The following is a 56,233-nucleotide window of genomic DNA, read 5'->3' as shown; positions in this document are numbered from 1 at the left end:
CCCGGCGAACCGCCGGCCGGCGAGGACACCCCCCTGCCCTCCCTCGCCGAGGGGGCCGCGCCCGCCGCGCTGCTCGCCTCCCGGCTCACCTCCTCCGCCCGCGCCACCCTGCGCTTCGCCGTCGCCCTCGGCGGCGAGGTGCCGCACCAGGCCCATCTGCCCGCCCTCGTCGGCGACACCCACGCCGACGCCGCCCTCGGCGAGCTCCTCGGCTGCGCCCTGGTCTCCCCGGTCGGCGCCCGCTACCGGCTCGCCGCCGGAGTGCTGACCCAGCTGGAGGCCGCCGGCTACGCCGACGACAGCGATGTCCGCGCCCTCAGCGCCGCCCGGCACTACGCCTGGTGGGCCGGACATCCCTCGGTCACCCCCGAGCGGGTCTGCGCCGAGGCCGACGCCGTGCTCGCCGCGCTGGGTGTGCTGGTGCCCGTCACCACGGTCCCGCCCGAGGACGAGGAGAGCCCGGCCGTCGAGCTGGCCCGCACGGCCGCGCCCGCGTTCGCCGCCGGACTCAACTGGAGCGCCTGGGAGCGGGCGCTGCGCTCCGGCGCCGAGGCCGCCCGGCTCGCCGGAGCCGTCTCCGAACAGGCATGGTTCCACCACGAGCTGGGCGTCCTCGCGCTGTGCGGCGGACAGCTCGACCGTGCCCGCGCCGAGCTGGAGGCGTCCATCGCGCTGCGCGGTGTCCTCTCCGACAAGCGCGGCACCGTCACCGGCCGGCGCGCGCTGGCCCTGGTCGACGACCGCTCCGGCACGACCCCCGGCGCGGGAATCCCGGCGGTCGCCCCGGTGGCCGCGCCCGGCACGGTGCGGCCGGTGCTCGCCCTCGGCGCGAGCGCGGAGAAGGAGACGTCCGACGCCCGTCGCGGGGAGTCCGGGCCGCAGTCCGGCGCCGCCGCCCCGCTCGCCCCGTTCCCTCCGCTCCAGCTGTCCGACGACGTCTCCGCGCTGGTGACCGACCGGGCCCCCGAGGGACCCCGGCCGCAGCGGGTCTTCCCGCGCGGGCTGCGCGGGCTCGCCCGGCGCAACCTGGCCGCCGCGGGGGCCGGCGCGCTGCTGGTCGCCGTCCTCGGTACGGTCGTCACCCTGGGCGCCACGTCCGACAACGATCCCGAGAGCCCCTCGAACCGGGTGGGTGTCAACCCGTCCGCCCGTCAGGACGAGGGCGACGACGGCCTGGGCGCCGAGAAGGCGGAGGACGACTCCGCGGACGGCGACACCGGCACGGCCACCAGCCGGCCCACCGAACCGGGCCCCGACGGCAGCCTCGGCACGACCGACGACCCGGCCCCGACTGCCGCCACCGGCCCGGCCGAGCCGTCGGACACCCCTAGCGGTTCCCGGCAGCCGACGGCCGAACCGTCGGTGTCCACGACCAAGTCGCCGACCCGCAACCCGACGCCCCGTCCGTCGACGTCCACGTCCCCGAAGCCCAGCGACACGGACACGTCCTCGCCGACGCCCACGGAGTCGCCGACGACCAGCCCCACCCCGGACCCGTCGACCAGCCCGTCGACCTCCGACAGCGCCAGCGGCCCGGCCACGTCCAGTGCGTCGGCGGGCGCCTCGGAGTCCGGTGCGGAAGGCACCCCGAGCGGTTCGGCCGGCGTCATCTGACGCCCGGCGGCACGCGTCAGGGCCGGGTCCCCGCGGGGAGACCCGGCCCTGGCAGCCGTACGGAGCGGGACGTCCGGCTCAGAAGAGCCGCAGCTTGTCGTCCTCGATGCCGCGCAGGGCGTCGTAGTCGAGGACCTGGCAGCCGATGCCGCGGTCCGTGGCGAGGACACGGGCCTGCGGCTTGATCTCCTGCGCGGCGAAGACGCCCCGTACCGGCGCGAGATGCGGGTCGCGGTTCAACAGCTCCAGGTAGCGCGTGAGTTGCTCGACCCCGTCGATCTCGCCCCGCCGCTTGATCTCCACGGCGACGGTCCGCCCCTCGGCGTCCCGGCACAGGATGTCGACCGGGCCGATCGCGGTCATGTACTCGCGGCGGATGAGGGTGTAGCCCTCGCCCAGGGTCTCGATGCGGTCGGCGAGCAGCTCCTGGAGGTGCGCTTCCACGCCGTCCTTGATCAGGCCCGGGTCGACGCCGAGTTCGTGCGAGGAGTCGTGGAGGACTTCCTCCATCGTGATGATCAGTTTCTCGCCCGCCTTGTTGACGACGGTCCACACGCCTTCGTCGTCGCCCGTGCCCTCCTTCAGGGTGCAGGGCGGCGACATCCAGTTCAGGGGCTTGTAGGCCCGGTCGTCGGCGTGGATCGAGACGCTGCCGTCCGCCTTGACCAGGATCAGGCGGGGCGCCGAGGGCAGGTGGGCGGTGAGCCGGCCGGCGTAGTCGACGGAACACCGGGCAATGACGAGACGCATGGTCCGCAACGCTACTCGACGGGCAGGGGTGCACGCGATTCGCCCCAGATAGCTCCTGTTCATTCGTGGCCGATTGTGCGCACACCCGCGGTTCCCTATGTGCGCATTCTCCTGGTGCCGTCACCGTCTGTTGCCTACCGTATTAAACGGGAGGTTGCGAAGTGTGTACGCAGCGTGTCGAGATCCGCGAACTCCCTTACCTGTCCGGCAACCCCTGCTTCGTCGGGGGTGCGAGAGGAGAACCCATGTCGCTCGACGTCTCACCGGCCCTACTCGAACAGGCCGAGCGAGGCGAGGTCGACGAAGCTGCCTTCGTCGACTGCGTCCGGACCTCCCTGCCCTATGCATGGCAGATGATCAGCTCTCTGGTGGCCCAGCTGAAGGTGGACGGCGGACAGTTCGCCGACAACCAGACGCCGCCGCCGGACGAGCAGGCACGTGGTCAGCTGCTGCGTGCGCTCGCGAGTGATGCCATACGCGGTGCGCTGCAGCGGCACTTCGGTGTGCGCCTGGCCTTCCAGAACTGCCACCGGGTGGCGGTGTTCCCGCTGGATCCGTCGGTCGACGAGACCCTGGCCCGATTCACCTCGCCCCGCAACCAGTTGCTGAACCAGTCCCCGGAGCTGCGGGACTGCTGAGGCGGCTGTACGGCCCCGCTTGCCGCTCCGTACGCGGGAGGTGCGCTGTGCGCCGGAGCGGCAGGCAGCCGACGGGTCACGGCGGTTCAGCGCAGGTGCGGCAGCACCTCGGCGCCGAGCCGCCGCACGTTCTCCTCGGTGGACGCCAGATCGCCCGAGCCCTCGACCAGGAGGGCGAACCGGGAGACACCCGTGCGCTCCGCGGTCGCGGCCAGCCGGTCCGCGCACAGCCGCGGCGTGCCCACCGGGTGCAGTCCGCAGAGCAGTTCGGTGTACGCGAGAGGGTCGCGCATCCGGCGTGCGCGGCCGTCGACCGTCATGTGCGCGTCGAGCCCCTGCTTCAGCCAGCCCGGCATGGCCTTCAGCAGGGTCTCCGCCGCGTCCGTGCGCCGGTCCGCGATCTGGCAGACACCGGCCGACACATGGCCCGCGTCACGGATCTCCTCCGGGGAGCGGCCGGCCGCGCGCGCGAACTGCCGCCACAGAGAGACCATCTCGGCCTTTTCCTCGTCCCCGACGTGCATGCCCAGCAGCATCGGCAGCCCGCGCTCGGCGGCCAGCCGGACGCTCGCCGGGGAGGTGCAGGCGACCAGCACCTCGGGTCCGGCGCCGTCCGTCAGCGACTCCGACGGCCGCGGCACGACGGGGACCTCGCGGAAGGCGAAGCGCTCACCGGCCGCCGACACCGAGGGCTCCCGCAGCCAGCTCAGCAGCAGATCGAGTGATTCCGGGAACCCCTTCTCGTACGCCTCCAGGCCCGCGCCGAACACCTCCAGATCCACCCAGGGGCCCCCGCGTCCCACACCCAGCGAGAAGCGCCCGCCGCTCGTCAGATGCAGCAGCGCGGCCTGTTCGCCGAGGGCCACGGGGTGGGTGGTGGGCAGCACGCTCACCGCCGTGCCGACCCGGATCCTGCGGGTGCGGCCGAGCAGCAGCGCGGCCAGGGTCACCGCGGACGGGCATGTGCCGTACGGCACGAAGTGGTGCTCGGCCAGCCAGACCGCGTCGAGTCCGGCCTCCTCGGCCACTTCCGCCGAGCGCACCGCACGGTGCAGTGCCTCCCCCTGGCCCTGCCCCGGGAACTGGGCGGCCAGCACGAAACTTCCTACGCGCATCGCATTTCCTGCTTCCTCGGCCCCGACATGGAGCTCCCCCACCCGGCATAACCGTCTGACACGTGCCGAGGACACGGCCTGACGGAGTAATTTGCGGATTGTCTGCGGAATGGGTGCCCGGGGCGGGGACTTGCGGGCACGCCGCCCTCCGGGTGCCCCTTCGTCCGCCGCGTACGCTGGACACGGACCGTGCTTCCTGTATAGCCCCGTGAGGTGTTCTGTGTCCCCGCGTCGCAACCGACCCAAGGGTGGCGAATCCGCGTCCGGCCGCGGCGCCGAGGACGACCGGCCGGGCCGCTACGGCGGTTGGGAGTCGTCGGTGGACTGGCAGGGCGAGGACTGGACCGTGCGGCATGTGGCGGGTGCGAGCACCGAGGGCAAGACCTACCGCTGCCCCGGCTGCGACCAGATGATCCCCTCCGGTGTCCCGCACGTGGTGGCCTGGCCCGCGTACGCCGGCGTGGACGACCGGCGGCACTGGCACAAGGCGTGCTGGAACGCACGGGACCGCCGCACCACACGGGTGCAGCGGTCCCGGAACGCGCCGAAGTTCTAGGCCCTCAGGGGCTCACACGTCCCGGCGCTCCAGCAGGGCGTAGGCGCCGGCGAAGGCCACGCCGCACGCCACGAGCATGATCCACAGCGGGTCCCAGCCCGAGGGGCCGGACTCGGTGAGGGAGTTGGAGTAGAAGACGCTGAGCTGGTTCGGGATCGAGTACTCGAACAGGGCCTGGCGCAGGTCCTCCAGCGACTCCGAGAACATGAACAGGGCGATCACCAGCGGGGCCAGCACGGCCGCGATCATGATGGTGATGGCGCCCGCCGAGTGCCGGATGACCGAGCCGATGAGCAGCGACAGCAGGCCGAGCAGGGCGAGGTAGAGCGAGACGCCGACGGTGCCCTTGAACCACTCCGCGCCGGTGGGCTCACGGGCGTCGCTGACCATGCCGACCTGGGCGACGGCGACGAGGCAGCAGGAGACCAGCGTCACCACGAACGCCAGCGTGAAGAACACGATCGACTTGGCGGCGAGCACCCGGCCCCGGCTGGGGCAGGCGGTCATGGTGGTGCGGATCATCCCGGTGCCGTACTCGGAGGCCGTGGTGAGCACGCCGAGCGTGATCAGGCACATGTTGCCGAGCAGCAGCCCGAAGAAGCCGAGACCGAGGGGGTTCTCGTCACCGAGCCCGGCGTCCTCGGAGTTGGACACCAGCAGGCCGGTCAGCAGCCCGATGCCGACGACCAGCACCAGGAACACACCGAGCGTCCAGATCGTCGAGCGGACCGACTTGATCTTCGTCCACTCGGAGGCGATCGCATGCCCGAGGTGCGTGCGCACCACGGGGATGGGCGAGGTGTAGGCGTTGTACGGCGCAGCTGCCGGCGCCTGCGGCATCGGGGGCTGGGGCGTGCTCATCGGACGTCCTCGGGCTTGTTCGGGGCGGCGGAGGGAGCGGGCGCCTGCGGCGCGGCGGGCGGGGCCACGGGGGCGGACGCCTGCGGGGCCGGAGCGCCCTGCGGCGCGGGCGCCTGCGGGACACCGGCTCCCGGAGCGCCGGGAACCGGCGCCGGGTCCGCGTACGGTCCGCCGGCCGGCGGCTGGGCCTGGAGGTAGGGGTTCTCGCCCTGCGGCACGGTGAGGGGCATGCCGCCCTGCTGGGGCGGCGGCGGGGCGTACCAGCCGGGCTGGCCCTGGCCGGGCACCGGCATCGGCGGCTGGGCACCGGGCGGCAGCGGCTGCTGGAGGCCCGCCTTCTGGTCGATGCTCGACCGGTAGTCGACGGCCCCCTGCGTCATCCGCATGTACGCCTCCTCCAGGGACGCCTGGTGCGGCGAAAGCTCCCACAGCCGTACGCCGGTGTCGTGCGCGATGTCGCTGATGCGGGGGAGCGCCAGCCCGGTCACCCGCAGGGCGCCGTCCTGCTCGGGCAGCACGTGCGCGCCCGCCTCGGTGAGGGCGGAGCCCAGCTTCTCGCGCAGCTGCGGCTCGGTGTCCGGGGTGCGCACCCGCGCGAAGCCCGCGGAGTTCGCGGCGATGAAGTCCTGCACGCTCATGTCGGCGAGGAGCTGGCCGCGTCCGATCACGATCAGATGGTCGGCGGTCAGCGCCATCTCGCTCATCAGGTGCGAGGAGACGAAGACCGTACGGCCCTCGGCGGCGAGCGCCTTCATCAGGTTGCGCACCCACAGGATGCCCTCGGGGTCGAGGCCGTTGACCGGCTCGTCGAAGAGCAGCACCTGGGGGTCGCCGAGCAGCGCGGCGGCGATGCCGAGGCGCTGGCCCATGCCGAGGGAGAAGCCCTTGGACCGCTTCTTCGCCACGTCCTGCAGGCCGACCACGCCGAGCACCTCGTCGACCCGCCGGGCCGGGATGCCGGACAGCTGGGCGAGGCTGAGCAGGTGGTTGCGGGCCGCGCGGCCGCCGTGCACCGCCTTGGCGTCGAGCAGGGCACCGACCTGGCGGGGGGCGTTCGGCAGCTTGCGGTAGGGGTAGCCGCCGATCGTCACCTGCCCGGAGGTGGGGTTGTCCAGGCCGAGGATCATCCTCATCGTGGTCGACTTGCCCGAGCCGTTCGGCCCGAGGAAGCCGGTGACGGCCCCTGGCCGCACCTGGAAGGAAAGATTGTGTACAGCGGTCTTGTCGCCGTAGCGCTTCGTCAGGCCGACTGCCTCGATCATGCTCCGCACCCATCGAAAGGTTCAGGACAGCGGGGCACACGCCCCCGTAAGGGTTAGGAGGATATCGAGGCGCTGACGGTTCCCTTCAAGCGCGGGTAAAAAACCTCCGGAGGTCGGCGTTCCTAGGCGTCCCGGCGCTTGAGGAGGACGTAGCCGCCGAGCAGCGCCGCCGCGACCCACAGGGCCATGATCCCGAGGCCGCCCCAGGGGCCGTAGGGGGTGTCGTCGTCGACCGGCCGGACCACCTGCATGATCCTGCTGCCGGCCTGGTCGGGCAGATAGCGGCCGATCTTCTTCGTCGCGCCGACGTTGCCGAGGATGTTGGAGATCAGGAAGAAGAACGGCATCAGGATGCCGAGGGAGAGCATCGGCGAACGCAGCATCGCCGCGACGCCCATGGAGAACATCGCGATCAGGGCCATGTACAGCCCGCCCCCGAGGACCGCCCGCAGCACACCCGCCTCGTCGATCGACGCCTTCAGCGAGCCGAGCATCGACTGGCCCAGGAAGAACGTGGCGAAGCTGGTGACCATGCCCACGGCCAGGGCGAGCCCGGTGGCCACGGCGACCTTGCTGAACAGGAAGGTCGCCCGCTGCGGCACGGCGGACAGCGAGACGCGGATCATGCCGGTGCTGTACTCGTTGGACACCACCAGCACCCCGAACACGATCATCGCCAGCTGGCCGAGGCTCATCCCGGCGAAGCTGATGAAGGTCGGGTCGAAGGAGAGCCGGTCGCGTGCGCTGAGGTTGTCGAACTCGTTCTTCGACAGCGCCGCGATCAGCATCCCGAGCGCGACGGTGACCACCACCGACAACGAGAGCGTCCACACCGTGGACGCCACCGACCGGATCTTGGTCCACTCGGACCGGATGACCTGTGCGGCCGCCATGCTCAGCCCCTCTTCCAGCCGTCGCCCCACTGGCTCTCCCGCACGGGTGGAGGAGGCGTGGTGTCGGTGTGCGCGTGGTACTCGACGGACTCCGCCGTCAGCTGCATGAACGCCTCCTCCAGGGATGCCTGCTGCGGACTCAGCTCGTGCAGCACGAGCTGGTGCTGCGCGGCCAGCTCGCCGATCCGCTCGGGCTTTCCCCCGTCGACCTCCAGCGCCCCGCTGCCCGACTCCACCACCGTGATCCCGGCCCGGTGCAGCACATCGAGCATCCGCTCGCGCTGCGGCGTACGGATCCGGACGTAGGTGCGCGAGTTACGGGCGATGAAGTCGGCCATCGAGGTGTCGGCGAGCAGCCGGCCCTGGCCGATGACGACCAGATGGTCGGCGGTCAGTGCCATCTCGCTCATCAGATGGGAGGAGACGAACACCGTGCGCCCCTGCGCGGCCAGCGACTTCATCAGATTGCGGATCCAGTGGATGCCCTCGGGGTCGAGGCCGTTCACCGGCTCGTCGAACATCAGGATCCGCGGGTCGCCGAGCAGCGCGGCCGCGATGCCGAGCCGCTGTCCCATGCCCAGCGAGAACCCCTTGGCCTTCTTGCGGGCGACCGCGGTGAGACCGACCGTGTCCAGCACCTCGTGCACGCGGTCCGCGGGGATGCCGTTGCTCTGCGCCAGACACAGCAGATGGTTGAAGGCACTGCGCCCGCCGTGCACCGCCTTGGCGTCCAGCAGTGCTCCGATGTACTTCAGCGGGTCCTTGAGCTGCTCGTAGCGCTTGCCGTCGATACGCACGTCCCCGGCCGTCGGCCGGTCGAGACCCAGCAGCATCCGCATGGTGGTGGACTTGCCGGCTCCGTTGGGTCCGAGGAAGCCCGTGACGATGCCCGGTCTCACGGTGAAGGTCAGATGGTTGACCGCCACCTTCTCGCCGTACCGCTTGGTCAGCCCGTCGAGCTCGATCATGCGGCCACGCTAGAACGGGACAAAGCCCCCTGCCACCGGAGTGGCAGAGGGCTCGTCAGCTGTTCGGCGGATCGATGCCGGAACGTTACCGGGACTGCTGCGCCGGGACCCCGCGGGAGATCGGCTCGTCCTCGGCCGGGGTGCCGGCCGCGGCCACCGCGGCGCCGGTGAGCGTCGCGAGCATCTCGCGGACGTTCGTCAGCTGCGCGTTGATCGAGTCGCGGCGGTTGGTCAGAGCGGCCAGCTCACGCTCCGACTCCGAACGGATACGGTCGGCCTTGGCATTGGCGTCGGCCACGATGTCCTCGGCCTGGCGCTGGGCGGTCTCCACCGTCTGGCGGGCGCGGCGCTCGGCGTCGGTGCGCAGCTTCTCCGCCTCCAGGCGCAGCTGCTCCGCGCGGTGCTCGATCTCCGCGAGGCGCTTCTCGGCCTTGGCCTGACGGGAGGCCAGGTCGCGCTCGGACTGCTCGCGGCGCTTGGCCAGGTTGGTCTCGAAGTCGGCGGCGGCCTGCGCGGCCTTCGCACGGGTCTCCTCGAAGAGCGCGTCGGCCTCCTCGCGCTTGGACTGGGCGTCCTTCTGCGCCTCGGAGCGCAGCTGCGAGGCGTCGCTCTTGGCCTTCTCGACGATCCGGACGCCCTCGTCCTCGGCCTTGGCCTTGCGCTCGGCGGCGAAGGACTCGGCGTCGTTGCGCACCTGCTGGGCCGCCGACTCGGCGAGCTCACGGTGCTGCTCGGCCGCCCTGCGGGCCTCCTCGCGCAGGTCCTTGGCCTCTTCCTCGGCCAGGCGCAGGATCTTCTCGACGCGCGCACCGAGACCGGCGTAGGACGGCTCGGCGTCGCTCACCTGGGCCTGGGCGTTCTGCGTCTCGAGGTGGAGTTCCTCGATGCGCTTCTCCAGGGCGGTGATGCGCGTGAGAGCGCTGTCACGGTCGGAGACGAGCTTGGAGATACGTTCGTCCACCTGAGCGCGGTCGTATCCACGCCGCACAAGCTCGAAGCCGTAGGGGGAAGTGTCGCTCATGGGATTCCTGTCGAATGAGACCGGTGAGGTGATAGGTGGAATCCTAGGGGTCGGAACGGTGTGTCATCGAGCGGATGCGTGTTTGATCTGGAGAATGACACCTCTTTTGGGTGGCTGACCCGCGGATCGCTTGCCAAGTCTTGGGCAAAGGTCCCAGAACACACCGGAACCACCCCTTCTGGCTAGCCGTCCGAGGACTTGCCACCCGAACGAGGCGCTCCGACCGTGGCGCCGGCCTTGACGCCTCCGTCCTTGCCGGACGAGGGGGTCTCGAAGGACTCGAGCGCCTCCAGGACGTCCTGGACACGGGAGATCTCGGTGTTGATGTCCTCGCGCCGGCGCACCAGGACCTCCAGCTCCCGCTTCCCCTCCTCGACCGTGTTCCGGGCCTCGCGGATCGCCTCGGCCTTGAGCTCCTCGGCCTCCCTGATCAGCGTGGCCTTCTTCAGCTCGGCCTCCTTCAGCAGCCCCTCGGCCTTCTTCACCGCGGCGATGCGCACCTTGCCCGCCTCGGAGCCGGCGTCCGAGACCATCTCCTTGGCCTTCGCCTCGGCCTTGGCCAGCTGCTCCTCGGCGGCCTTGATCAGCGCGTCGCAGCGGTCGCCGGTCGACTTCATGGTCTCCGCGGCCTCGCGGCGGGCCCGCTCGTGCAGATCCTCGATCTCGCTCGTGATGCGGTCGCGCAGCTCCTCCGCGCGCTCCCTTATCGACGTCGCGTCCCGGCGCGCGCCGACCAGCAGCTCGTCGGCGTCCGCACGGGCCTTCTCCACACGGCTGTTGCCCTCGATGGTCGCCTCGGAGACGATCCGGTCGGCCTCCGTACGGGCCGCGCCCACCATGGTGTCGGCCTGCGACTCCGCGTCCGCGGTGGTCTTCAGCGCCTGCTGCTGGGACTCCGTGAGCAGCTTGTCGGCCTCGGCCGCGGTCTCCGTGATCAGCGTGTCGACCTGCTCGGCCGCCTCCGAACGCCGCTTGTTGGCGTCCTGGCGGGCCTCGTCCAGAGTGCGCTCGGCCTCCTCGCGCGCGGCCGCGGTGACCCGCTCGGCCTCCCGCGCGGCCTCCTCGCGCAGCCGCCCGGCCTCCGCGCGCAGCCGCTCGGCGTGCTGCTGCGCCGAACCGACCGTCTCCGCGGCCTCGGCACGCAGCCGCTCCGCGTCGCCGGTCGCGTCCGTGATCAGCTGGTCGGCGGCGGCCGTCGCCTCCGCACGGACCCGGTCGGCCTCCGCCACCGTCTCCGCGGTGAGCCGGTCGGCCTCCTCCCGGGCCTCGGCGCGCACCCGCCCGGTCTCCGCGGCCGTCTCGGTCGTCAGCCGCTCCGCCTCGCTGCGGGCCTCGGTGATGAGGGTGTCCGCCTGCGTCGCCGCGTCCGAGCGGATGCGGTTGGCGTCCTCGCGGGCGTCCGCCCGGGTACGGCTCGCGTCCTGATCGGCCTGCGCGATGGTGTCCGACGCCTCCGTGCGCACCCGCTGGGCGTGCTCGGAGGCGTCCGAACGCAGCCGCTCCGCCTCGGCGATCGCCTCGCCCATGGTGCGCTCGGCGAGCGCCCTGGCGGCCTCCGCCTCCTCGGCGGCCTCGCCGCGCACCCGGGACGCGTCCCCGGAGGCCCGCTCCCGCTCGGCGTAGGCGTCGGCGCGGACCCGGTCCGCCTCCTCCTCGGCCTCCCGCCGGGTACGGTCCGCCGCGTGCTCGGCGGCCGAACGCAGCCCGGTGATCTCCTCCTGCGCCTGCTCGTGCAGTCCCGACACCGACTCGCGCACCTGATGGGCGTGCTGCTCGGCGGCCGACACCATCTCCGTCGCGCGCCGGTCGGCCTCCTCGACCAGGCGGGTCGCCTCGGTCTGCGCCTCCTCCACGCGGTTGCGCGCGCTGGCCAGCAGCTCCTCGCTCTGCTCGCGGGCCCGCTCGCGCTCCTGGTCGGCCTCCTGCCGGGCCGAACCCAGCAGCTCCTCCGCCTCGCGGCGGCGCCGTACGGCCTCCTCCTGCGCGGCGGCCAGCGTCTCCGACGCCTCCGTGCCCAGCCGCTCGGCGGCGGCCTGCGCCTCGTCGCGCATCCGGTCGGCGCTCTCCTGCGCCTCCACCCGCAGCCGCTCCGCCTCGGTGGCGGCCTCGGTGCGCAGCCGTACCGCGACGGCCTCGCCCTCGGCGCGGGCGGCCGACACATCGGCGGCGGCCTCGTCGCGCAGCCGCTCGGCCTCGGTCTCCGCCTGCTGCCGGAGCGTACGGATGCGCTCGGCGGCCTCGTCGCGCAGCCGCTCGGTCTCCTCGGCGGCCTCGCGGCGGATCCGCTCGGCCTCCTCCCGGGCCTCGGTCAGCGCCTGCTCGGCGGAGGCGAGACGCTGCTCGGCCTCCGTGTGCAGCCGGGTCAGCTCCTCGGCGGCCTCCGTCTGCCGGGCCGCGACCGCACGCTCGGTCTCCTCGCGCAGCTCCAGCGCGGCCCGCTCGGCGTCCGCGCGGATGCCGTCGGCCCGCTCCACGGCCTCCTCGCGGTGCCGGTCGGCCTCCGCGCGGGTGCGCTCCAGGGTCTCCTCGGCCTGCCGGCGCAGCGCGGTCGCGCGCTCGATCGCCTCGGTGCGGACCTTCTCGCTGTCCGCGGTCGCGGTGCGGCGCAGCTCGTCGGCGTCGGCCTTGGCCTTGGCCAGCAGCTCCTCGGCGGACTTGGCGGCCTCCTCGATCTGCGCCACCGCCTCACGGCGGGCCTCCGCGCGGATCTTCTCGCCCTCGTCGACCGCGTCGGAGCGCAGCTGCTCGGCCTCGCCGCGCAGCCTGCGCGCCTCCTCCTGGAGCTCGACCGTCTTGGCCCGGTACTCCTCGGTGTCGTCCTTCGCCGCGCCCTTGAGGTGCTCGGCGGTGTCGTGCGCCTCGGCGCACAGCCGGTCCGCCTCGGCCTCGGCCTCCCGGCGGATGCGCTCGGCCTCCTCGGTGGCGGCCCGCGTGGTCTGCTTGGCCTCCTCGGACGCCTTGTTCAGCACGTCCTCGGCGGTCCTGGCCGCCTTCGACAGCTGGGTCGCGCTCTCCTCGGCGGTGAGCGTACGGGCCTTCTCCGCGGCCTCCGCGAGGACCTGCTCGGCCTGTGCACGGGCGTCGGCGAGCTGCTGCTCGGCCTCCGCCCGGGTGGTCTCGGCCTCCTTGGTGGCCTCGCTGACCAGCCGGGCGACCTGCTCCTTCGCCGTGCGGGTACGGGTCTCGTTGGCGGCCTCGGCGTTGGCGAGGGCCTTGGCGGCGGCCTCCTTGGCCTCCACGACGAGCTTCTCGGCCTCGTTCTGCGCCTTGCGCAGCGCCTCGTCGGCCTCGGCGATGCGCTGTTCGGCGGCACGGCTCAGCTCGGCGGACTGGCGGCGGGCCGCGTCGGACTCGGTCGCCGACGACGAGCGCAGCTGCTCGGCGTGGTCGGTGGCCTCCTGGGCCTGGGTGGACGCCGCGTTCAGCAGCCGCTCGGCGTCCGCGCGGGCCCGGCGCAGGATCTGCTCGGCCTCCGAGCGGGCCGTCTCGGCCTCGGACGTCAGCCGCTGCCGGGCCTCCCCGGTCAGCCGCTCGGCCTCCGTGCGCGCGGTCGCCATGGCCTGCTCGGCCTCGGTGCGGGACTCCTCCAGCAGCCGGCGGGCCTGGGTCTCGGTGCGGGCGCGCAGCTGCTCGGCCCACGCCACGTTCTCGTTGACGTGCGACTCGACGGTCTGACGGCGTTCGGCCAGTTCCTGGTCGAGCTGCTGGCGACGGGTGACCGCCTCCTGGTGCAGCTCGGCCTGGAGCCGGGCCGCCTGCTCGGCGTGCTCCTGGAGGATCCGCTGGGTCTGCGCCCGTGCCTGACCCAGCTCCCGCTCGGCGTCCGAGCGGATCTGGTCGGCCTGCATCTGCGCGTTGCGCAGCAGCTGCTCGGCCTGGTAGCCGATGTCGGCGTTGTCGTAGGCGGGCCTGGTCATCAGGGTGCGGCGCGCCTCGTGCAGCTTCGCGCGCAGCACCTCGACCTGGTAGCCGAGGTCCTCGGCGTGCTGGATCGCCTTTTCCCGCTCGGTCTTCAGCCGCTTCATCTCGGCCTCGAACCGAGAGAGGTGGTCGACGTCAGCCGCCGGCTCTCGCTCCTGGCTCTCGTAGCCCCGCACTGCGCGGTCCCATCCGTCCCCTGGTCGCAAGTCTCTCCAAACGAGCTCCGTCCACCCGCCGGACGGGGCCCCCGGGGAATGGTGTCAGATCAACGGCGGAGCTTGGGCTGCTGCCCGCTCCCGTCCCCCGAAACCCGGACCCCGGCGTGCGGCCGCCCGCGCATGCCCGGGCGACCGCACCCAACCCTACCGGCCCATATGTACGGGGGTCAGTGCTCAGGGGACTCAACGGCCGCCGAAGTGACCAGTTCTGTCAGTACACCGTGACAATCCTTGGGGTGCAGGAAGGTGATCCGTGACCCCATGGAGCCGCGTCGGGGCTCTTCGTACAGAACGCGTACGCCCTTGTCCTTGATGTCCGCGGCGTCCGTGTCGACGTCCGCCGTACCGAAAGCGATGTGGTGGACACCCTCGCCGTTCTTGGCGAGCCACTTGGCGACCGTGGAGTCCTCACGGGTCGGTTCCAGCAGCTGGAGGTACGAGGCACCGCCGTCGGACGTATCGTTGATCTTGAGCATGGCCTCACGCACGCCCTGCTCCTCGTTGACCTCGGAGTGGAACACTTCGAAGCCGTAGGTGGCCCGGTAGAACTCGACGGTCTTGTCGAGGTCGAAGCAGGCGATCCCGATGTGGTCGATTCGCGTCAGCATGGAACTCAGTGGAGCGCTCCTGAGATGGTTACGCAACGTGCGCGCGATCACACCGACGGCCCGGTGACGGGCGCGATACCGCTAAGTACATTCGAGTAAACCCTCGTTCACTCCTCGGCTGTGCAGCCGGTAAGGGGATCGCAGCTCATGTCTTCTGCAACGAACGGCACGACGTCCGTCATCGTCGCGGGTGCCCGCACCCCGATGGGGCGGCTGCTCGGCTCGCTGAAGTCCTTCTCCGGAGCCGACCTCGGCGGCTTCGCGATCAAGGCCGCCCTCGACCGTGCGGGGATCGGCGGCGACCAGGTGCAGTACGTGATCATGGGCCAGGTGCTCCAGGCCGGGGCGGGGCAGATCCCGGCGCGCCAGGCCGCGGTGAAGGCCGGCATCCCGATGAACGTCCCGGCGCTCACGATCAACAAGGTGTGCCTGTCCGGCCTCGACGCCGTCGCGCTGGCCGACCAGCTGATCCGCGCGGGCGAGTTCGACATCGTGGTCGCGGGCGGTCAGGAGTCCATGACCAACGCCCCCCACCTGCTCCCGAAGTCCCGTGAGGGCTTCAAGTACGGCGCCGTCGAGATGCTCGACGCCATGGCGCACGACGGTCTGACCGACGCCTTCGAGAACATCGCCATGGGCGAGTCCACCGAGAAGCACAACACCCGTCTCGGCATCAGGCGCCCGGAGCAGGACGAGATCGCCGCCCTGTCCCACCAGCGGGCCGCCGCCGCGCAGAAGAACGGCCTGTTCGAGGCCGAGATCACCCCGGTGGAGATCCCGCAGCGCAAGGGCGAGCCGGTCGTCTTCAGCAAGGACGAGGGCATCCGCGCCGAGACCACCGTCGAGTCCCTCGGCAAGCTCCGCCCGGCGTTCGCCAAGGACGGCACCATCACCGCCGGCACCTCCTCGCAGATCTCCGACGGCGCCGCCGCGGTGGTCGTGATGAGCAAGGCCAAGGCGCTGGAGCTGGGCCTGGACTGGATCGCCGAGATCGGCGCCCACGGCAACGTGGCCGGCCCGGACAACTCTTTGCAGTCGCAGCCGTCGAACGCGATCCTGCACGCCCTCAAGAAGGAGGGCCTGGAGGTCTCGGACCTCGACCTGATCGAGATCAACGAGGCGTTCGCGGCCGTCGCGGTGCAGTCGATGAAGGACCTCGGCGTGTCCACGGACAAGGTGAACGTCAACGGCGGCGCCATCGCCCTCGGTCACCCCATCGGCATGTCCGGCGCCCGGATCGTGCTGCACCTGGCCCTGGAGCTGAAGCGGCGCGGCGGCGGTGTCGGCGCGGCCGCGCTGTGCGGCGGCGGCGGTCAGGGCGACGCGCTCATCGTGCGGGTGCCCAAGGTCTGACGCCGCTCTTTCACCGACCCCTATCGACAACGGGAGCTGTGATGCAGGACGTCCCCACGCTGGTGGCCCAGGCCAGAGAGGGCCGGCCACGGGCCGTGGCGAGGCTGATCTCCCTGGTGGAGGGGGCGTCCGGGCAGCTCAGGGAGGTCATGGCGGCACTCGCCCCGCTGGCGGGCAACGCCTACGTCGTGGGGCTCACCGGATCCCCGGGGGTCGGCAAGTCCACGTCGACCTCGGCGCTGGTGACCGCGTACCGCAAGCAGGGCAGGCGGGTCGGCGTCCTGGCCGTCGACCCGTCCTCGCCGTTCTCCGGCGGAGCCCTGCTCGGTGACCGCGTCCGGATGTCGGACCACGTCTCCGACCCCGGCGTCTACATCCGCTCCATGGCGACACGCGGCCACCTCGGCGGTCTCGCGTGGGCGGCGCCGCAGGCCATCCGCGTCCTGGACGCGGCCGGCTGCGACGTGATCCTCGTCGAGACCGTCGGCGTCGGCCAGTCCGAGGTCGAGATCGCCGCCCAGGCCGACACCAGCATGGTGCTGCTCGCCCCCGGCATGGGCGACGGCATCCAGGCCGCCAAGGCGGGCATCCTGGAGATCGGCGACGTCTACGTCGTCAACAAGGCCGACCGCGACGGCGCCGACGCCACCGCCCGCGAGCTGAACCACATGCTCGGGCTCGGCGAGTCCCGTGCCCCCGGCGACTGGCGCCCGCCGATCGTCAAGACCGTCGCCGCGCGCGGCGAGGGTGTCGACGAGGTCGTCGAGGCGCTGGAGAAGCACCGGGCGTGGATGGAGGAGCACGGTGTGCTCACCGAGCGCCGTCTGGCCCGCGCCGCCCACGAGGTGGAGACCATCGCGGTCACCGCTCTTCGCGAACGCATAGGGGATCTGCACGGCGACCGCCGTCTCGGGGCGCTGGCCGAGCGGATCGTCGCGGGCGAGCTGGATCCCTACCGGGCGGCGGACGAACTGGTGGCCGGACTCACCGAGAGCTGACGCCGTCCCGGCCCCAGCCGCCGCCGCGGCCGTTCCTTCCGGTCGTCGGGGTCGTCGGGGTCGTCGGGGTGGCTGTGGCCGTGGCCGTGGCTGTGGCCGGTGGTCGTGGTGGCAGTGGTCGTCCTCGGCACCACGGTCGTTCCGGGCACCGTGGTCGCCTCGGTGTCCCGGTCGTCCCGGGTGCCTTCGGCGCCCCGGTCGTCCTGTCCCGCGGTCGTCGGAGTGGCTGTGGCTGTGGCCGGTGGTCGTGGTGGCGCCGGTCGTCCTCGGCACCACGGTCGTTCCGGGCACCGTGGTCGCCTCGGTGCCCTGGTCGCCCCGGGTGCCTTCGGCGCCCCGGTCGTCCTGGGGGCCGAGGCCGCCTTCGGTGCCCTGGTCGTCCTGTCCCGCAGTCGTCGGGGTGGCAGAGGTCGGGGTGGCAGAGGTCGTCCCGGGCGACGCGGTCGTCCCGGGCGGCGGTGATCCCGACGGCCCCCGGGCCGGTGTCCCGGTGCCGCGCTTCCGGACCCGGCCGTCGGCCGTTCACGTGTCCCCGGCCGTGACACGGCCGTCGTCCTCCAGGTGCGTGGACAGATGACGCACAGATGTGACGACGTCCTCCGCGGTGTCGGTCCCGGCGCCCTCCAGGACGTCCGAGGAAGACGGCGTGGAGGACCCCGGGACCGGACAGGACCGGATCTTCGAGAGTTGCGTCGCGGCCCGGCGTCGCCAGGGGAGCGCCGCCGTACGGCGCGGCGGCATCCTCACGGTCCGCGCGGCGCCGGCAGGCGAAGCCCTGTCCGGGCTCCGTCCACCGCCGTGGGCGCCCCGGTCAGGGGCGGCCGCGCTGTCCGCGCAGGTGCTCCGCGATCGGCTTCAGGGACTTGTCGAGCTCGATGAGCGCCTCGGGGGAGAGCAGGTCCATGAAGTGCCGGCGCACGGAGGAGACATGGTGCGGGGCGACCCGCTGCATGGTCTCCATGCCGTGGTCGGTGAGCACCGCGTACAGTCCGCGGCGGTCGGACTCGCAGTTCTCCCGGCGCACCAGATCGGCGTTCTCCATACGGGTGATCTGGTGCGAGAGGCGGCTCTTGGACTGGAGGGTGGCGGAGGCGAGATCGCTCATGCGCATCCGCCGGTCGTCCGACTCGGAGAGGTTCACCAGGATCTCGTAGTCGTTCATCGTCAGTCCGAACGGCTGCAGGTCCTTCTCGAGCTGGTACGTCAACAGCCTGTTGACCTCCAGGTGGGTGCGCCAGGCGCACTGCTCCGCATCGGTCAGCCAGGGGGTGGCCGTTTCGGTCTCCATGAGTGAAGTCTACCTAAGAAGTTGAAAGGCGTACTAACGGGGGGTGGCAGTGACTACGCAAAGGCGTTCGATGTCACACTCCGCAGACTACCGCTCACAGTCCGAAGCGACGCTGGAGGTCCCCCAACTGTCCGGGAAGGCGCGGTACCCCCGAAGCGCCCGCCGCGCCGCCTCCGGGCACCCCCGCCTGATGCGGAACGACCCCCGCCGCCTGTTCCGCCATCAACGTCTCGGTCGACTGGAGCAGGACGGTCCCGGCCCCGGCGAACTCGAACTGATGCTCCTCCCCGGAGGCCCCGCCGAGGCCCGTCAGTGCACGTAGACCGCCCATCACGCCGGTCATGTAGCCATGGTCGTAGTGATGGCACGGCGACGGGCAGTCGGCCCAGCCGACGAGCGCCTGCGGATCCACCCGGATCGGGGGTTCCATGAACACCACCGGACCGTTAGATGCGGCCACGAACTTCCCGGTTCCGATCAGCGTCAGAAAACCCGGCACGATCGATTGCTTCAGCGCGAGAGTTGGCTGAAAAGCGAGCAGGTTGCCGGAGCGAATGGTGAGGTTGCCGTCCTCCAGGTCGTACGAATTCACATCGAAGGCCCGGTCGGCGAGCAGCATCTTGCCCGAGCCCTCCGCCACGACCCAGTCGGACGCGTGCAGAGGCGAATGGAAAGACGTACGGACAAGTCGGTCCAATCGGCCGTGCCCGATGCCGTTGAACTCGATCGAACCGTAGTAGGCGATCATCTTCCCCTTCTGCAGGAACCACTGGCTCCCCTTGAGCTCCACGCAGAAGGTGTACGCGTTGACGTTGTCGTCGACGGGCAGGGTCGCCGGGTCGTGCACGACGGGACCCGCGCCGGGGTGGGCGGTCACAGCTTCTCCTCCGATGCCTGGACGTACACCGAGCCGTTGCCGCTCAGCTCCAGCTGGAACGCCTCGCCGGAGCCGCGGCCGACCATGTCGCGCCAGCCCAGCGCGGTCGACAGCTTGTTGCGGACGTCGCCGTGGTGGGCGACGTACGCCTGCGGGTCCACGCGCACGGGCCGCTGCGGGGTGATCGGCACCTCGAACACTCCGCCGTGGGCCATCACCGCGACCGCCCCGTGGCCCGTGAGGGACGTGGTGAACAGCCCCTGTCCGCTCACCTGGCCGCGCACCATGCCCATCACCCCGCCCTGCGCGCCGAGGAACACGGTCCGCTGCTCCAGCGTGCCCTCGAAGGCGAGCAGCCGGTCCGCCTCGACGTACAAGGTGTCACCGGTCAGGCGGATGACCTGCACATGGTGGCCGCCGTGCCCGAAGAGCACCGTGCCGCTGCCCTCGACGGTCATCAGCGGGGTGTCCTCGTTCGCCACGCGGCGCCCGATCATCGACATGACGCCGCCCTGGCCGCCGCTCATGTTCGGGGTGAAGCTGACGTCGCCCTTGTAGGCGAGCATCGCGCCCCGCTGGCTGAACAGCCGCTGCCCCGGCGCGACGGTGGCCTCGATCATCTTGGGATTGATCTCACGGAAGGCCATCACACGTCCCCCGCGATCGTGTTGCGCTCGCTCGGCTGCACGTACACCAGGCCGTCCCCCTCGAACCTGATCTGGAAAGCCTCGCCGCCGCCCTCGCCGAGCAGCGTGCGGAAGGTCACACCGGACTGGAAGGACTGCCGGAGGTTCCCCTGGTGGGCGACATAGGCCCCCGGGTCCACGGTCAGCGGGTACTGAGGGCTCACCCGCAGCACCACGGCCGGTCCGTCCGAGGTGATGGCCGCCTGGCCGTGCCCCTCCACGGTCGTGGTGAACAGCCCGTTGCCCTGCGAGGCCCCGCGCATCCCCGTGAAGGTGGTCCCCGTGCGCAGCCCCGCGTCCGTCGCGAGCAGGTTGCTGCTCTCCACGTACAGCTTGTCGCCCTGGAGGCCGACGAGGCTGATCTCGGACGCGCGGTCCGCGAACCAGCAGATCCCCTGCCCTGTCACCTCCATCACCGTCATCTGTTCGCCGGTGAGCCGCCGGGTCACCATCCCCCGCAGTCCCTCACCGCCGCCACTGAGCTTCTTGAAGGTCATCTGTCCGTCGTACGCGACCATCGAGCCGTTCTTGGCCTTCACGGCATCCCCGGTCATGTCGACGGCGAGCACCTTGCTTCCCTGAAGTCGGAACATCGCCACGCCGGGAAAGGTAGCCCGCGGCCGCGTCCGCCGACAGAGCCCACGGTCGGACCCCGCCCCTAGGGGCCCGGCCGCGGGAACCCCCGGGCCGTTTGTCACAATGGCGAGGATGTTTGTGCACCCGTTCACAAACTCCGGACGACTCTCCCCCCGACCCCACCGAAGGTGACCCGTGGACATCAAGACCGCCTCCGCCCTGCGCCGGCTCCGCCTGGTCTCGACCCCTGAGGCCGTGTCCTTCCTGCTGCTGCTCGTCTGCTCGGTGCTGAAGCGGACCACGGACTTCAACGCCGTGCCCGTCATGGGTGCCGTCCACGGCCTGCTCTTCGTCCTCTACGTGCTCTTCTGGGCCGACGCCTGGAACCGCACCAAGTGGTCCTTCGGCACCGCCGCCCTCTACTTCGTCCTCTCCGTCCTGCCCACCGGCGGCTTCTTCGCCGACCGCAGGCTGCTCCGTGAGGCCGAGGACGCGGTCCTCGCCGCGCGTGCCGGCAAGGAAGGGGTCGTCGGCGCATGATCGTCGCCTTCTCCGTGACGCCGCTCGGTGTCGGCGAGGACGTGGGGGAGTACGTCGCCGACGCCGTACGGGTCGTACGGGAGTCCGGGCTGCCCCATCGCACCGACGCGATGTTCACCTCGGTCGAGGGCGAGTGGGACGAGGTCATGGACGTCGTCAGGCGTGCCGTGGCCGCCGTCGAGCGGCGCGCTCCCAGGGTCTCCCTCGTCCTCAAGGCCGACATCCGCCCCGGAGTGACGGACGGTCTGACCTCCAAGGTCGAGACGGTCGAGCGGTACCTGGCCTAGGGCCCGTCGTTCGGATCATGTCGGCGTCGCGGGGGACCGGCTGTCCGACGCCGGGGCCGTGCCCAGCGGTGTCCGCTCGTGCAGGACCTGGTGGCCGTAGCGCCGCGCCACCGGCAGGCCCGCATGCCTCAGGACCGTCGGACGGGCCGACACCGAGGACGCGGGGTGAGGCCCGGACGCGGGGCGGGGGTGCTGGTGGTGGCGGGCTCGTCGGGCGCGGTGAGCGCGGCGGCCCGCCCGCGCCCCGGCAGCCGTACCGGCGACTCGGGGGCGCGGTCCGCGGGAGCCGCCCGCAGACCGCCGATGCCACGGGCCGGACAGACCACCGTCGGCTGCCGGGGCGGCTCGAAGCCGCTGACCACGTCGGGCCGGGAGAACGCGCTCGGCATCGGCACCAGCCCCTGACCGCCCAGGTCACGCACATGCTCGCCGCCCCGCTCCACCGTCGGGGTCCGGCCGCCGAACGACGGCCGCCGTCCGCCGTGCCGGCCGGGGCCGGAGCCGCCGGCACCGTGTGCCGCGCCCTGCCGTCGCGGGAGGGTCGTCCGCACCCGACCGAAACGCGAGACGGAGCTGACCGCATAGTGACCGGCCGGTAAGGTCTGGTGCCGTGCCGAAGCCGCTCAGTCTCCCGTTCGATCCCATCGCCCGCGCCGACGAGCTCTGGAAGCAGCGCTGGGGCGGTGTGCCGTCCATGGCCGCGATCACCTCGATCATGCGGGCGCACCAGATCCTGCTCGCCGAGGTGGACGCCGTGGTCAAGCCGTACGGGCTGACGTTCGCGCGCTACGAGGCGCTGGTCCTGCTCACCTTCTCCAAGGCCGGCGAGCTGCCGATGTCCAAGATCGGTGAGCGGCTGATGGTCCATCCGACCTCGGTGACGAACACGGTCGACCGCCTGGTGAGGTCGGGCCTGGTCGACAAGCGCCCCAACCCCAACGACGGCCGCGGCACCCTCGCCTCCATCACCGGCAAGGGCCGCGAGGTCGTCGACGCCGCCACCCGCGACCTGATGGCCATGGACTTCGGCCTCGGCACCTACGACGCGGAGGAATGCGCGGAGATCTTCGCCATGCTCCGCCCCCTGCGCCTCGCGGCGGGCGACTTCGACGACGAATGAGGGGGCGGGGACGGCTCCCGACCCGGGCGAAGATCGCCCGGAACCTGCCGTTACGCTCGTCAGCATGAAATCCAGCGTGCTGACCCGCTACCGCGTCATGGCGTACGTGACCGCCGTCATGCTGCTCGTGCTGTGCACCTGCATGGTCTTCAAGTACGGGTTCGAGATGGGTGAGGACGTCACCTTCGCGGTCTCCCAGGCCCACGGCATCCTCTACATCATCTATCTGATCTTCGCCTTCGACCTGGGCTCCAAGGCCAAGTGGCCGTTCGGCAAGCTGCTGTGGGTGCTGCTGTCCGGGACGATCCCCTTCGCCGCCTTCTTCGTCGAGCGCAAGGTCGTCCGCGAGACGCTTCCGCTGGTCGGCGACGTGCAGGTCGCTCCCGCCAAGGCGTAATCCTTCCGCCGTGACCCCTCACGGCGGTTCGCCGTCGACGTTTACTTGGACGTCCTAGTAAATTTGACGGTATGGACGCTGACGCGATCGAGGAGGGCCGCCGGCGGTGGCAGGCCCGGTACGACGCCGCGCGTACGCGCGAGGGCGACTTCACCACGCTGTCCGGGGATCCGGTGGATCCGGTGTACGGGCCCAGGGCCGGGGACAGGTACGAGGGGTTCGAGCGGATCGGGTGGCCGGGGGAGTATCCCTTCACGCGCGGGCTGTATCCGACCGGCTACCGGGGGCGCACCTGGACCATCCGGCAGTTCGCCGGGTTCGGCAACGCCGAGCAGACCAACGAGCGCTACAGGATGATCCTCGGCCACGGCGGAGGCGGCCTCTCCGTCGCCTTCGACATGCCGACGCTCATGGGCCGCGACTCCGACGACCCGCGCTCGCTCGGCGAGGTCGGGCACTGCGGTGTCGCCGTCGACTCCGCCGCCGACATGGAGGTGCTGTTCAAGGACATCCCGCTCGGGGACGTCACCACCTCCATGACGATCAGCGGGCCGGCCGTGCCGGTCTTCTGCATGTACCTCGTCGCCGCCGAGCGCCAGGGCGTCGACCCGTCCGTCCTCGACGGCACGCTCCAGACGGACATCTTCAAGGAGTACATCGCGCAGAAGGAGTGGCTCTTCCGGCCCGAGCCCCATCTCCGCCTCATCGGCGACCTCATGGAGCACTGCGCCGCGCACATCCCCGCCTACAAGCCGCTGTCCGTCTCCGGCTACCACATCCGCGAGGCCGGGGCCACGGCCGCACAGGAGCTGGCGTACACCCTCGCCGACGGATTCGGCTACGTCGAACTGGGCCTGAGCCGCGGCCTCGACGTCGACGTCTTCGCGCCCGGCCTGTCCTTCTTCTTCGACGCGCACGTCGACTTCTTCGAGGAGATCGCCAAGTTCCGTGCCGCGCGCCGCATCTGGGCGCGCTGGATGCGGGACGTCTACGGAGCCCGGTCCGCCAGGTCCCAGTGGCTGCGCTTCCACACCCAGACCGCGGGTGTGTCCCTCACCGCCCAGCAGCCGTACAACAACGTCGTCCGTACGGCGGTCGAGGCCCTCGCGGCGGTGCTCGGCGGCACCAACTCGCTGCACACCAACGCCCTGGACGAGACCCTCGCCCTGCCCTCCGAGCAGGCGGCCGAGATCGCCCTGCGCACGCAGCAGGTGCTGATGGAGGAGACCGGCGTCGCCAACGTCGCCGACCCGCTGGGCGGTTCCTGGTACGTCGAGCAGCTGACCGACCGGATCGAGGCCGACGCCGAGAAGATCTTCGACCGGATCAAGGAGCGCGGCCTGCGGGCGCACCCCGACGGGCGGCACCCCGTCGGCCCCGTCACCTCCGGGATCCTGCGCGGCATCGAGGACGGCTGGTTCACCGGCGAGATCGCCGAGTCCGCCTTCCGCCACCAGAAGTCCCTGGAGACGGGCGAGAAGAGGGTCGTGGGCGTCAACGTCCACACGGGTTCCGTCACCGGCGACCTGGAGATCCTGCGCGTCGGTCACGAGGTCGAGCGCGAGCAGGTCCGGATCCTCGCCGCCAGGAGGTCCGGCCGTGACGAGACGGCCGTGCGTACGTCCCTGGAGGCCATGCTCGCCTCCGCGCGGGACGGCTCCAACATGATCGGGCCCATGCTCGACGCCGTGCGCGCCGAGGCGACCCTGGGCGAGATCTGCGGGGTGCTGCGGGACGAGTGGGGCGTGTACACGGAGCCGCCCGGCTTCTGACGGGCGAAGGACGGGACGGGAGGGCGCTCTTGAGGAAGACGCCCCGGAGGGAGGCGCCCCCGGAGGGAGCCACCTTCAGGAGGGAAACACCTTCAGGAGGGAAACATCCTCAGGAGGGAGGCACCCTCAGGAGGGAGGCACCCTCAGGAGGGAGGCACCCTCAGGAGGGAGGCACCCTCAGGAGGAGACGCCCTTCGCGAGGGACGCCCTCAGTCCGCCCTCTCCTGCCCCGCTCCCGCCAGTCCCACCACCAGGACGCGCGAGAGGCTGCGCACCCACTCCGCGTCGGCCGGCTCCGCGCTCACCAGCGTCCGGTGGACCACGGCCCCCGCGACCATGTCGAAGATGAGGTCGGCCGTGCGTGCGGACTCGGCCGCGTCGGACTCGGCCGGCAGCTCGCCCCGCGCCTGGGCCCGTTCACGCCCCTCGGTCACCAGGCACTTCTGCCGCTCCACGATCGACGCCCGGATCCGCTCGCGCAGGGCGTCGTCGCGGGTGGACTCGGCCACCACCGCCATGAGCCCGCTCTTGGCCTCGGGCCGGGCGAGGATCGCGGCGAACTGGAGCACCACACCCTCGATGTCCGCGGCCAGGGACCCCCGGTCCGGCAGCCGCAGCTCGTCGAACAGCTCGGCCACCGCGTCCACGACCAGCTCGTTCTTGCCGGCCCACCGGCGGTACAGCGTCGTCTTGGCGACCCCCGCCCGTGTCGCCACATCGCCCAGCGTCAGCTTCGACCACCCCAGCTCCACCAGGGCGGCACGCGTGGCGGCGAGGATCGCCGCGTCGGCGGCGGCGTTGCGCGGCCGTCCTCGGACGGCAGGGGTGCGGCTCTGCATGCCATGACCATAAACCGGCGTTCCGCACACGGCTCCGGACGCGGCAGTGAGGCAGATCACCGGCGTACGGCACCACGGAAGGGCCCGCCGGTATTACGCTACGACTCGTAGCGAAAGCAGGACGGCGCCCCGTGCCGGACGTACACGGGCGAGGGCCGCACGGCGCGGGGTGGGGACCCGGCGCCGCCGGACGGACCGACCGTCGTCCTCGCTTTCCCGACGCTTTTTCATTCACGCGCGAGTACGGGGGAGGATAGACGCATGCAGCCACGGAACATGTCCATGAGCGGCGTCGTCGACCTCGCCGCGGTCAAGGCGGCCCAGGAGGCCAAGGCCAAGGCCGAGCAGACGCGCGCAGAAGCGGCCCGCCAGGGCGGGGGCGGGGCCGTGTCCCCGGCCGACCTTGTGATCGACGTCGATGAGGCGGGCTTCGAGCGGGACGTCCTGCAGCGCTCCGCCGAGGTACCGGTCGTCATCGACTTCTGGGCCGAGTGGTGCGAGCCCTGCAAGCAGCTCAGCCCGGTCCTGGAGCGGCTCGCCGTCGAGTACGGCGGGCGCTTCCTGCTCGCCAAGATCGATGTCGACGCCAATCAGATGCTGATGCAGCAGTTCGGGGTCCAGGGGATCCCCGCCGTCTTCGCGGTCGTCGCGGGGCAGGCGCTGCCGCTCTTCCAGGGGGCCGCCTCGGAGGCGCAGATCCGGCAGACCCTCGACCAGTTGGTGCAGGTCGCCGAGCAGCGGTTCGGGCTGACCGGCCTCACCGTCGACCCGGACGCCGAGCCGGGCGGCACGGAGCCCGCCGAGGCGCCGGTCGGCCCCTACGACGCCCTGCTGAACGCCGCCGCGCTGGCGCTGGACGCGGGCGATCTGGGCGGCGCCGTCCAGGCGTACAGGAACGTCCTCGCCGACGATCCGGCCCACCCGGAGGCCAAGCTGGGTCTGGCGCAGGCCGAGCTGCTCCAGCGGGTGCAGAACCTGGATCCGCAGAAGGTGCGGCAGGAGGCGGCCGAGAAGCCCGCCGACGCGCCGGCGCAGATCGCCGCCGCCGACCTCGATCTGGTCGGCGGGCACGTGGAGGACGCCTTCGGCCGGCTCATCGACACCGTACGGCGCACGGTGGGTGACGACCGGGACTCCGTACGCCTGCGTCTGCTGGAGCTGTTCGAGGTCGTCGGCGCGGAGGACCCGCGGGTGGCGGCGGCGCGCAGAGCGCTGGCGCGCGCCCTGTTCTGAGGTTCCATACCGGGTCGGAACGGGCGGTTCCCGCGGCTCACGGCGTGATGCCGGAGTGACGGGAACCGTCGGCGGAGCCGGAAAGCGGCCGCGCTTTACCAAAACTTGGTAATCGCGGCCGCTGTTACTGCAAGTAAGCCTCGGGCGTTGATCTGTCGGACTCTGTCCATCGATCAATAGTTTTGTCCCGCCCCCATCTGACACCCTGCGTCGCCGACCGAGATCGGCGGGTCGTTGTTCGGTTATCCGGCCGTTACTAGCGAGTAACGAACCCCCTTGTGCGGGCGGCCAGAATGCACCACGATCGGCCACGCTCGGTCCCTTCCCGCACCCCGACACCCGGTCGGGTCACGGGAATCCTGGGTCCCCACCGAGCAGAGCCGGCGGCAGTGGAGCCGGTTCTTGGACAGGGGGGTCTTCGCCGTCCGGCGAAGCCTGTCCGCGAAGGTTGTGCGTGATGCGTGTCAGGCGCGACCAGTGGTTGTCGCTCGGGGGTGATCGCCGGTGATTCGGGCGCGGTACGCGCCGCCGAGTGCAGGCGCTCTCCTTACCGAGGACGTAGCACTTCTCCCATCCCTGCCCGGCTGAGCCGCCGTCAAAGGGGCAGTCAGGGCCGGAGATGTACGTCCGAGAAGGAGGAAAATCATGGGTTCCAAGCCTCGTGGCGGGACCAGATGGAAGCGCTTCGCTGTGGTCATGGTCCCCAGCGTCGCCGCGGCCGCAGCGGTCGGTGTGGGTCTGGCGCAGGGTGCGCTCGCCGCGTCGTTCGCCGTCTCCGGCCAGCAGTTCAAGGTGCGCGCCGGTCACCTGGAGGGTGACGGCTTCGCCCAGTACGGCGGTATAGACGAGGGTTACACCGACGTCTCCGGGTCCAAGACCACCAAGCGCCCGGTCGCCATCTCGACGTTCAAGCACGCCGAGATCAACAACATGTGCCAGTCGCTGAGGACGGACATTCCGCTCCTGGGCACGGTCTACATGCGCCTGGAAGCGGGCAAGAAGGACCCGGTCGTCGCGGACAACCTGTACCTCGACATCGCCCAGCTCGACGCCGACGCCACGTTCAAGGGCATCGACATCGGTGTGGCCATCAAGGACCAGAACAAGGGTCCGGCCGTCACCGACAAGGGTGTGCTGCCGGGCGGCTTCGCCCAGCAGGCGGACAAGGCGATCCTCGACGACGCCAAGCAGACGGCGTGGGCCACCACCGCCGGCACCTTCAAGCTGAGCGGTCTGAGCCTGCGTCTGGGCACCGACTCCAAGATGGAGTGCTTCTGAGCCTCCGTCGCGCGAGTACCCCCGGGTACTTGAGCTGACCGCCGGGCGGGGAGGTGGGCCACCGCCTCCCCGCCCGGACCGGGACCCCCGTCCGGTGCACACGCACCGGGCACCGCTCTCTTCGCGCGCCGGCCTCGAACTCTCCACCGCGGCAGCGCCGCACGTACTTCCCCCGGATCCCAGGGAGCTGTTTTTCCATGAGTGCCGAGACTCCGGTCCAGAGCGTCGGGTCCTTCACCCGGACGCGTCTGCGGTTCCGCGCCTGGCGGGGCGACCGGCCTTTCTGGGCGGGCCTGTTCACGCTGCTCGGCGGTGTGCCGATCGCCTACTTCCCGTACGCCACCCTCAAGCTCGGCCATGTCTCCATCGCGATGGCGACGACGGCCGGTGCGGGCTCCCTGATCATCGGTGTCCTGCTGGTCACCCTCGGTCTGACCCTGTGGTTCCAGCAGGCCCAGCGCATCTTCGCGGGTGTCGCCTCGATCGTGCTGGCCCTGGTGTCGCTGGTGGTGTCCAACATCGGCGGCTTCGTGATCGGCTTCCTGCTGGCCCTCGTCGGCGGCGCGCTCGCCATCTCCTGGGCGCCCGGTGAGGCGTCCGCGGAGACCGGCGGCAAGGAACTGGCGCCCTCGGGTGCCGCTCCCGCCGGGACGCTGCCGGACCGGGACGAGGACGCTGCCGCACCGGAGACCGCAGGGGAGCCCGCGGGCGTGCCCGCCCCCCGTGAGCACAGCGAGGACGTCGTGCCCGACAACGACAACGGGAGGCACCGTGCCGGCTGAGCCGCTGGGCCCGGACGACGTCGCGGCCGAGCCGCGTATCAGAACCGGGCCGCGCCATGCGGCCCCCAAGAAGCCGCTCCTGACCCGCCTGCACATGCCCACCGGCCGGGCCATCGCCCTGGCCGCGATGCCGACCGCCGTCCTCATGGGCGTCGGCATGGGCCCCCTCGCCCAGGCCGAGGGCCAGGACCCCAAGCGGCTCACGGCCGAGGAGTACCAGGCCTGCGTCGAGGCCCTGGAGGTCACCCAGGACGAGGACGGCGCCGACAAGTCCGCCGAGCCCACCCCCACGCCGACCGCCACCGCCTCCGAGAGCGCGGACAGCGGCTCGGGCGACACGGGCTCCGGCGACGGAGGCTCCACCGGCGACACGGACCCGGGCACGGACACGGACACCGGCACGGACACCGGCACCCCGGAACCCTCGCCGTCGACGTCCGCGCCCGCCGCCGAGACCGAGCAGCCGGCCGACTCCACCGCGACCGAGGCCGCGCAGCAGCAGGCCGAGCCCGCCGCGACCCCGTCCGAGACGGAGACCGGCAATCCGCTGGACCCGCTGGGCATCGGGGACGCGCTCAAGGACCTGATCACCGGTGACGACAAGGCGGAGGAGACTCCCGCCCCGTCCGCCACGCCCACGCCCTCGGCGACCCCGAGCGCGACCGCGACCGAGGCGGCACCGGACCCGGTCCGGTCGTCCGGGGCGAGGGTCGAGGACGCGGGCCGGACCGTCGAGGACACCGCCGAGGACGTGCGGGAGACGGCCGACGAGGCCGCCGACGAGGCCGAGGACGCCGCCACCGAGGCGCCCACCGCCACCGCCACGCCCAGCCCCTCCGCCACCGAGAGCACGGACCCCGAGGACTGCCCGGTCGCCACCGACGCCGAGGGTGAGTACGAGAACGCGCCCCGGCTCCCGGACCGGCCCTGGCGCCTGGAGGCCAGCTCCCTGCTCCTCAAGGGCGCCGACTACCAGGGCGTCGTCGACGTCCGCACCTCCAACGGCACGGTCAAGCCCGTCCTGAAGTACGTCATCAGCGACGGCACCGACATCGGCGACCTGCACCAGCTGGTCAAGGACGAGGACGGCGGCAAGACCTACCACGTCCAGGCCGCCAAGGGGTCGACCTCGACCATCACCAACGGCAAGACGACCATGTACACGGAGAAGATCTCGGGCAAGCTGTTCGGCCTGATACCCGTCACGTTCAGCCCGGAGAACCCGCCGCCGCTGAACATCCCGCTGATCTACTTCACCGACGTCGAGGTCACCCAGGCCGGCCAGTTCGGCGGCGACCTGCACGTCCCCGGGCTGCACCAGTTCATCAGCGACTGAGCCGCGCCCGCCCCGCACCCCCCCGGGAGCCGCAGGAAAACACCGAGGGCGCCCCTTCTCGACGAGAAGGGGCGCCCTCGGTGTCGTACGCCCTGCGGGCGCGTCAGTCGCGGTCGCCGCCGCCCAGGTGGTGCACCCGGACCATGTTGGTGGTGCCGGGGACACCGGGGGGCGAACCGGCGGTGATCACCAGGGTGTCGCCCGCGTTGAAGCGGTTCAGCTTCAGGACCTCCTCGTCGACCAGCTCGACCATCTCGTCGGTGCTGTTCACGAAGGGCACGACGTGCGGCTCGACACCCCAGCTGAGCGCCAGCTGGTTGCGCGTCGACTCGTCCGTGGTGAAGGCGATGATCTGCTGCGCCGCGCGGTAGCGGGAGAGCCGGCGGGCGGTGTCACCGGACTTGGTGAAGGCCACCAGGCCCTTGCCGCCGAGGAAGTCGGCGATCTCGCAGGCCGCGCGGGCCACGGAACCGCCCTGAGTACGGGGCTTCTTGCCCGGTACCAGCGGCTGAAGACCCTTGGAGAGCAGCTCCTCCTCGGCCGCCTGGACGATCTTCGACATCGTCCGGACGGTCTCGATCGGGTACGCGCCCACGCTGGACTCGGCGGACAGCATGACCGCGTCGGCGCCGTCCAGGATCGCGTTGGCGACGTCGGACGCCTCGGCGCGGGTCGGCCGGGAGTTGGTGATCATCGACTCCATCATCTGGGTCGCCACGATCACCGGCTTGGCGTTGCGGCGGCACAGCTCGATGAGACGCTTCTGCACCATGGGGACCCGCTCCAGCGGGTACTCGACGGCGAGGTCGCCACGGGCGACCATGACACCGTCGAACGCCATGACGACGTCCTCCATGTTCTCCACCGCCTGCGGCTTCTCCACCTTGGCGATGACGGGGACGCGGCGGCCCTCCTCGTCCATCACGCGGTGGACGTCGTCGACGTCCTTGGCGTCCCGGACGAAGGACAGCGCGACCAGGTCGCAGCCCATGCGGAGCGCGAAGCGCAGGTCCTCGATGTCCTTCTCGCTCAGCGCGGGCACGTTGACGGCCGCGCCGGGCAGGTTGATGCCCTTGTGGTCGGAGATGACACCGCCCTCGATGACGATCGTCCGCACCCGCGGGCCCTCGACGTCCAGGACCTTCAGCTCGACGTTTCCGTCGTTGATCAGGACCTGGTCGCCGCGCGACACGTCGCCGGGCAGACCCTTGTAGGTCGTGCCGCAGATCGACTTGTCACCGGGGACGTCCTCGGTGGTGATGGTGAACTCGTCACCGCGGACCAGCTCGACGGGGCCCTCGGCGAAGGTCTCCAGCCGGATCTTGGGGCCCTGGAGGTCGGCGAGCACACCGATGGCCCGGCCGGTCTCCGTGGCGGCGGCCCGGACACGGTCGTACCGGCCCTGGTGCTCGGCGTGGGAGCCGTGGCTGAAGTTGAAGCGGGCCACGTTCATGCCGGCCTCGATCAGCGACACGAGCTGTTCGTGGGAGTCGACCGCGGGGCCGAGAGTACAGACGATTTTCGAACGGCGCATGAGGCGATCCTATCCGTTTGTTTCGCTCCGGAATATTCCGTCTGGCGGAAGATACAAATGAGTGGCCTTTTGCTCAGGTGGGCTCAGTTGCCGCGCGGCGGAGCCGCAATTCGTTACCGCTCGACCAGTGCGTAGGTCTGCGTCGCGATCTCCAGTTCTTCGTCCGTCGGCACCACGGCGACGGCGACGCGAGCGTGCCCGGGCGAAATCAGACGCGGCTCGTCACCGCGTACGGCGTTGAGCCCGCCGTCGACCGACAGGCCCAGTGTCTCCAGGCCCGCGACCGCCGCCGCGCGCACCTCGGCCGCGTTCTCCCCGACACCGGCGGTGAACGCGACCGCGTCCACCGTGCCGAGTACGGCGTAATAGGCGCCGATGTACTTCTTCAGACGGTGAATGTAGATGTCGAAGGCGAGTTGCGCCTGTTCGTCGCCCTCGTCGACGCGCCGGCGGATCTCCCGCATGTCGTTGTCGCCGCACAGTCCGATCAGTCCGCTCTTCTTGTTCAGAAGAGTGTCGATCTCGTCGGCGGACATTCCGCCTACACGCATCAAATGGAAGATGACCGCCGGGTCGAGATCTCCCGAACGCGTTCCCATCACGAGTCCCTCCAGAGGCGTCAGCCCCATGGAGGTGTCCACACACACGCCGCCGCGCACGGCGGAGGCGGAGGCGCCGTTGCCGAGGTGCAGCACGATCACGTTGACCTCCTCCGGCGCCCGGCCCAGCAGTCGCGCGGTCGCCCGCGCGACATAGGCGTGCGAGGTGCCGTGGAAGCCGTAGCGGCGGATGCGGTGCGCGTCGGCGGTCTCCACGTCGATGGCGTAGCGCGCCGCCGACTCCGGCATCGTCGTGTGGAACGCGGTGTCGAACACCGCCACCTGCGGCAGGTCGGGGCGCAGATGCCGGGCCGTGCGGATACCGGTGAGGTTGGCCGGGTTGTGCAGCGGGGCCACCGGGATCAGCCGTTCGATCTCGGCGAGGACGGCCTCGTCGACGACGGTCGGCCGGGTGAACCGCCTGCCGCCGTGCACGACCCGGTGGCCGATCGCGGCCAGCTCGGGGGAGTCCAGTCCCAGGCCGTCCTGGGCGAGTTCGGCGGCCACCGCCTTCAGCGCCGCGTCGTGGTCGGCGATCGGGCCGGTCCGCTCGCGGGGGTCCGAGCCCGCGGGCGTGTGCTTCAGCCGTGACGTCTGCTCACCGATGCGCTCCACGAGGCCGGTCGCCAGCCGGCTGCTGTCGCGCATGTCGAGCAGCTGGTACTTCACCGACGAGGAGCCGGAGTTGAGGACGAGGACACGGGTCGGACTCACAGCTGGGGCGCCTTCTCGGTGGGGGACTGGGCCTGGATCGCCGTGATGGCGACGGTGTTGACGATGTCCTGGACGAGCGCGCCCCGGGAGAGGTCGTTGACCGGCTTGCGCAGACCCTGGAGCACCGGCCCGACCGCGATCGCGCCGGCCGAGCGCTGCACGGCCTTGTAGGTGTTGTTCCCGGTGTTGAGGTCGGGGAAGATCAGCACCGTCGCCTGCCCCGCCACCTCGGAACCGGGCAGCTTGGTCGCGGCGACGGTCGGCTCCACGGCCGCGTCGTACTGGATCGGACCCTCGATCTTCAGGTCCGGCCGGCGCGAGCGCACCAGCTCGGTCGCCGCGCGCACCTTGTCCACGTCGGCGCCCGAGCCGGAGGTTCCGGTCGAGTACGACAGCATCGCGATCCGCGGCTCCACACCGAACTGGGCGGCGGTCGCGGCCGCCTGGACGGCGATGTCCGCGAGCTGCTCGGCGTCCGGGTCCGGGTTGACCGCGCAGTCGCCGTAGACGAGGACCTTGTCGGCCAGGCACATGAAGAAGACCGACGACACGATCGAGGCGTCCGGCTTGGTCTTGATGATCTCGAAGGCGGGCCGGATGGTCGCGGCCGTGGAGTGCACCGAGCCCGACACCATGCCGTCGGCCAGGCCCTCCTGGACCATCAGCGTGCCGAAGTAGTTCACGTCCGAGACCACGTCGTAGGCCAGCTCGACCGTGACGCCCTTGTGTGCCCGGAACGCGGCGTACTTCTCGGCGAAGGAGTCGCGCAGCTCGCTGGTGGCCGGGTCGATCAGCTGGGAGCCGCCCAGGTCGATGCCGAGGTCGGCGGCCTTCTTGCGGATCAGGTCGGCCGGGCCCAGCAGGGTCAGCTCGCACACTCCGCGGCGCAGCAGCACCTCGGCGGCGTGCAGCACGCGCTCCTCGGTGCCCTCCGGCAGCACGACCCGGCGCAGGTCGGAGCGGGCCTGCTCCAGCAGCTTGTGCTCGAACATCATCGGGGTGACCCGGTCGGTGCTCGGCGCCGAGACCCGGCCGAGGAGATCGCCGGTGTCGACGTGGCGCTCGAACAGGCCGAGCGCGGTCTCCGCCTTGCGCGGGGTGGCCGCGTTGAGCTTGCCCTCCAGGGAGAACAGCTGCTCCGCGGTGGGGAAACTGTTCCCGGACACCGACAGCACGGGTGTGCCGGGGGCCAGCCGGGCGGCCAGGGTGAGGACCTCGTCGCTGGGCACCTCGTCCAGGGTGAGCAGCATGCCGGCGATCGGCGGGGTGCCGGCGCTGTGCGCGGCGAGCGTGCCGATGACCAGGTCGGCGCGGTCCCCGGGGGTGACGACCATGCAGCCGGGGGTCAGGGCGCCGAGGAAGTTCGGCAGCATGGCGCCGCCGAAGACGAACCCGAGCGCGTCCCGGGCGAGCCCCGAGTCGTCGCCGAGCAGCACCTTCGCGCCGAGCGCCTGGGCGATCTGGGAGACCGTCGGCGCGGACAGCGCGGGCTCGTCGGGCACCACGTAGCAGGGGACGGGCAGCCGGGAGGCGAGCTTGTCGGCTATGAGGTCACGGTCCTCGCGGGCCACCCGGTTGGTGACCATCGCCAGCACGTCGCAGCCCAGCGTGTCGTACGCGCGGTAGGCGTTGCGGGTCTCGGCGCGCACCGACTCCGCGGTCTGGCCGCGGCCGCCCACCACCGGCAGGACGGAGGCGCCGAACTCGTTGGCGAGGCGCGCGTTCAGCGCCAGCTCGTCCGGCAGCTGGGTGGCGGCGAAGTCGGTGCCGAGGACGAGGACGACGTCGTAGTCGCGGGCCACCGCGTGGAACCGGTCGACCAGGACCGACACCAGCTCGTCCGTGCCCTGTTCGGCCTGGAGCGCGGACGCCTCGTGGTAGTCCATGCCGTAGACGGACGCCGGGTCCTGCGAAAGGCGGTAGCGGGCGCGCAGCAGCTCGAACAGCCGGTCCGGACCTTCGTGGACGAGAGGGCGGAACACCCCGACCCGGTCGACCTGCCGGGTCAGCAGCTCCATGACCCCCAGCTCGACGACCTGCCGGCCGTCGCCGCGGTCGATACCGGTCACGTACACGCTGCGCGTCACGCCTGCACTCCGTTTCGTGGGTGATGTGCCGTCGCCCTGGGCCTGCCCCGCGGGCTGTCACAAAAATCGCCCACCGAGGTGAGCAGAACCCTCTTGACAGTACCTCCCTCGATAGTTAAGGCGCCCGTCAAGAGGCGGGGGCGGCAGTGCACTGAGGGACGTGAAAGAATCGGAACCGGCTCACCGGAACCACAGCGAGCAGGAGACACAGCACGATGCGTATCGGAGTCCTCACCGCAGGCGGCGACTGCCCCGGCCTGAACGCAGTGATCCGGTCGGTCGTGCACCGGGCGGTCACGAACTACGGCGACGAGGTCATCGGCTTCGAGGACGGCTACGCCGGCCTGCTGGACGGCCGCTACCGGACCCTCGACCTGAACGCGGTCAGCGGCATCCTCGCCCGCGGCGGCACCATCCTCGGATCCTCCCGCCTGGAGCGCGACCGCTTCCGCGCGGCCTGCGACAACGCCAAGGAGCTCATCGAGCGCAGCGGCTTCGACGCGCTGATCCCGATCGGCGGCGAGGGCACCCTGACCGCGGCGCGCATGCTCTCGGACGCGGGGGTGCCCGTGGTCGGCGTCCCGAAGACCATCGACAACGACATCTCCTCCACCGACCGGACCTTCGGTTTCGACACCGCGGTCGGGGTCGCCACCGAGGCGATGGACCGGCTGAAGACCACCGCCGAGTCCCACCAGCGGGTGATGGTCGTCGAGGTGATGGGCCGGCACGCGGGCTGGATCGCCCTGGAGTCCGGCATGGCCGCCGGCGCCCACGGCATCTGCCTGCCCGAGCGTCCCTTCGACCCCGCCGACCTGGTGAAGATGGTCGAGGAGCGCTTCGCCCGCGGCAAGAAGTTCGCCGTCATCTGCGTCGCCGAGGGAGCCCACCCCGCCGACGGCACCATGGACTACGGCAAGGGCGCCATAGACCAGTTCGGCCACGAGCGTTTCCAGGGCATCGGCACCGCCCTCGCCCACGAGCTGGAGCGCCGCCTCGGCAAGGAGGCGAGGCCCGTCATCCTCGGTCACGTCCAGCGCGGCGGCACGCCCACCGCGTACGACCGCGTCCTCGCCACGCGCTTCGGCTGGCACGCGGTGGAGGCCGCGCACCGGGGGGACTTCGGCCGGATGACGGCGCTGCGGGGCACCGACGTCGTGATGGTGCCGCTGGCGCAGGCGGTCACCGAGCTGAAGACCGTGCCGAAGGACCGGATGGACGAGGCGGAGTCGGTCTTCTAGAAGGTCTTCTCCGGGATGCCTCTTCGCGGCCTCTAGTACGGCGTGCCGTTCCGGTACGCCGTATTGCCCTCGACGGCCGTCCAGAAGTGCTCGACGATCCGGTCGAGGAAGTCGCGGCCGGCAGCCGTCGAGTCCTCGGCCGCGTTGCCGCCGCCCCAGCTGAGGGTGGCGGCCATCTGCCCCTGGTACTCCTGGTGCAGCGCCTGGAGCACCGGCTCCAGGGTGCGCCGGTCCAGGGGCACGAGTTTGCCCACCGGCCGTACGTGCGCCTGCCAGCGGGTGCCGACCGCACCGCGCAGCAGCTCGGCGAGCTTCGGCTCCCGGCCGGTGACGGTCACCAGGTCCGGCAGGGACAGCTCCAGCACGTCCGCGAGGGCGGCGGCCTGGCGGTCCGAGCCGCGCCACTGGCCGGTGTCCTCCATCCGCAGATACGCGTCGAGGTCGTGACCGACGGACCGGGCGACGTCCTCCGGGGCCAGACCGCGCGCGATGCGGTGCTCGCGCAGCGTCCGGGCCCGCCCGATCAGCTCGCCGGGCGCACACCACAGCACGCCCGCGAGCGCGGTGAGCTCGGGACCGGTCGGGGTGAGGGTCCCGCGCTCCCAGGCGACGACGAGGTCGGGGGTGACGTAGGGGAGCCCGTACGACGCACGCAGCCCGTAGGCGACATGCTCGGGGCCCATGCCGAGCGCGGCCCGCAGTCTGCGGGCGGCCGGGGCGTTGAACGGGGGACCGGGGTGGTTCGGCTGAGCTGAGGGTTGGCGCACGGGACCACAAGGTAGAGGTGCGGCCACCGCCGTGACTACGGTCTGTTCGGCCACAATCACGCATTGTATGAACGTACGGTTTTCCCTGCGACGGAGTGTTACCTGTGGGTCACCCCTTGACAGTTTTGCGGGGTCACTCGGAGGAGATGGCCGGTCTTTCCGGCGGTGAGGGGCTATTCCGGGAGATCGGCGGCTTGGGCGCGGGCGTCTGCAGCTTCGTCGGGGGCGTTGGCGAGGGTGAAGGCGTCGGCGGCCCGGAGGTAGTGGGTGCGGGCCTCGGACGGGCGGCCGGCGGCGTGGTGCGCGAGGCCCAGGTTGCAGAGGACCTGGGCCTCGCGGTAGTGGTCCTTGAACTCCCGGTAGGCCGACAGGGCCGTGGCGTACGCCTTGACCGCCTCCTGCGCCCGGCGTGCCTTCATCAGGGTGTTGCCGAGGTTGGTCCACGCGACGGCCGCACGGTGGCGATCCCCCTCCGCGCGGAACAGGTCGAGGGCCCGGATGTAGGCGTCGACCGCCTCCCTCACCCGGCCCGCGTCCCCCAGGACGTCGCCGAGGTTGGTCCACGCCTCGGCCTCGCCGTGGCGATGCCCTTCCGCCTGGTACAGGTCGCGGGCATGGGTGAGGGCCTCGGTCGCCTCCTCCACCCGGCCCGCGTCCCTCAGAGCGTTGCCGAGGTTGCGCCATGTGACGGCCGCGTTGTGGCGGTCTCCTTCCGCCTGGTACAGGTCGCGGGCATGGGTGAGGGCGTCGATCGCCTCCTCCGCCCGGCCCGCGTCCCGCAGGCCGGCGCCGAGGTTGTTCCACGCAGCGGCCTCGTCCGGCCGGTCCCCGACCCGGCGAGCCGCCTCCCGCGCGGCCACCCCCACAACGATCAGATCGTCGAAATACCGCCGCCACTCCAGATACGTCCCCAGGCACTCCGCCAGCCGCACCGCCGTCCCGGCGAACCGCTCCTCGCGCCCCCATCCCATTGCCGCCACCAGACCCGCCCGCTCCCCGTCGAACCACGCCAGCGCGGCCGCACGGTCCCCGAACAACTCCGGTTCCACCCTCCCGGGCAACCACCGCAACCGGTCGTCCGCCGCATCCGCCCACCGCCAGTAGAACGTCAGTACCTGCTCCCGGGCCGCGTCCCCCTCCTCCCGCAGCCCGGCGTCCCCCTCCACCACACCCGCCCCGAACACCCGCACCAGGTCGTGCAACCGCCACCGCAGCGTGGCGTCCGACCCCACCGGCGTGACCAGATGCGTGGCGGCGAGGTCGTCCAGCAGGGACAGGACGGCCGGCGCGTCGAGGCCGGTCAGGGCGGCCGCCGCCTCCGTGCCGGTCTCGGAGGTGGGCGCGAGGGCCAGCAGGCGCAGCAACCGGGCCTGGTCGGGCGGGAGCCGGCGGTACGAGGTCTCCAGCACCGGCCGCAGGGCGAGCGACCGCCCGTACAGGTCCGTGCCCGTACCGCCCCGGTCGAGGGCGGCCACCGTGTCCCCGACGCTCCTGATCTCGGCCACCAGCGAGGCGATGTCCCGGCGCCGGCGTCTGCGCAGCATGGCCGCGGCGATCTGGAGGGCGAGGGGCAGACGGCCGCAGAGGTCGGTCAGCTCGCGCAGGGCGTCCGGCTCGCGGGCCGGGCGTCCGTCGCGTTCGTCGTAGTCGTGCAGGGCGCGGGTGACGAGCGCGGTCGACTCTTCCGGCGTGAGTTCCTCCAGGTCGATGAGGCGTACGGGGAGGGCGTCCGGGCGGTCCCGGGAGGTGATCAGGACCCGGTGCCGGTCCGTGCGCGGCAGCAGGGGCAGGTACTGGGACGGGTCGGAGGCGTTGTCCAGGATCAGCAGCGTGCGTTCCGGCCGCTCGGTGAGCAGCGCGTGGTAGGCGTCGTACTGCCGGACCGTCGTCGGAGGCAGGTCCGCCCCGCGCACCCCCATCGCGTCGAGGAGGGCCAGGACCCCCTGGTCCGCCGTCACCGGGTCGTCGTCGTAGCCGCGCAGGTCCACGAACAGGAACCCGCCGGGGAACCAGCCCTCCGCGCGGGCCCGATGCGCCGCCTCCAGCGCGAGCGCGGTCTTCCCGATGCCGCCCATGCCGGTGACGGCGGAGATCAGGAGCGGAGTGCCCTCGTCGGAGGCGGGTGCGAGGCGGGGGAGCAGACGGTCCAGCTGCTCCCCGCGGCCGGTGAAGCCGGGCGGGCGGGGCGGGAGGGCGGTGCTCGCGACCGGGACCGGGCCGTGGACGGTGCCTCTACCGCTGCCGTCCGGTCCGCTTTCCGGTGACGGGGCCGTGGAAGGTGCCGCCCCGGAAGCCGATGTGGTCGCCTCCGTACGTGACGCCGCCGCCCCTATGGGGCCCCTCCTCGGAGTCGGAGGAACCGCGCGGCCGGTGCTTCCGCAGGACCGCCGCCGCGACCGCCGCCGCCTGCGCGGCCGCCCGCTTCTGCGACCCCGTCGCGTCGGCCGCGTGCTTGTCCGCGTCGGCCCGGTCGCTGATGCCCCGGATGACGAGCGCGTGCACCTGGCCGTCGAGGTGGGCCGCCTGGAGCGCGCCCACGCCCTCCATCTCGATCGCGGCGGCGTCGTTGTAGTGCTCGCGCAGATGCCGGGCGATCTCGGACCCGGCGTCGGCCAGGACCACGTCCCCGGAGGCGATCGGCTTGAGGTGCTCCCGTACGTCGGGCATGTCCCGGGTCGCCGAACGCGCCGCGCCGAGCAGGGCGTTGGAGACCGGGAACGACTCGGGGCGGACCAGGAAGCCCTCCGGGGTCTGCTTGCCGCCGTGGATGCCGTACACCTTCGTGCCGACGACGACGTCCCCGATGCCGATGTCGTCCTTCAGGCTCCCCGCGACGCCCACGAACAGCACCGCCTCCGGCTCCAGCCAGTCGATGAGCCGGGTGGTCAGCGCGGCCGCGGTCCTCGTGCCCTCGCCCAGCTCGGCGAGAGCGACCCGCCAGCCGGTGCCGGGCAGACGGCCGGCCTCGACGCGGGTTCCGTCGCGGTGGACCAGCTCCTCCCGCTCCGGGACGAGAGGGCGCACGGCGGCGTACTCCACCGGGAGCGCTGTGAGGACGAGTGCGGTGGCAGTGGGACCGGTCGCTGACACCGGTCCAAGATACCGTCAAGTGGTCTTTCCTGGACGGGTGTTGACCGGCACGGACCGGTGGCGCCCGGCGGGACCCTGGTCTCCCGAGAGGTCGATGTGCCCACTGGATGCCCGAGGCGGGCGGCTGTTCAGATCTTGATGACGGTGACGCGGGTGCCGCACAGGGTGGTGAGGTCATCGGGGTCCGAGGTCAGGACGGTGACCGGTCCCGGGGCGGCGAGGGCGGTGGCCGCAAGCATGGCGTCGATGGCGTACTTGTGGCCGTGCAGGCCGGCGTCGGCGATCAGGCCGGCGGCGTGGCGGGCGATCGGTTCGGTGATCGGCTCGATGACCGGGCGGGAGAGTGTCCACTCCAGGGCCGGGCGGTTGATGCGGGGGTGGACCACTTCGGCGAGGGTGGCCGCCGAGGTGATCACCCGCAGGTCGTCGGCGCGCGCCAGGGCGAGCCAGCCGGTGACCGTACGGTCACGCAGGACGGCTTCGGCCAGTCCTTCGCCGTCGAGGACGAGGGTTCCGCCGGGGACGGCGGGGGAGCGCGTCACGCGGCGTCCGCTCCGTGCCCGGTCTGCTCACGTCGTGCCTGGGCGAGCTGGTCGCGCAGGGACTGGATCTCTTCGTCCGTGACAGGGCCGTGCTCGGCTTCGGCGACGGTGATGAGCTCATTGAGGTTGTCTCGTTCGATCTGGCGGGCGACGGCCGCGGCCACGTAGGCGGACAGGCCGGAGGGGCCGCTGCGGGCCTTGGCGGCCTCGGTGATGTCGCGCGGCATGGTGATCGAGTACTCGCCGGTGGGCTCACTCATGCCACCTGTCCTGCCTGTCATCCTCCGCCGGTGGAGGGAGTGCGCTCGGGAAGCCGAAGGGTGACACCGGCGGTGGGAATGCTCATCCCGGAACTGCGGCGCGCGGTGATCGAAAGTGCGTGCTGCGGCTACGGTGGAGCGGTGCGCCCGGCGACCGGGCGGCCTCGGGGGAGGGGGAACGCGTGTCGGAACAGGGCGTCACCGTGGGGCATCTGCTGCTCGCCGAGTACCAGACCGTCAAGGACGAGCAGAAGACACGGATCGGGTTCCGGGACAACCTGCTGTACGTGACCCTCGCGGTCGTGGCCGCCGTCATCGCCGCGGCGGCGCAGGCCGGGCAGCCCGCGATGCTGCTGGCGCTGCCGCCGGTGTGTGTCGTGCTGGGGTGGACGTATCTCGTCAACGACGAGAAGATCTCGGCGATAGGGCTGTACGTGCGCGACGAACTGGGGCCCCGGCTCGCTCAACTCGCCGCGCAGGGAGCCGACTTCTCCACCTTCGGCTGGGAGTCGTTCCACCGGCGCGACGCGCGGCGCCGGTCCCGGAAGGCGATCCAGTGCGTGGTGGACCTGGTCGCGTTCTGCGCGGTGCCGCTCGCCGCGCTCGTGGTGTTCTGGGCGAGCGGGGACGGCGGAGGGCTGATGCTCGGGCTGTCGGTGGTGGAGGCGCTGGCCGTCTGCGGCCTCGGGGTGCAGGTCGTGCTCTACACCAGGCCGGCGGGACCGGCACTGACCCCCTCGTGACGCCGTGCCGCCGACGCCCGTGAACGCCGCTCCACCGGCGGACCTGGCTGCCGCCGGGCGGGGGCCCGCCGGGCCGGGGCCCGTACCCGCTGCCTCCGGGCGTACCCGCTGCCTCCGGGCCGCCGACGCCTGCACCCCCGCCTCGACGAAGCCGTCCGGGTTCGTGTCCGAGCCGGAGCCCTCGCCGACGCCTGCACCCCCGCCTCGACGAAGCCGTCCGGGTTCGTGTCCGAGCCGGAGCCCTCGCCGACGCCTAACGCCCCGTTCCCGCCGTCCGGGCCCACCGGTACACCAGCTCCGGCCGTCCCACCTGCCCGTACAGCGGGCTGCGTCCGGCGCGGCCCGCGTCCACCAGGTGCTCCAGGTAGCGCCGGGCCGTGATCCGTGAGATGCCCACCGTCTCGGCGAGCCCCGCCGCGGTCAGCCCCTCCTCGGCCTTCCGCAGCGCGGCGGTCACCCGCTCCAGGGTCGGTGCGCTCAGCCCCTTCGGCAGCGCCGCCGGACCCGGCGCGCGCAGGGCGGCCAGGGCCCGGTCCACCTCGTCCTGGCCGCTGGCCTCGCCCGCCGCGCCCCGGAACTCGGCGTAGCGGACCAGCCGGTCCCGCAGGGTCGCGAAGGTGAACGGCTTCAGCACGTACTGCACGACCCCCAGCGACACCCCCTCCCGCACGACGGCCAGATCCCGTGCCGAGGTCACCGCCACGACGTCGGCGTGGTACCCGGCCGCCCGCAGGGAACGGGCCAGTTGCAGACCGTGCACGTCCGGCAGATGCAGGTCCAGCAGGAGCAGGTCGACCGGGGTGCGCTCCAGCGCCCGCCGGGCCTCCGCGCCCGTGTGCGCCTTGCCCACCGCGACGAACCCCGGCACCCGTCCGACGTACATCACATGCGCGTCGGCGGCCACCGGGTCGTCCTCGACGACCAGGACACGGATCGGCTGCCCGGCGGTCACGGCCGGCCCCCGCCCACCGACGCCGTCCGCAGCGGCAGCCGCGCCTCGAACGACGCTCCGCCGTCCGCGGCCCCGGTCACCGTCAGGGCCCCCTCGTGCCGGTGCACGGCCTGCCGCACCAGTGCGAGACCCAGCCCCCGCCCGCCGGGCCCGGCCGGCTTCGTGGACCAGCCCCGCCGGAACACCAGCTCGGCCTGCGCGGGGTCCACACCCGCCCCGCTGTCCGACACCCGCAGCACCAGTTCCGAGCCGCCCTCCGTGTACGCCGCCACCGTCACCCGGGCGGCCATCGTGCCCTGGGCCGCGTCGACCGCGTTGTCGATCAGGTTGCCCAGGATCGTCACCAGGTCCCGCGCGGGCAGCGCCTCCGGCAGCAGGCCGTCGTCCAGAGCGCCCTCCTGCGACACCAGCAGCTCCACACCCCGTTCGTTGGCCTGCGCGGTCTTGCCCAGCAGCAGGGCGGCCAGCACCGGTTCGCTCACCGCCGCGACGACCTGGTCCGTGAGCGCCTGCGCCAGCTCCAGCTCGGCCGTGGCGAACTCCACCGCCTCCTCGGCGCGGCCCAGCTCGATCAGCGACACCACCGTGTGCAGCCGGTTGGCGGCCTCGTGCGCCTGGGAGCGCAGCGCCTGGGTGAAGCCCCGCTCCGAGTCCAGCTCGCCCATCAGGGACTGGAGCTCGGTCACGTCCCGCAGGGTCACCACCGTGCCGCGGTGTTCGCCGCCCGACACCGGCGAGGTGTTCACCACCAGCACCCGGTCGGCCGTCAGATGCACCTCGTCCACCCGCGGCCCGGAGGCCAGCAGCGCCCCCGTCAGCGGGGCGGGCAGCCCGAGGCCGGCCACCGAACGGCCGACCACCTCGCCGGACACCCCGAGCAGCTCCCGCCCTCCGTCGTTGATCAGCGCCACCCGGTACCGCCCGTCCAGCATCAGCAGCCCTTCGCGCACCGCGTGGAGCGCGGCCTGGTGGTAGTCGTGCATCCGGCTCAGCTCGGCGGCGTTCATGCCGTGGGTGTGACGGCGCAGCCGGGCGTTGACGACGTACGTGCCGACGGCGCCGAGCACCAGCGCGCCGGCCGCGACCCCGACCAGGGCGGTGACCTGCTCCGAGGCCCGTCGGCTGATCGCCTCGACCTTGATGCCCGCGCTGACCAGGCCGATGACATGACCGCCGTCGGTGACGGGGGTGACCGCGCGCACCGACGGGCCGAGGGTGCCGGTATAGGTCTCGGTGAAGGGAAGGCCCCGCTGTGCGCGGGCGATATGGCCGAGGAAGCGTTTGCCTATCTGCTTCCCGTCGGGGTGGGTCCAGCGGATGCCCTGCGGATCCATGATCGTGACGAAGTCGACGCCGGCGTCCCGGACGACGGCCAGCGCGTACGGCTGGAGCTGTGCGGAGGGGTCCGAGGTGTGGATCGCCGCGCGCACCGAGGGCGCGTCGGCGACCGCGCGGGCCACCGCCATGGCCTGCCGGCGTGCCGCCTCCTCGGCCTGGTTGCGGTCGCTGATGTACGTGAACAGGGCGTATCCCACGACGACGACCGCGAGCAGGACGGCCTGCACGGCGAACAGCTGGCCGGCCAGGCTGCGGGGCCGGGGGAGACGGGGGCGCATGCCGTCAGTGTGCCTCGCGGTCCCGGCGGGGGGTGAAGGGGCCGTCGCGTGAACTCAATGAACGGAAGGGTGACCGCCCTCACACGGCGGGAGATAGTCACGGCATTCCCCCATCCCCCGGACGTGAGCCGCACGCCGGTGATGCCGACGAAGACGTCAAGGAGGGCAGCCGTGGCCGCCAGCACCCCCGAAACGGCACCCGCAGTGAAACGGGACCGCACCCACTACCTCTACATCGCGGTGATCGTCGCGGTCGCCCTCGGTATCGCCGTGGGCCTGATCGCCCCGGACTTCGCGGTCGAGCTGAAGCCCGTCGGCACCGGTTTCGTGAACCTGATCAAGATGATGATCGCGCCGATCATCTTCTGCACGATCGTGCTGGGCATCGGGTCGGTCCGCAAGGCCGCCAAGGTCGGCGCGGTGGGCGGTATCGCGCTCGCCTACTTCCTCGCGATGTCGCTGGTGGCGCTCGCCATCGGTCTGGTGGTCGGCAACATCCTGGAGCCGGGCACCGGTCTGGCGCTGACCGACGCGGTGAAGGAGACCGGGCAGGCGCAGGTGTCGCCGGAGGCCAAGGACACCACCGAGTTCCTGCTCGGCATCATCCCGACCACGATCGTCTCCGCCTTCACCGAGGGAGAGGTGCTCCAGGCCCTGCTGATCGCGCTGCTCGTCGGCTTCGCGCTCCAGGCCATGGGTCCGGCCGGGCAGCCGGTCCTGCGCGGGGTCGAGCACATCCAGCGGCTGGTCTTCCGCGTCCTCGCGATGGTGATGTGGGCCGCCCCGGTCGGTGCCTTCGGCGCCATCGCGGCCGTCACCGGCTCGGCCGGACTGGACGCGCTCAAGAGCCTGGCCGTGCTGATGCTCGGCTTCTACGTCACCTGCTTCCTGTTCGTGTTCGTGGTGCTGGGCGCGCTGGTGCGGGTCGTCGCCGGGCTGAACATCTTCAGCCTGCTGAAGTACCTGGGCCGGGAGTTCCTGCTGATCCTGTCGACGTCGTCCTCGGAGTCCGCGCTGCCGCGCCTGATCGCCAAGATGGAGCACCTCGGTGTCAGCAAGCCGGTGGTCGGCATCACCGTCCCGACCGGCTACTCCTTCAACCTCGACGGCACCATGATCTACATGACCATGGCCTCGCTGTTCATCGCCGACGCCATGGGGACGCCGATGTCCGTCGGCGAGCAGATCCCGCTGCTGCTCTTCCTGCTGGTCGCCTCCAAGGGCGCGGCCGGTGTCACCGGCGCGGGCTTGGCCACGCTGGCCGGTGGCCTCCAGTCGCACAAGCCCGCCCTGGTCGACGGCATCGGCCTGATCGTCGGCATCGACCGGTTCATGAGCGAGGCCCGCGCCCTGACCAACTTCGCGGGCAACGCGGTCGCCACCGTGCTGGTCGGCACCTGGACCAAGGAGATCGACAAGGAGCGCGTGGCCGAGGTGCTGGCCGGCCGGGTGCCCTTCGACGAGAAGACCCTGCTCGACGAGCACGCGGCCGCGGCTCACCCCGCCGGGCTGCCGGAGCAGCGCGAGGAGCCGGCCAAGGTCTGACCTCCCCCTCACGGCGGAGGCCGGGCCTCCCCTCCCCGGCGGCCCGGCCTTCTCCTTCACCCCTCGCGCCACCGCACGCCCGGCCCCGCCTGACCAGGGGCCGGGCGTCCGGTCGTCCGGGAGTACGGATGGCCGGGCGTACGCCCGTACGGGAGGGCCGGCGCACGGGATCAGCGGCCGGGCCCCGCCACGAGTCCGGCGGCCCGGCCGGCCGGTACGCCGGCCGGGGTCAGGACGACGCCGTCGCCCGGACGGGCCCGGCCGGCGCGCTGCTCCTGCTGCTGACGGGCCGCACCGAGGCGGCGGCGCCGCATCTGACCGGGCTCCCGGGCGGCGCCCGACCCGCTCGGGCAGGAGGGCGCCGGGGCGTGCGGCTACGCCACCGCCGCGTCCAGCAGGGCGCGCTCCTCCTCGCCGAGGGTCAGGTCCGCCGCGGCCGCCGAGTCGCGGATCGTCCGCGGCCGGCTCGCGCCCGGGACGGGGATCACGGCGGGGGAGCGGGCCAGCAGCCAGGCCAGGCACACCTGCTGGGGGCTGACCCCGCGCTCCTCGGCCACGAAGCGGAACGCCGCGAACCGGGGCTCGGGCTCCTGCCGCGACGGCCCGTCCAGCGCGCTGCGCGAGATGCCGCCCAGCGGGCTCCAGGGCAGGAACGCCAGCCCCAGCTCGGCGCACAGACGCAGCTCCGGGTCGCTGCGGCGGACGGCCGGGGAGTACGCGTTCTGCACGGAGACGAGCCGGTGCCCGAGCATCGCGCGGGCCGTGCGGATCTGCCCGGCGTCGGCGTTGGAGATCCCGGCCAGCCGGATCTTGCCCTCGTCGAGCAGGTCGCCCAGCGCGCCGACGGACTCCTCGAAGGGCACGGACGGATCGGGCTTGTGCAGCTGGTACAGGCCGATGGCGTCGGTGCCGAGCCGCTTCAGGGACGCCTCGGCGGCCGCCCTGAGCCGGCGGGGGTCGCCGTCCACCGTCCAGGAGCCGTCGGCCGGGCGGCCGCGTCCGCCCTTGGTGGCGACCAGCACACCGGAGGTGTCCCCGCCGTAGGAGGCGAGCGCGCGGGCGAGCAGCAGCTCGTTGTGGCCGGGCTCGGCACCGGGCAGATGGTAGGAGTCGGCCGTGTCCAGCAGGGTCACACCCGCGTCGAGGGCGGCGTGCACGGTGGCCAGGGCCCGGGCCTCGTCGGGGCGGCCCTCCAGGGACAGCGGCATCGCGCCGAGTCCGACCGCGCTCACCCGGAGCCCGCCGAGGGTGCGGTGACGCATGGTCAGCGGTCCTTTCCGAGGGTCTCGGCGACGGCGCGCGGCAGCCACTGCCGGGCGTTGCCGAAGAGGAAACCGAGCCGGACGGCACGGGAGTTGTCCATCCCGTACGAGCGGCGGAAGGAGAACGGGGAGATCTCGCCGACCTCCACCTCCCGCAGCACGGTCCGCCCGGCGGGCAGCTGCGCGGCGACCGCCGTGCACAGGTCGTCGGTGCTCAGCCGGCCGTGCGAGGCCGCGTTGACCGGGCCGGTGAAGTCCTGGCCGGCCGTCCAGAAGAGGAAGTCGGCGATCTCCTCGACGTGGATGTAGGTCGCCGGGTGGTTCCCGGCCGCCACGGCGATCGGCTCGCCCGCGCGGATCCGGTCGGCGTAGTGGGCGAGCCGGCCGGTGAAGTCGTCGGACCCGCCGAGGACATGGGCGACACGGACGGAGACGTACGGGAAGTCCGGCCCGGCCGCGAACACCGCCTCCGCCTGGCGCTTGCCCTCGCCGTAGTGCGCCGCGAGGAACTCCGGCTCGTCCCAGGGGAGTCCCGTGTCGACGACGACCGTACGGGGATCGAGGTCCGACTCGCGCACCGGAGCGATGGAGTCCTCGTACTCGTACACCTCCACGGTGGAGGTCATGACGTAACGGCGGGTGCGGCCGGTGAACACACGGCGGGCGAGAGCCGCCTGGCGCGGGGTGTAGCAGACCTGGTCGACGACGACGTCGAAGGTGCGGGTGCCGAGCGCGGCGCGCAGCGCGTCCTCGTCGTCGCGGTCGGCGACCAGATGCTCCGCGCCGGGCGGAGGCGGCGCCGAACCGCGGTTGAGGACGGTGACCCGGTCGCCCGCGGCCAGCAGCCGTTCGATCAGCCGTCTGCCGAAATAGCGGTTCCCGCCGATGACCAGTGTCTCGCGTGCCTTTGACATGACCATAATTCTCCGGTCCGGGCACGACGTCATGAAGGGGAGAACATGGGAGATCCGGCGGTCGCGCCGAAAGAACCACGACATCCGCGCCGTCCGGCCGACGGAACGCCGGTGGCCTTCGACGCGCTGGACCGGCAGATCCTTCAGCTGCTGCAGACCGACGGCCGGATCAAGCTGAGCGAGCTGGGCCGGCGGGTGCGGCTGAGCCCCGCCGCGGTCACCGAGCGGGTGCGCCGGCTGGAGGCCGCGGGGGTGATCAGCGGCTACGGCGCCCATGTCGTCGCGGCCCGCCTCGGCTACGGCATCCAGGCGTTCGTGCGGGTCGACCCGCACGGCGGCTACACCCTCAGGTCCCCGAGGACCCTGGAGCTGATCGAGCGCCCCGAGATCACCGAGGCGCACCACGTGGTGGGCGAGGACTGCTGGATCCTCAAGGTCGCCGTCCGGGACACCGTCCATCTGGAGGAGGTGCTGGGGGAGATCTCCGCCCTCGGCCGCACGACGACGTCGATCGTCCTCACCTCCCCGCTGGAGCGCAAACCGCTGTTGCCTTGACGTCGGCGTCAGGGCTTACGTTCTTCGTATGCGCATCGGCGAGCTGGCCGCTCGGGCCGGGACCACGACCCGGACGCTGCGGTACTACGAGTCACGGGGGCTGCTGCCCGCACGCCGCAGCGGCAACGGGCACCGGACGTACGACGAGGACGACCTGAAGCTGCTCCGGCAGATCCGGACGCTCCAGGACTTCGGGTTCGAGCTGGAGGAGACCCGGCCGTTCGTGGAGTGTCTGCGGGCCGGTCACCCCGAGGGCGACGCCTGCCCGGCGTCCCTCGCGGTCTACCGGCGCAAGCTGGAGGAGCTCGACGCGCTGATCGGCGAGCTCCAGGCCGTGCGCGCCACGATCCGGGTGCGGCTGGCCGGCACGGGAGAAGAACCACCGCTGTGCGAACTGGGAGGGGACGGACTGTGATCAGGGCCGCGGGAGTGGCAGAGGTGACGGACGCGGACTTCGCCGCCGAGGTGATCGGGGCGGACCGGCCGGTGCTGGTGGAATTCACGGCGGACTGGTGCCCGCCGTGCCGGCAGATGGGGCCCGTCCTCACCGCGCTGGCGCGCGATGAGGGCGAGCGGCTGAAGGTGGTCCAGCTGGACGTGGACACCAACCCGGAGACGACGAACGCCTACAAGGTGCTGTCGATGCCGACGTTCATGGTGTTCCGGGACGGCGAGCCGGTGAAGGCCATGGTCGGCGCCCGCCCCAGGAGGCGGCTGCTGGAGGAGCTCGCCGACGTGCTCTGACGGCACGGCGAACGGCCGACGCCGAACGGCCGACGTACGAAGAAATCCCCCGGGCAATTGCGCCCGGGGGATTTCTTTGCGTATATTCGATGATTCGCGACTTCAAGGAGAATGAGTCGCAGAGAAGTTCAGTGAGCACAGTATATCTGCGCGGGAGTGGAATTGTCAAACAGCGTTGAAAACAGCGATGAAATTCTTGCCGAGCAGGAATTCATCGATGGTCTGTACGCCCGTGTGGACCGCCTTCGCGGAGAGACCGAGACGTCCGTCGGGGACGCGCTCGCGCAGGGCGACACCCCCATGCAGGCCCGGCTGGAGCGGGACATCCTCGTCGCCGAGCGCTCCGGACTGCTCGCCGCGCTGAACGCCGTCGACGGCTCGCTGTGCTTCGGACGGATCGACCTGTCCTCGGGCGCGGGCCACCACATCGGCCGGATCGGACTGCGCCGCGACGACGCCGAGCGCACCCCCGTCCTCATCGACTGGCGTGCCGACGTCGCCCGGCCCTTCTACCTGGCCACCGGCCACACCCCGATGGGCCTGCGCCGGCGCCGTCACATCTCCACCGACGACCGCCGGGTCACCGCCCTGCACGACGAGATCCTCGACCTCGGCGACCAGGAACGCACCGGCCACGAGGACCCCAGCGGCGACGCCGTGCTGCTCGCCGCGCTCAACTCCGCGCGCACCGGCCGGATGAGCGACATCGTGCAGACCATCCAGGCCGAGCAGGACGAGATCATCCGGGCGCCCCACCGGGGCGTGCTCGTCGTCGAGGGCGGACCGGGCACCGGCAAGACCGCCGTCGCCCTGCACCGCGCCGCGTACCTCCTCTACGAGTACCGGGAACTGCTCGCCCGCCGGGCCGTCCTGATCGTCGGCCCCAACCCGGCCTTCCTCGGCTACATCGGCGAGGTCCTGCCCTCCCTGGGCGAGACCGGCGTGCTCCTCGCCACCGTCGGCGAACTCTTCCCCGGCGTACGGGCGACCGCGACCGACACCCGCGCCGCGGCCGCCGTGAAGGGACGCGCCGACATGGCGGACGTCCTCGCCGAGGTCGTCCGCGACTGGCAGGCCCTGCCCGACCCGGTGATCGCGATCGAGCACGACCGGGAGGTCCTGATGCTCGACGCCGGACTGGTGAAGGTCGCCCGTGACAGGACCCGCGCCGCCGGGCTGCCGCACAACGTGGCGCGCGAGCACTTCGAGGGCCACATCCTCAACACCCTCACCGAGCTGTACGCCGAACGCGTGGGCACCGACCCCTACGACGGCTCGAACCTGCTCGACGCGAGCGACATCACCCAGATCCGCGACGAGATCGCCGAGAACCCCGAAGTCTGGTCCGCCGTCGACCAGCTGTGGCCCCGGCTGACCCCGCAGCGGCTGGTCGCCGACTTCCTCGCCGACCCCGTCGGCCATCTGCCCGAGGAGGACGCGGCCGCCGTCCGCCGTCCGGTGACCCGGGAGTGGACGGTCGCGGACGTGCCCCTGCTCGACGAGGCCGCCGAACTGCTCGGCGAGGACGACCGGACGGCGCGGGCCCGGGCGGACCTCGAACGGGAGACCCGGATCGCCTACGCCCAGGGCGTGCTGGACGTGTCGTTCGCCTCCCGGACGTACGAGTTCGAGGACAAGGAGGAGGGCGACCCGGAGAGCTCCGAGGTCCTGTCCGCGCACGACATCATCGACGCCGAGCGGTTCGCCGAGCGCCAGGAGGAGGACGACCACCGCAGCGCCGCCGAGCGCGCCGCGGCCGACCGCACCTGGGCGTTCGGCCACATCATCGTCGACGAGGCGCAGGAGCTGTCCCCGATGGCCTGGCGGCTGCTGATGCGCCGCAGCCCGACCCGCTCCATGACCCTGGTGGGCGACCCCGCCCAGACGGCGGAGGCGGCCGGGGCCGGCTCCTGGGAGAAGATCCTCACGCCCTATGTGGAGGACCGCTGGGAGCACACCCGCCTCGGCGTCAACTACCGCACCCCCGCCGAGATCATGGACCTCGCCGCGGCCGTCGTACGAGCCGAGGACCCCGGCTTCGAGCCGCCGAGTTCGGTGCGGTCGACCGGGGTGCGCCCCTGGGTCCGCGAGACCGGCGACCTGCCCGAGGCCGTCGCCTCCGCGGTGAAGGAACTGACCCCGGCCGAGGGCCGGCTCGCGGTGATCGCCCCGCGTCATCTGCACCGCAGGCTGGCGGCACGGCTGGACGGGGTGACGGCGGGCGCCCAGCCCGACCTCACCCGGGACGTCGTCCTCCTCGACCCCCGCCAGTCGAAGGGCCTGGAGTTCGACTCCGTCCTGGTGGTCGAGCCCGCGCTGTACGGCACCAGCGACCTCTACGTGGCCCTGACCAGGGCCACGCAGAGGCTCGGCGTCCTGCACACGGGCAGGCTGCCCAGGGGACTGGCGGCGACGGACTAGGCCGGCCGCAGCCAGATCGTGGACAGGGGCGGCAGGGTCAGGCGGATGCTCGCCGGGCGGCCGTGCCACCCCTGCGGCTCCGGCTTCACCGGGCCCGGCAGGGTGACGTCGGAGCCGCCGTAGCGGGCCGCGTCGGTGTTGAGGACCTCGTGCCAGGCGGGGACCTCGTCGGGCACACCGATGCGGTAGTTGTGGCGGACCACCGGGGAGAAGTTGCAGACCGCCAGCAGCGGCACGCCCTCGGCGTCCAGGCGCAGGAACGCCAGGACGTTGTCGTCGGAGGCGTCCGCGGTGATCCACCGGAAGCCGTCGGGATGGCTGTCGCGCTCCCACAGGGCGGGCACCGACCGGTAGACGGCGTTCAGGTCCCGGACCAGGTCACGCACGCCCCGGTGGTCGGGCTCCGCCGAGTACGCCGGGTCGAGCAGCCACCAGTCCGGGCCGTGGGCCTCGGACCACTCCGCGCCCTGCGCGAACTCCTGCCCCATGAACAGCAGCTGCTTGCCCGGATGCGCCCACATGTAGCCCAGATAGGCGCGGTGGTCGGCGCGCTGCTGCCACCAGTCGCCCGGCATCTTCGACACCAGCGACCGCTTGCCGTGGACGACCTCGTCGTGCGAGATCGGCAGGACGTAGTTCTCGCTGTAGGCGTACACCATCGAGAACGTCATCTCATGGTGGTGGTACCTGCGGTGCACCGGCTCCTTGCTCATGTACTGCAGCGAGTCGTGCATCCAGCCCATGTTCCACTTCAGCCCGAAGCCGAGCCCGCCGAAGCCGCTCGGGCCCTTGTGATGGGTGGCGCGCGTGACGCCGTCCCAGGCCGTCGACTCCTCGGCTATCGTCACCACGCCCGGCGTCCGCCGGTACACCGTCGCGTTCATCTCCTGGAGGAACGCCACCGCGTCCAGGTTCTCCCGGCCGCCGTGCTCGTTCGGCACCCACTGGCCCGGCTCGCGCGAGTAGTCCAGGTAGAGCATCGAGGCGACCGCGTCCACCCGCAGGCCGTCGATGTGGAACTCCTCGCACCAGAACACCGCGTTGGCCACCAGGAAGTTGCGCACCTCGCGGCGGCCGAAGTCGAACTCCAGCGTGCCCCAGTCCGGGTGGGCCGACTTCAGCGGGTTCTCGTGCTCGTACAGCGGACGCCCGTCGAACTCGGCCAGCGCCCAGTCGTCCCTCGGGAAGTGCGCCGGCACCCAGTCCATCAGGACACCGATGCCCGCCTGGTGCAGCCTGTCCACCAGGTGCTTGAAGTCGTCAGGCGTGCCGAGCCGGGCCGTCGGCGCGTAGAAGCCGGTGACCTGGTAGCCCCACGAGCCGCCGAAGGGATGCTCGGCGACCGGCATCAGCTCCACATGCGTGAACCCGAGGTCCTTGACGTAGGCGGGCAGCTGCTCCGCCAGCTGACGGTACGTCAGACCCGGTCGCCACGAGGGCAGATGCACCTCGTACACCGAGAACGCCGCCTCGTGTGCAGGGCGTTCCGCGCGACGCGCGAGCCATTCCCCGTCGCCCCACTCGTAGTGCGAGGCGTGCACGACCGACGAGGTGCGGGGCGGCTCCTCCGTGCGGCGGGCCAGCGGGTCCGCGCGCAGGGTGTGCGAGCCGTCCGGACGCGTGATCTGGAACTTGTACAGCTCGCCCTCGCCGATCTCCGGCACGAACAGCTCCCACACACCCGACCCGCCCAGCGAGCGCATCGGGTACCCGGTGCCGTCCCAGTAGTTGAAGGTGCCGGCCACGCGCACGCCCCGCGCGTTCGGCGCCCACACGGAGAACCGGGTGCCGGCCACCCCCTGGTGCGTCATCGGGTGCGCGCCGAGCGCCTTCCACAGTTCCTCGTGCCGGCCCTCGCCGATCAGATGGAGGTCCAGGTCGCCGAGCGTGGGCAGGAAGCGGTACGGGTCCTCTACCTCCCGCACGCTCCCCTCGTACGTCAGCCGCAGGCGGTACTCCGGTACCTCCCGCAGGGGCAGCACACCGGAGAAGAAGCCGTCCCCGTCGTCGTGCAGGTCGGCCCGCAGCTCGTCGGTGAGCACGGTGACCGACCGGGCGTACGGGCGCAGGGCGCGGAAGACGACGCCGTCGGGGTGCGGGTGCGCGCCCAGGACCGCGTGCGGGTCGTGATGGGTGCCGGAGAGCAGCCGCTCGCGGTCGCCCGCGTCGAGCGCGGGGGAGGGGGCGGGGGTCACGGGAACGACCGCCGCGGCGGCCGCGGCCGGAGCGGTCTTCCTCGCGGCGCTCTTCTTCTTCGGCGCGGCGGCCTTCCCGGCCGCGGCCTTCGTTGCGGCGGCCTTCGTGGCCGTGGCCGTGCTCTTCGCGGCCGTGGTCCTCTTCGTGACGGCCGTGGTGGCGGTCTTCTTCGCGGCCGCGGCCGTAGTGGTGGTCTTCTTCGCCCCGGCGGCGGCCGTAGGGGTGGTCTTCTTCGCGGCGGCGGCCGCGGTGGTGGTCTTCTTCGCCGCGGCCGCCGTCCTCTTCACGGCGGGAGCCTTCTTCGCGGCAGGCGCCTTCTTGGCCGCGAGTGCCTTCTTCGAGGCGGGGGCCTTCTCGGCCGTGGGTGCCGGCTTCTTCGTGGCAGGTGTCTTCTCGGCGGGCTCGGACGCCTTCTTCACGGCCGGGGTCTTCCTGGCGGATGCCGGCTTCTTCGCGGCGGGCGCCTTCCGGGCCGCCGGAGCCTTCTCGGCGGGCTCGGACGCCTTCCTCGCCGCGGACGCCTTCCTCGCCGCGGGTGCCTTCTTGGCCGCGGGTGCCTTCTTCGCCGTGGCCGGTTTCTTCGCGGGAGCCTTCTTCCCGGCGGCCGTCGCCTTCTTCTGGGCCGGGATCTTCTTCGCGGAGCTCTTCTTCTGCGCGGCCGTCGCCTGCTCGGTGCGCTTCTCCTCGGCCGTCTCTTCGGCCGTGTTCTCCGGGATCGGGCCGCTGGACGGGGAGCTGGGGGTCACGGACAGAGCCTCCTAGGCGCGGGTCTGGTGCGAGGGGTCAGGACGGATCGGGTGACGCGAGCCGGCGCACCGCGGACAGCGGGACCGGAAGCCAGTCGGGGCGGTGCCGGGCCTCGTAGACCACCTCGTAGACCGCCTTGTCGGTCTCATAGGCGCGCAGAAGCACCGGGTCGGCCCGCGGGTCGAGGCCGCCCGCGTCCGCGTAACCGGCGCAGTAGGCGTCCCGGCAGGCGGCCGCCCACCCCGGCGCGGGCGGGTTCACCGAGTGGGCCGCGTAGTCGAACGAGCGGAGCATGCCCGCGACGTCCCGCACGGTCGGCTGCGGCATCCGCCGCTCGGCGAGCGGTTTCGCGGGCTCGCCCTCGAAGTCGATCAGCGACCACAGGCCGGAGGGCGACCGCAGGCACTGCCCGAGGTGCAGGTCGCCATGGATGCGCTGGGCGGTCCAGGTGTGCCCGTCGGCGGCGAGTCCGGCCAGCGCGTCGAAGGCCGAGCGCAGGGCGGGGGCGTACGGACGTAACGCCGGCACGGCCTGCGCGGCGGCGTCCAGGCGCTCCAGCATGCCCGCGACCAGCGGCTCCAGGGAGGCGTGGCCGAGGGTGACCGTCGGGAGGGCGGCGGCCAGGGCCGTGTGGACCTCGGCGGTGGCCCGGCCCAGCGCACGGGCCTCGGCGGTGAAGTCCTCGCCCTTGGCCAGCTCGCTCAGCGTCAGCTCCCAGCCGTCGTCGGCGCCCTGCACGAACGGCTGGAGCACACCGAGGACGTATCCGTCCGCTCCGTCCGCGTTCAGCTCCGCCCGTATCCAGGCCGTCGGCGCGGGAACGCGCGCGCACCCCTCGCGGGCCAGCGCCAGCGGCAGCTCCAGGTCGGGGTTCACCCCCGGCACGACCCGGCGCAGCAGCTTCAGGATGAACGTATCTCCGTAGACGACGGAGGAGTTGGACTGCTCGGACGTCACCAGCCGCGGAACCAGCCGGGACCTGATCTCCTGGCGCGGATCGCCCTCGAAGCGCAGAACGCCGACGCGGGCCCGGGTGCGCAGGGCCTCCAGGAGCACGTCGGCGGGGCGGGGGTCGTACAGGGCGTCGTAGACGGTGCGTCCGGCGAGCGGGCCGTCCTGGACATGGCCGATCAGCGCGGGCGCGAGCCGGGGCGGCAGGGCCTCGCGCGCTCCTATGAGCAGCTGGTAGCAGTCGCCCGGGTGGGGCGGGGCGCCCGGCACGGACGGCTGATGGGCGCGGACGAGCAGGTGGTGCAGCCCCACCCGGCCGTCGGAGGGGAGCAGTTCGGTGGCGGCCACCAGGGACAGCCCGGTGACCGGCCGTCCCTTGCCGGCGAACCAGCGCTGCCGTGGCAGCCATTCGCGCAGCAGGGGTTCGAGCGAGGCGAGCAGCCCGGTACGGGTGGCCGAGGGACGGGTGACGGCTTCCGACATCGCGTGCGTCCTTTCCCCATGTTCCGGTTCGCCTCGGGGGCGCTCCAGCCGCGCCCCTTCGGCTCGCGCGGCAGGGTGATTACTGTTGCGTGCCCCGGGCGGGACGGGAGAAACCGTCCCGCCCCGGGTTCTAGACGGCGTCCTTGCGGAGCCGGAACCAGTAGAAGCCGTGGCCCGCCAGGGTCAGCAGGTACGGCAGTTCACCGATGGCGGGGAACCGCACCCCGCCGATCAGCTCGACCGGGTGGCGTCCGGCGAACTCCCGCAGGTCCAGCTCGGTCGGCTGGGCGAAGCGGGAGAAGTTGTTGACGCACAGCACCAGGTCGTCGCCGTGTTCCCGCAGGAACGCCAGCACGGCCGGGTTGCTGGAGTGCAGCTCCGTGTACGAGCCGAGCCCGAAGGCCGGGTTCTGCTTGCGGATCTCGATCATCCGGCGGGTCCAGTGCAGCAGCGACGAGGGCGACGACATCGACGCCTCGACGT

Annotated in this window: 51 protein-coding genes and 1 pseudogene (1 of these 52 cut by a window edge); 21 read left to right on the top strand and 31 right to left on the bottom strand. The window is 72.0% G+C overall.

Going from position 1 to position 56,233, the window contains the following annotated elements:
• Positions 1–1,614: the 3' portion of an ATP-binding protein gene (locus ACIQGV_RS16310; RefSeq protein ID WP_402495113.1), read on the top strand. Its footprint begins 969 nt before the window's first position; only the last 1,614 of its 2,583 coding nucleotides appear in the window; the start codon falls outside the window, past its left edge; the stop codon is at positions 1,612–1,614.
• 78 nt (positions 1,615–1,692) lie between these two features.
• On the opposite strand, the gene nucS is transcribed toward ACIQGV_RS16310, so the two are convergent.
• On the bottom strand, positions 1,693–2,364 hold the full coding sequence (nucS, locus tag ACIQGV_RS16305) for an endonuclease NucS (protein ID WP_402495111.1): 672 nt from the start codon (positions 2,362–2,364) through the stop codon (positions 1,693–1,695).
• A 245-nt stretch (positions 2,365–2,609) separates the two neighbouring features.
• Between nucS and ACIQGV_RS16300 the strand changes: the two genes are divergently transcribed.
• Complete coding sequence (locus tag ACIQGV_RS16300; RefSeq protein WP_402495109.1) at positions 2,610–3,002, top strand: SCO5389 family protein; 393 nt, start codon at positions 2,610–2,612, stop codon at positions 3,000–3,002.
• 86 nt (positions 3,003–3,088) lie between these two features.
• Here the strand turns inward: ACIQGV_RS16300 and ACIQGV_RS16295 are convergent, their stop codons facing one another.
• Entirely contained in the window at positions 3,089–4,117 is a 1,029-nt protein-coding gene (locus ACIQGV_RS16295; protein ID WP_402495107.1) for an LLM class flavin-dependent oxidoreductase, read from the bottom strand.
• A gap of 220 nt (positions 4,118–4,337) precedes the next feature.
• Here ACIQGV_RS16295 and ACIQGV_RS16290 point away from each other — a divergent pair, with 220 nt between their 5' ends.
• A complete protein-coding gene (locus ACIQGV_RS16290) occupies positions 4,338–4,673 on the top strand; it encodes an ATP/GTP-binding protein (RefSeq protein WP_402495105.1) in 336 nt (111 codons plus the stop codon).
• A gap of 12 nt (positions 4,674–4,685) precedes the next feature.
• Here ACIQGV_RS16290 and ACIQGV_RS16285 read toward each other — a convergent pair whose 3' ends face one another.
• The 7 genes from ACIQGV_RS16285 to mce form a co-directional block, all read right to left on the bottom strand.
• On the bottom strand, positions 4,686–5,534 hold the full coding sequence (locus ACIQGV_RS16285) for an ABC transporter permease (RefSeq protein ID WP_402495103.1): 849 nt from the start codon (positions 5,532–5,534) through the stop codon (positions 4,686–4,688).
• A complete protein-coding gene (locus tag ACIQGV_RS16280) occupies positions 5,531–6,796 on the bottom strand; it encodes an ABC transporter ATP-binding protein (RefSeq protein WP_402495102.1) in 1,266 nt (421 codons plus the stop codon). Before ACIQGV_RS16280 ends, ACIQGV_RS16285 begins: the two co-directional genes overlap by 4 nt.
• Positions 6,797–6,918: 122 nt before the next feature.
• A complete protein-coding gene (locus ACIQGV_RS16275; RefSeq protein ID WP_402495100.1) occupies positions 6,919–7,689 on the bottom strand; it encodes an ABC transporter permease in 771 nt (256 codons plus the stop codon).
• A gap of 2 nt (positions 7,690–7,691) precedes the next feature.
• On the bottom strand, positions 7,692–8,657 hold the full coding sequence (locus tag ACIQGV_RS16270; protein WP_402495099.1) for an ABC transporter ATP-binding protein: 966 nt from the start codon (positions 8,655–8,657) through the stop codon (positions 7,692–7,694).
• A gap of 85 nt (positions 8,658–8,742) precedes the next feature.
• Positions 8,743–9,678, bottom strand: a complete 936-nt coding sequence (locus ACIQGV_RS16265) for a cellulose-binding protein (protein ID WP_402495097.1) — start codon at positions 9,676–9,678, stop codon at positions 8,743–8,745.
• Positions 9,679–9,860: 182 nt separating this feature from the next.
• Entirely contained in the window at positions 9,861–13,775 is a 3,915-nt protein-coding gene (gene scy / locus ACIQGV_RS16260; RefSeq protein WP_402495094.1) for a polarized growth protein Scy, read from the bottom strand.
• Between the two features lie 209 nt (positions 13,776–13,984).
• Positions 13,985–14,425 carry a methylmalonyl-CoA epimerase gene (mce, locus tag ACIQGV_RS16255; RefSeq protein ID WP_402495091.1) on the bottom strand — a complete coding sequence of 147 codons (441 nt, stop codon included), beginning with the start codon at positions 14,423–14,425 and terminating at the stop codon, positions 13,985–13,987.
• Positions 14,426–14,572: 147 nt separating this feature from the next.
• On the opposite strand from mce, the gene ACIQGV_RS16250 reads away from it, so the two are divergent.
• Both ACIQGV_RS16250 and meaB read left to right on the top strand, forming a co-directional pair.
• Positions 14,573–15,778, top strand: a complete 1,206-nt coding sequence (locus ACIQGV_RS16250; RefSeq protein ID WP_402495089.1) for an acetyl-CoA C-acetyltransferase — start codon at positions 14,573–14,575, stop codon at positions 15,776–15,778.
• Between the two features lie 41 nt (positions 15,779–15,819).
• Positions 15,820–16,776, top strand: coding sequence for a methylmalonyl Co-A mutase-associated GTPase MeaB (gene meaB, locus ACIQGV_RS16245; RefSeq protein WP_402495087.1), 957 nt, complete (start codon positions 15,820–15,822; stop codon positions 16,774–16,776).
• An 811-nt stretch (positions 16,777–17,587) separates the two neighbouring features.
• Here meaB and ACIQGV_RS16240 read toward each other — a convergent pair.
• The 4 genes from ACIQGV_RS16240 to ACIQGV_RS16225 form a co-directional block, all read right to left on the bottom strand.
• Positions 17,588–18,064 carry a MarR family winged helix-turn-helix transcriptional regulator gene (locus ACIQGV_RS16240; RefSeq protein ID WP_402495085.1) on the bottom strand — a complete coding sequence of 159 codons (477 nt, stop codon included), beginning with the start codon at positions 18,062–18,064 and terminating at the stop codon, positions 17,588–17,590.
• Between the two features lie 94 nt (positions 18,065–18,158).
• Positions 18,159–18,941 (bottom strand): AIM24 family protein, encoded by a 783-nt coding sequence (locus ACIQGV_RS16235; RefSeq protein ID WP_402495082.1) that lies wholly within the window; start codon positions 18,939–18,941, stop codon positions 18,159–18,161.
• Positions 18,938–19,588 carry an AIM24 family protein gene (locus ACIQGV_RS16230; protein ID WP_402495079.1) on the bottom strand — a complete coding sequence of 217 codons (651 nt, stop codon included), beginning with the start codon at positions 19,586–19,588 and terminating at the stop codon, positions 18,938–18,940. The genes ACIQGV_RS16235 and ACIQGV_RS16230 overlap by 4 nt, the downstream gene beginning before the upstream one ends.
• The gene (locus ACIQGV_RS16225; RefSeq protein ID WP_402495851.1) at positions 19,588–20,220 is read right to left on the bottom strand and encodes an AIM24 family protein; all 633 of its coding nucleotides are present in this window, start codon (positions 20,218–20,220) and stop codon (positions 19,588–19,590) included. Before ACIQGV_RS16225 ends, ACIQGV_RS16230 begins: the two co-directional genes overlap by 1 nt.
• A 178-nt stretch (positions 20,221–20,398) precedes the next feature.
• Here ACIQGV_RS16225 and ACIQGV_RS16220 point away from each other — a divergent pair, with 178 nt between their 5' ends.
• Complete coding sequence (locus tag ACIQGV_RS16220; protein ID WP_402495077.1) at positions 20,399–20,743, top strand: DUF3817 domain-containing protein; 345 nt, start codon at positions 20,399–20,401, stop codon at positions 20,741–20,743.
• Positions 20,740–21,030: an MTH1187 family thiamine-binding protein gene (locus tag ACIQGV_RS16215; protein WP_402495075.1), complete on the top strand. Its 291-nt coding sequence runs from the start codon at positions 20,740–20,742 to the stop codon at positions 21,028–21,030. The genes ACIQGV_RS16220 and ACIQGV_RS16215 overlap by 4 nt, the downstream gene beginning before the upstream one ends.
• Positions 21,031–21,045: 15 nt before the next feature.
• Here the strand turns inward: ACIQGV_RS16215 and ACIQGV_RS16210 are convergent.
• Positions 21,046–21,482: pseudogene (locus ACIQGV_RS16210) on the bottom strand (transcriptional regulator); the annotation flags it as partial.
• A gap of 158 nt (positions 21,483–21,640) precedes the next feature.
• Here ACIQGV_RS16210 and ACIQGV_RS16205 point away from each other — a divergent pair.
• From ACIQGV_RS16205 to ACIQGV_RS16195, 3 genes are all read left to right on the top strand, one after another.
• A complete protein-coding gene (locus ACIQGV_RS16205; RefSeq protein WP_402495072.1) occupies positions 21,641–22,150 on the top strand; it encodes a MarR family winged helix-turn-helix transcriptional regulator in 510 nt (169 codons plus the stop codon).
• A gap of 64 nt (positions 22,151–22,214) precedes the next feature.
• Entirely contained in the window at positions 22,215–22,547 is a 333-nt protein-coding gene (locus ACIQGV_RS16200) for a DUF3817 domain-containing protein (protein WP_402495069.1), read from the top strand.
• A 71-nt stretch (positions 22,548–22,618) separates the two neighbouring features.
• Positions 22,619–24,319, top strand: a complete 1,701-nt coding sequence (locus ACIQGV_RS16195; RefSeq protein ID WP_402495067.1) for a methylmalonyl-CoA mutase — start codon at positions 22,619–22,621, stop codon at positions 24,317–24,319.
• A gap of 209 nt (positions 24,320–24,528) precedes the next feature.
• Here the strand turns inward: ACIQGV_RS16195 and ACIQGV_RS16190 are convergent, their stop codons facing one another.
• Complete coding sequence (locus ACIQGV_RS16190) at positions 24,529–25,158, bottom strand: TetR/AcrR family transcriptional regulator (protein ID WP_402495065.1); 630 nt, start codon at positions 25,156–25,158, stop codon at positions 24,529–24,531.
• Between the two features lie 261 nt (positions 25,159–25,419).
• On the opposite strand from ACIQGV_RS16190, the gene ACIQGV_RS16185 reads away from it, so the two are divergent.
• From ACIQGV_RS16185 to ACIQGV_RS16170, 4 genes are all read left to right on the top strand, one after another.
• Positions 25,420–26,391, top strand: a complete 972-nt coding sequence (locus ACIQGV_RS16185) for a tetratricopeptide repeat protein (protein WP_402495063.1) — start codon at positions 25,420–25,422, stop codon at positions 26,389–26,391.
• A gap of 645 nt (positions 26,392–27,036) precedes the next feature.
• Complete coding sequence (locus tag ACIQGV_RS16180; protein ID WP_402495060.1) at positions 27,037–27,669, top strand: DUF6230 family protein; 633 nt, start codon at positions 27,037–27,039, stop codon at positions 27,667–27,669.
• Positions 27,670–27,866: 197 nt separating this feature from the next.
• Positions 27,867–28,451, top strand: a complete 585-nt coding sequence (locus ACIQGV_RS16175) for a DUF6114 domain-containing protein (RefSeq protein WP_402495058.1) — start codon at positions 27,867–27,869, stop codon at positions 28,449–28,451.
• The gene (locus tag ACIQGV_RS16170; protein WP_402495055.1) at positions 28,441–29,787 is read left to right on the top strand and encodes a hypothetical protein; all 1,347 of its coding nucleotides are present in this window, start codon (positions 28,441–28,443) and stop codon (positions 29,785–29,787) included. The genes ACIQGV_RS16175 and ACIQGV_RS16170 overlap by 11 nt, the downstream gene beginning before the upstream one ends.
• 103 nt (positions 29,788–29,890) lie before the next feature.
• On the opposite strand, the gene pyk is transcribed toward ACIQGV_RS16170, so the two are convergent.
• The 3 genes from pyk to pta all read right to left on the bottom strand — a co-directional run bounded on the left by pyk (position 29,891) and on the right by pta (position 34,721).
• Positions 29,891–31,321 carry a pyruvate kinase gene (gene pyk, locus ACIQGV_RS16165; protein WP_402495053.1) on the bottom strand — a complete coding sequence of 477 codons (1,431 nt, stop codon included), beginning with the start codon at positions 31,319–31,321 and terminating at the stop codon, positions 29,891–29,893.
• A 113-nt stretch (positions 31,322–31,434) separates the two neighbouring features.
• On the bottom strand, positions 31,435–32,634 hold the full coding sequence (locus ACIQGV_RS16160; protein ID WP_402495051.1) for an acetate kinase: 1,200 nt from the start codon (positions 32,632–32,634) through the stop codon (positions 31,435–31,437).
• Positions 32,631–34,721: a phosphate acetyltransferase gene (gene pta, locus ACIQGV_RS16155; protein WP_402495048.1), complete on the bottom strand. Its 2,091-nt coding sequence runs from the start codon at positions 34,719–34,721 to the stop codon at positions 32,631–32,633. Before pta ends, ACIQGV_RS16160 begins: the two co-directional genes overlap by 4 nt.
• Before the next feature lie 215 nt (positions 34,722–34,936).
• On the opposite strand from pta, the gene ACIQGV_RS16150 reads away from it, so the two are divergent.
• The gene (locus tag ACIQGV_RS16150) at positions 34,937–35,962 is read left to right on the top strand and encodes an ATP-dependent 6-phosphofructokinase (RefSeq protein ID WP_402495045.1); all 1,026 of its coding nucleotides are present in this window, start codon (positions 34,937–34,939) and stop codon (positions 35,960–35,962) included.
• Positions 35,963–35,994: 32 nt separating this feature from the next.
• Here ACIQGV_RS16150 and ACIQGV_RS16145 read toward each other — a convergent pair whose 3' ends face one another.
• From ACIQGV_RS16145 to ACIQGV_RS16125, 5 genes are all read right to left on the bottom strand, one after another.
• A complete protein-coding gene (locus ACIQGV_RS16145) occupies positions 35,995–36,729 on the bottom strand; it encodes a helix-turn-helix domain-containing protein (protein WP_402495043.1) in 735 nt (244 codons plus the stop codon).
• Between the two features lie 173 nt (positions 36,730–36,902).
• Positions 36,903–38,825 (bottom strand): tetratricopeptide repeat protein, encoded by a 1,923-nt coding sequence (locus ACIQGV_RS16140; protein ID WP_402495848.1) that lies wholly within the window; start codon positions 38,823–38,825, stop codon positions 36,903–36,905.
• 136 nt (positions 38,826–38,961) lie between these two features.
• A complete protein-coding gene (locus ACIQGV_RS16135; protein WP_402495040.1) occupies positions 38,962–39,819 on the bottom strand; it encodes a 5'-methylthioadenosine/S-adenosylhomocysteine nucleosidase in 858 nt (285 codons plus the stop codon).
• 128 nt (positions 39,820–39,947) lie between these two features.
• Positions 39,948–40,361: a PIN domain-containing protein gene (locus tag ACIQGV_RS16130; protein ID WP_402495038.1), complete on the bottom strand. Its 414-nt coding sequence runs from the start codon at positions 40,359–40,361 to the stop codon at positions 39,948–39,950.
• Positions 40,358–40,621: a CopG family transcriptional regulator gene (locus ACIQGV_RS16125; RefSeq protein ID WP_402495036.1), complete on the bottom strand. Its 264-nt coding sequence runs from the start codon at positions 40,619–40,621 to the stop codon at positions 40,358–40,360. Before ACIQGV_RS16125 ends, ACIQGV_RS16130 begins: the two co-directional genes overlap by 4 nt.
• Positions 40,622–40,803: 182 nt before the next feature.
• On the opposite strand from ACIQGV_RS16125, the gene ACIQGV_RS16120 reads away from it, so the two are divergent.
• Positions 40,804–41,364, top strand: coding sequence for a hypothetical protein (locus tag ACIQGV_RS16120; RefSeq protein ID WP_402495033.1), 561 nt, complete (start codon positions 40,804–40,806; stop codon positions 41,362–41,364).
• 253 nt (positions 41,365–41,617) lie between these two features.
• Here the strand turns inward: ACIQGV_RS16120 and ACIQGV_RS16115 are convergent, their stop codons facing one another.
• Positions 41,618–42,316: a response regulator gene (locus ACIQGV_RS16115; RefSeq protein ID WP_402495031.1), complete on the bottom strand. Its 699-nt coding sequence runs from the start codon at positions 42,314–42,316 to the stop codon at positions 41,618–41,620.
• Positions 42,313–43,932: an ATP-binding protein gene (locus ACIQGV_RS16110; RefSeq protein WP_402495028.1), complete on the bottom strand. Its 1,620-nt coding sequence runs from the start codon at positions 43,930–43,932 to the stop codon at positions 42,313–42,315. Before ACIQGV_RS16110 ends, ACIQGV_RS16115 begins: the two co-directional genes overlap by 4 nt.
• Before the next feature lie 141 nt (positions 43,933–44,073).
• Between ACIQGV_RS16110 and ACIQGV_RS16105 the strand changes: the two genes are divergently transcribed.
• On the top strand, positions 44,074–45,477 hold the full coding sequence (locus ACIQGV_RS16105) for a cation:dicarboxylate symporter family transporter (protein ID WP_402495847.1): 1,404 nt from the start codon (positions 44,074–44,076) through the stop codon (positions 45,475–45,477).
• Positions 45,478–45,647: 170 nt separating this feature from the next.
• On the opposite strand, the gene ACIQGV_RS16100 is transcribed toward ACIQGV_RS16105, so the two are convergent.
• From ACIQGV_RS16100 to ACIQGV_RS16090, 3 genes are read right to left on the bottom strand one after another with little or no spacing between them, the layout of a single operon-like run.
• Positions 45,648–45,791, bottom strand: coding sequence for a hypothetical protein (locus ACIQGV_RS16100; protein WP_402495027.1), 144 nt, complete (start codon positions 45,789–45,791; stop codon positions 45,648–45,650).
• A 60-nt stretch (positions 45,792–45,851) separates the two neighbouring features.
• Positions 45,852–46,739: an aldo/keto reductase gene (locus ACIQGV_RS16095; RefSeq protein ID WP_402495024.1), complete on the bottom strand. Its 888-nt coding sequence runs from the start codon at positions 46,737–46,739 to the stop codon at positions 45,852–45,854.
• 2 nt (positions 46,740–46,741) lie between these two features.
• A complete protein-coding gene (locus tag ACIQGV_RS16090; RefSeq protein WP_402495022.1) occupies positions 46,742–47,653 on the bottom strand; it encodes an NAD-dependent epimerase/dehydratase family protein in 912 nt (303 codons plus the stop codon).
• A 45-nt stretch (positions 47,654–47,698) separates the two neighbouring features.
• Here ACIQGV_RS16090 and ACIQGV_RS16085 point away from each other — a divergent pair, with 45 nt between their 5' ends.
• From ACIQGV_RS16085 to ACIQGV_RS16070, 4 genes are all read left to right on the top strand, one after another.
• Positions 47,699–48,208: an Lrp/AsnC family transcriptional regulator gene (locus ACIQGV_RS16085; RefSeq protein WP_402495019.1), complete on the top strand. Its 510-nt coding sequence runs from the start codon at positions 47,699–47,701 to the stop codon at positions 48,206–48,208.
• Positions 48,209–48,236: 28 nt separating this feature from the next.
• Positions 48,237–48,623 carry a MerR family transcriptional regulator gene (locus ACIQGV_RS16080; RefSeq protein ID WP_402495017.1) on the top strand — a complete coding sequence of 129 codons (387 nt, stop codon included), beginning with the start codon at positions 48,237–48,239 and terminating at the stop codon, positions 48,621–48,623.
• Positions 48,624–48,637: 14 nt separating this feature from the next.
• Positions 48,638–48,952: a thioredoxin family protein gene (locus tag ACIQGV_RS16075; RefSeq protein ID WP_402495015.1), complete on the top strand. Its 315-nt coding sequence runs from the start codon at positions 48,638–48,640 to the stop codon at positions 48,950–48,952.
• 192 nt (positions 48,953–49,144) lie between these two features.
• Positions 49,145–51,373, top strand: coding sequence for a HelD family protein (locus ACIQGV_RS16070; RefSeq protein ID WP_402495845.1), 2,229 nt, complete (start codon positions 49,145–49,147; stop codon positions 51,371–51,373).
• Here the strand turns inward: ACIQGV_RS16070 and glgB are convergent.
• The 3 genes from glgB to ACIQGV_RS16055 all read right to left on the bottom strand — a co-directional run.
• A complete protein-coding gene (gene glgB, locus ACIQGV_RS16065) occupies positions 51,370–54,315 on the bottom strand; it encodes a 1,4-alpha-glucan branching enzyme (RefSeq protein WP_402495013.1) in 2,946 nt (981 codons plus the stop codon). The two genes, ACIQGV_RS16070 and glgB, sit on opposite strands and share 4 nt — an antisense overlap.
• A gap of 37 nt (positions 54,316–54,352) precedes the next feature.
• Positions 54,353–55,750 (bottom strand): maltokinase, encoded by a 1,398-nt coding sequence (locus ACIQGV_RS16060; protein WP_402495011.1) that lies wholly within the window; start codon positions 55,748–55,750, stop codon positions 54,353–54,355.
• Between the two features lie 130 nt (positions 55,751–55,880).
• A partial coding sequence (locus tag ACIQGV_RS16055) for an alpha-glucosidase C-terminal domain-containing protein (RefSeq protein ID WP_402495009.1) occupies positions 55,881–56,233 on the bottom strand: 353 nt, incomplete at its 5' end.

The organism is Streptomyces sp. NPDC093094, assembly GCF_044754345.1.
Lineage (GTDB): Bacteria > Actinomycetota > Actinomycetes > Streptomycetales > Streptomycetaceae > Streptomyces.
Note: the sequence above shows the minus strand (reverse complement) of the source record. Positions and strands in the feature narration are given on the sequence as shown.

What these genes read in the sequence shown, in the direction of transcription:
- nucS (WP_402495111.1), bottom strand. Translation starts at nt 2,364, where the DNA reads ATGCGTCTCGTCATTGCCCGGTGTTCCGTCGACTACGCCGGCCGGCTC.
- ACIQGV_RS16300 (WP_402495109.1), top strand. Translation starts at nt 2,610, where the DNA reads ATGTCGCTCGACGTCTCACCGGCCCTACTCGAACAGGCCGAGCGAGGC.
- ACIQGV_RS16295 (WP_402495107.1), bottom strand. Translation starts at nt 4,117, where the DNA reads ATGCGCGTAGGAAGTTTCGTGCTGGCCGCCCAGTTCCCGGGGCAGGGC.
- ACIQGV_RS16285 (WP_402495103.1), bottom strand. Translation starts at nt 5,534, where the DNA reads ATGAGCACGCCCCAGCCCCCGATGCCGCAGGCGCCGGCAGCTGCGCCG.
- ACIQGV_RS16280 (WP_402495102.1), bottom strand. Translation starts at nt 6,796, where the DNA reads ATGATCGAGGCAGTCGGCCTGACGAAGCGCTACGGCGACAAGACCGCT.
- ACIQGV_RS16275 (WP_402495100.1), bottom strand. Translation starts at nt 7,689, where the DNA reads ATGGCGGCCGCACAGGTCATCCGGTCCGAGTGGACCAAGATCCGGTCG.
- ACIQGV_RS16270 (WP_402495099.1), bottom strand. Translation starts at nt 8,657, where the DNA reads ATGATCGAGCTCGACGGGCTGACCAAGCGGTACGGCGAGAAGGTGGCG.
- ACIQGV_RS16265 (WP_402495097.1), bottom strand. Translation starts at nt 9,678, where the DNA reads ATGAGCGACACTTCCCCCTACGGCTTCGAGCTTGTGCGGCGTGGATAC.
- mce (WP_402495091.1), bottom strand. Translation starts at nt 14,425, where the DNA reads ATGCTGACGCGAATCGACCACATCGGGATCGCCTGCTTCGACCTCGAC.
- ACIQGV_RS16250 (WP_402495089.1), top strand. Translation starts at nt 14,573, where the DNA reads ATGTCTTCTGCAACGAACGGCACGACGTCCGTCATCGTCGCGGGTGCC.
- meaB (WP_402495087.1), top strand. Translation starts at nt 15,820, where the DNA reads ATGCAGGACGTCCCCACGCTGGTGGCCCAGGCCAGAGAGGGCCGGCCA.
- ACIQGV_RS16240 (WP_402495085.1), bottom strand. Translation starts at nt 18,064, where the DNA reads ATGGAGACCGAAACGGCCACCCCCTGGCTGACCGATGCGGAGCAGTGC.
- ACIQGV_RS16230 (WP_402495079.1), bottom strand. Translation starts at nt 19,588, where the DNA reads ATGGCCTTCCGTGAGATCAATCCCAAGATGATCGAGGCCACCGTCGCG.
- ACIQGV_RS16225 (WP_402495851.1), bottom strand. Translation starts at nt 20,220, where the DNA reads ATGTTCCGACTTCAGGGAAGCAAGGTGCTCGCCGTCGACATGACCGGG.
- ACIQGV_RS16215 (WP_402495075.1), top strand. Translation starts at nt 20,740, where the DNA reads ATGATCGTCGCCTTCTCCGTGACGCCGCTCGGTGTCGGCGAGGACGTG.
- ACIQGV_RS16200 (WP_402495069.1), top strand. Translation starts at nt 22,215, where the DNA reads ATGAAATCCAGCGTGCTGACCCGCTACCGCGTCATGGCGTACGTGACC.
- ACIQGV_RS16195 (WP_402495067.1), top strand. Translation starts at nt 22,619, where the DNA reads ATGGACGCTGACGCGATCGAGGAGGGCCGCCGGCGGTGGCAGGCCCGG.
- ACIQGV_RS16190 (WP_402495065.1), bottom strand. Translation starts at nt 25,158, where the DNA reads ATGCAGAGCCGCACCCCTGCCGTCCGAGGACGGCCGCGCAACGCCGCC.
- ACIQGV_RS16185 (WP_402495063.1), top strand. Translation starts at nt 25,420, where the DNA reads ATGCAGCCACGGAACATGTCCATGAGCGGCGTCGTCGACCTCGCCGCG.
- ACIQGV_RS16180 (WP_402495060.1), top strand. Translation starts at nt 27,037, where the DNA reads ATGGGTTCCAAGCCTCGTGGCGGGACCAGATGGAAGCGCTTCGCTGTG.
- ACIQGV_RS16175 (WP_402495058.1), top strand. Translation starts at nt 27,867, where the DNA reads ATGAGTGCCGAGACTCCGGTCCAGAGCGTCGGGTCCTTCACCCGGACG.
- pyk (WP_402495053.1), bottom strand. Translation starts at nt 31,321, where the DNA reads ATGCGCCGTTCGAAAATCGTCTGTACTCTCGGCCCCGCGGTCGACTCC.
- ACIQGV_RS16150 (WP_402495045.1), top strand. Translation starts at nt 34,937, where the DNA reads ATGCGTATCGGAGTCCTCACCGCAGGCGGCGACTGCCCCGGCCTGAAC.
- ACIQGV_RS16125 (WP_402495036.1), bottom strand. Translation starts at nt 40,621, where the DNA reads ATGAGTGAGCCCACCGGCGAGTACTCGATCACCATGCCGCGCGACATC.
- ACIQGV_RS16110 (WP_402495028.1), bottom strand. Translation starts at nt 43,932, where the DNA reads ATGCGCCCCCGTCTCCCCCGGCCCCGCAGCCTGGCCGGCCAGCTGTTC.
- ACIQGV_RS16105 (WP_402495847.1), top strand. Translation starts at nt 44,074, where the DNA reads ATGCCGACGAAGACGTCAAGGAGGGCAGCCGTGGCCGCCAGCACCCCC.
- ACIQGV_RS16100 (WP_402495027.1), bottom strand. Translation starts at nt 45,791, where the DNA reads ATGCGGCGCCGCCGCCTCGGTGCGGCCCGTCAGCAGCAGGAGCAGCGC.
- ACIQGV_RS16095 (WP_402495024.1), bottom strand. Translation starts at nt 46,739, where the DNA reads ATGCGTCACCGCACCCTCGGCGGGCTCCGGGTGAGCGCGGTCGGACTC.
- ACIQGV_RS16090 (WP_402495022.1), bottom strand. Translation starts at nt 47,653, where the DNA reads ATGTCAAAGGCACGCGAGACACTGGTCATCGGCGGGAACCGCTATTTC.
- ACIQGV_RS16085 (WP_402495019.1), top strand. Translation starts at nt 47,699, where the DNA reads ATGGGAGATCCGGCGGTCGCGCCGAAAGAACCACGACATCCGCGCCGT.
- ACIQGV_RS16080 (WP_402495017.1), top strand. Translation starts at nt 48,237, where the DNA reads ATGCGCATCGGCGAGCTGGCCGCTCGGGCCGGGACCACGACCCGGACG.
- ACIQGV_RS16060 (WP_402495011.1), bottom strand. Translation starts at nt 55,750, where the DNA reads ATGTCGGAAGCCGTCACCCGTCCCTCGGCCACCCGTACCGGGCTGCTC.